The organism is Bradyrhizobium sp. CCBAU 11434, assembly GCF_028128895.1.
Lineage (GTDB): Bacteria > Pseudomonadota > Alphaproteobacteria > Rhizobiales > Xanthobacteraceae > Bradyrhizobium > Bradyrhizobium zhengyangense.
Genome location: NZ_LBJX01000074.1, coordinates 1 through 43678, shown reverse-complemented (window position 1 = coordinate 43678; position 43678 = coordinate 1). Strand labels below are relative to the sequence as shown.

The following is a 43678-nucleotide window of genomic DNA, read 5'->3' as shown; positions in this document are numbered from 1 at the left end:
GCATCAATAGGGTGACGGCTCAGCGCTTACGCATGACGCTCACATCGGCAGGCTCATGACGGCCCGCATTGCGACCGAGGCGTGTTTGGCAGCTGGCAGCGGAGCCTACCATTTTTTTAAGCAGTTCGCGAAGCGCGGCCGCGTCGAGCATCTGCTCGGCAGCTTCGCGTTCTCTTCCTCTACCTCTCAGCCGCTTCGTAGAGGAAATGTCCGCGCCCCGAACTAGCTCTTCCACTTGTAGATCGCCGCTTCAGAATGCTCGAGAGCCGAGTCACTCGTCTTCGCCCCGGCCTCACGCTCCTTCAACGCCGCGATAATCTGCTCTTCCGTGAACCTGCCCACTTCATCTGTCCGTGCTTTTTCGAGGCAAGCCCTAACTTCTTCTGGAGGACTCAATGACTTGTAAGAGGTCAGCTAATGGTTGAACGACACTATAGCCGCCCACTGCGGAGGAATTGTAGTTTGGTAGACATCTTCAAGTACGGACCAAGCATTGTTGGACGGAGCAGACCCGGACAGCTGAAAACACGATGGGAATTCGGCAACAAAGGTCGCATCTGTCAACCCAACGAAGTTGTTGTAATTTTGAGTCGTAAATCCGTTAACAGATGCAACCTGCTTGGATGCGGCACGCAATATGTCAACCGCCGTCCTTCCTCCACCGGTATAATCGGGTGAATACCCTCCCTCGTAACCGCACATTTTCTGGACGCCAAATTTCTTGGCCCAAGCTTTCCAATTGGCATAGTAGGAGGCGGCCTTATACAAGGTAAATGCCCCCGTTCCACTGTTTGCAGTGTTTGCGTAAGCCGTCGCAATCTGCAGTTGGAGGTCGGGGTTACCAGCCGCTGCTACGTAAGCTGTCGCGTCTGTAGTCTCCTGAGCGGTACCATACTCTGATGGCGTGAAATACTGAGCGCAACACACGTGCGTGACCCACCTCGAGGCTGGGGTCTTCGTGTAGGGCGATTGTGGAGCGCTGGACTGAGCCAAATATTTGGGTGAAGCGAGACGGGCATCACTGGCTCCGGTTCCTGATGCACTGGTTCCGGTTGCCGTTTGAACACCGCAGAGAACTTGATACTTAGTCCGATCGCCATTGTATACGGTACTTATTGCCTGCCCCAACACCGACATGGCCTTGCCATACCAGTTGTGGCAGTCGGCTCCCCAGCCGTAGGCCGTCGCCTTCGCATTGGCGTAGCCCGTCTGATAGAAGCCACTAGCAGTATTCCAAAGCTCATTTGGTCCCTCGAACCGCGGAACCATCCACGAAGGGCCGTTATCACGACAGTATGCAGCGAGGCTCGGCATGTAATCCGTTGCGGGATCGATCGCGAGCGGCGGCGTTACAAAATACGGGTGAGCTCCGATTTCCGCGCAGAGCCGCACCATGAGTTCCGGGGGACAACCATTGCTAATTCCTAAGCTACCCCGCGCAACATCCCCACCCTGTTTGATCCAGGCATTTAAGGTTGCATCATAGACCAGGGTCGCAAAACTCTGCCAGGTACCGCCCACTGCATAAGAATTGGATCCAGAAGAAAGCGGATTCGAATATTCGTTGAGTATCCGGATGTCGCCCGTCCCGCTCACATTCAGCGTGCTGAGGCCACTGTTACTCACGTTGAACTTAACCATAACGGTTGCTTTGTCGGCCAGCCTGAACCCTGCAAGTTGGGCCGAATAGGCGCTACCGACGTTGGAGGTCAGACCCGCATAGATTGAAGCGCGGAATTCAGATCCAGAGTAGAATACGTAAGAAATCGGCTTCCTCGTCGCCCAAGTCGTGACGTTTGTCGTATTTCCAACCTGCCAGTTCAGGAATCTGACAACACCGAACTTTGCTTCCAAAAGACGTTGCTTAAATTTTGCCGAGAACACCTGGCCTGAATTGAGAGCCATTTCGTCATTGGCATGGAAGACTTGAAGGTTTGTGATGGGCGTGCTCCCGATCGCCGAAATCCCAATCACGAACCTGCTGTCGCGTGTCGAAAACACGTATCGGCCGCTACCGCTCGTGCTAGTTTTGCTTCCGCTCACCGCCGTGTTGCTCATTCCGCAAAAGATTGTGCCATTCCCGTTCCAGGTGATGACATAGTTGCCAGGACGCGAGGCCTGCGACGGAACGAAAAAGACCGTGTATACGCCCCCTCTGGTGATTGAGATGGGATATCCGTTTGCGTCCAAACTGGTGGGTTCTGGCGACCCGCTGTTGTCCATCAACGTCCAGCTCTGGGCCGTCTTCATGCAGTTGATGAACGGGTAATCGCCGCCCGTCTGTAGGAAGTTCAAATTGACTTGAGTCCGTCCGCCGTTGAAACTAGGCGCTGCCGAATATGTCGACGATGAACTAGTCGTGCTGCTTTGAAGTGTGGCGCCTTGCGGTAGGCCCTTTTGAGCCCCGTATACCTCATGCGGCACCAAGGAACACAAAGCTGCAACGCTGCTACCTTGCAGGAATGTTCTGCGGTTCATTACGGGCTTCATGTATCGATCCTCAATAGAAAGTTTAACTTAGCTGTCACCAATGTTTAAGTCACAAGTTCAGAAGTTCACGTTCCGTACAAGGCCTCCGCTCAACACCAGCGATCGCCCCCCTCGATACCGACGCTCGTCCGGTCGATCCTAGGTCAGGTCGGACCTGCCCTTGAACTTCTCTATGCTGACGGGCCCCTGACTCTCGACGCGTGGCTACTGCAATCCTGTCGGGGTACAGATGACCAAAGGGTTGACGCGTGGAACTCGCCGGCGGAAAGGTCAACTTCGGGTAACTACGCCGGGCTGATCAAACAGGAGATGGCAACGTCAGGTTAACCTCAATGTCCCGAAAGCATCTCGCTCTTAACCGCCGTGCGAACTGATCGGGCCGCACTTCTACGCGCCTCCCGCGAAACTTGCCTTGGTCGGCGCCGAGGCCGTCGACCTCAGTTCTACATGCAGCTTTCGCTGCTCATACCAGAAAGCTACACCCGGACGATGAGGAGCCAAGCTTTCCTTTGGTGGCGGCGATCAACTCAATCAATGCACGAAGTTGTAATGTATTGTTGGGCGCACCGAAGATCCGAGGTTGTACCGGGAGATGTGCCTCAGAATGCCGGCAGGAGCAGACGAGCAGAATGAGTATCGTCACATGGTAGTCGCGTGAAAACCCAAACAGCAGAGCAAGGCTTACCAGGACAGGAAACATTTTCGTCGTTCATGCGCGTTCAGCTTGGCGACCACACCAATCGGAAGTAAGGGAGGAACGTAGCTTCCGCCGCATCGCCTCCTTCCGGTAAGACGCTTTTCAAGGATTACTGCGCCAGAGCAGATTTGCCCCCTTATATTGAGCAACTTTATGCCCCCCCGCCGACAGCCACTGTGCTGGAGCGGGCAGATCGGCGAAGAATGCGGCTACGTTCCGCAGGTGGACGTCCGACGCCTCCATTTCATACTGAGCCGCCGCGTCGGTGACGAGATCAGTCACGTAGATCGATCCCGCCACGGGTCGCTGCTTCAACTCGAGATCCAATTGCTTTCCAATTCCGTTGTTCTTTTCCGCAAAAAAATCGACCCTAAACACGCGCGGCGCTCCGAGAAACTCGAGATAGTCACTGGCCAAAAAGCCGTTCTCGATGACGAGATCTTCTGGCTGGAGCATGCGCACGAGAGCGGACTGTCTGACCAGCCAGTAGTCATTGGCCGGATTAAGCCGCGGCCACACTCCAAGAAGGCCATTGAATAGGATCAAGATCCCAGCGCACGTCCCGACGAAGAGGACAAATGAACGCTCCCACGCAGCGCCACTCAAAAGAAGCCCGATCACGAGCGCCAACCCATACCAGGGCGCGATCCAGAATTCGTTGTTGGTCGGCTCCCACCAGCAAAAGAAAATAAATGCGGGAACCAGATAACATAGCGCGCTCGCAACGGCGTGAACAATCCGTGGGTTGGGACGGCGGAGGAGATCACCGAACGCACACAGACCTGCGAGGAGAACCGCCACGACCGCGAGAATGGCCGCCGGAAACAGAACCAAGCCGACATTCATGAGCCACGCCGGCAGATGGGACGCGAACCACTCGTCGTCCACGAGGATCTTCGCGGGAAACCAAGCATGCATGCGCGTCGCGAATCCGGGGAAAGCAAACAAGAACTCAGTCGAGAATACGGCGCGACCAATTCCGGTCAAAGCCAGCAGCGGAGCCGAGGGATTCCAGTGTCCCCAGTTCCGCTCCTCGCCGGGGGCACTTAGATAAGATTGCAACCAGACGATTGCTTGGGCGACCGAGGACGGTCGAACAACAACGAAAAGAAGCACCGAAAAGTAGACCGCGAGTACCGCAAACATAACCGACGCACAAAGCACTCCTTGGCCGAGCGCGGCCCAGAAGCCCCGCTCCCGCAGCGTGCGGTACAGCAACGGAAAGATGGAGAAGCAGATCAGCCCGGAATCGGTGTGGCAGATCACGGCGAGAAAATATAGCAAGCCAAGGCCTATGAGAAAGGTCGGTGTCGGCGGGCGCTCCCTCGTCATGACCAATCCCAGCGCTAACGCAATGAGGAGCAGCTGCGGAACATATTTGTCGGGCTGTAGGCTATACCACCAGGGCGCGAAGGCCCCTGAAAAGAAGAGCGTGACGACCACTGCAAGAGATCCACGCACGCCAAGCCGGATCAAAGTGAAATACATCAGAGGAAGCAGTGCCGTGCCGCTCGCGCGCGCCACGAGCTTGCCCGCGACGGCAGCATCCGCCGTGCGCGGCAGCCAAGCGTCGATGGCAGTGCAGAGCAATTGCCACCCGCTGCCTGCAGCATCGTAGAGAGCATAGCGGTGCAGTCGGATGTTCACCGAGTAGAAAAGGGCATCCTCCGCGTCAAAATACGTCGCGCCATCAAGGACCAGCCTGGTCAAGATAGCCCACAAAACGATAGCTCCGGCTGGCAGCCAAAATGCCAGTGGTATGCCTCTCTCAACGGAAGGACACCACTCCCAGCCCGCGATTCGTCTTACCTGCCTATCAGCTTCCACCTGCATTTGATCAGCCGCGTCGTCACATTGCCGCAAAAAACAGCATCGAGATCAATCCGCCGGCAGTGAGGCTGATACGATCCCTGGCCGCGAAGAGAACCGGATCCTGCCGCATCTCGCCGCGCTCGGTGAGGACGTAGAGACGTCCTAGCCAGTAGGTCAGGATCGCACAAATCGGCCACAAGAAAACCGGCCGATGATAGAGCACTCTCACATCGGACGAGTTGATATACAACGCGAGTACGAGAATGGCGATGAATCCGGATGCCACCATCATCGCCGCAATAATCGAAACATCCGCGCGTCGATACCCGCGACCAGCGACTTTGCCCAGGTGAGTTTGAGGCTGCGCCATCAGTTCCGTCGTTCGCTTAACGAGAGCGAGGCTGAGGAAAACGAAAAAACAGAAACCAACAAGCCAATCCGAAGGTACAGCGCCCGTTACAATTCCGCCCGCGATCACACGAATACCGTAGAGCGCAGCAAGCGCCACCACGTCTATCATCAGCTTGCGTTTGAGATAAAGCGAATAAGAAAGTGACAGCACGATGTAAACTGCGAGCGACGACGCGAATATGATATTCAGCTTCAGCGCGATTGCCGCGGACACGACAAGCAGTACAACGCACATTCCCACGGCCAAAGCTGCAGATATCTGACCCGCAGCGAGAGGGCGCAAACTCTTCTCGGGATGATTGCGATCGTGAGGGAGGTCGATCAAGTCGTTGACAAGATAACCTGCCGATGCCGCCAGGCTGAAAGAGACCAAACTGAGCACCAAGGTCCATAAGATGTTTGCGCCGAATTGATGAGCGCTGAGGGCGGGCACAAACAGAAGCACATTCTTGACCCATTGGTGGGGGCGCAAAGCAAGAAGGGTAGAACGGAGAATATGGGCCCTATCGATCGCTGGGCTCTGAACGAAAACGGCGCGCTCGCTAATATTAGCCATTTGCCTGGCTCGAACTTGATTAACAAATGTTACTACATTAGCGCTATGACGACGCTGCGATAGATAGAAATTTGCAATTCATTAGGTAGTGTTAATCAGGAAATTTTGGCTCCGCACGGGGTCTAAACCGCGCTGCAGATCGAGAAGCGGGCAGATTGAGCTCTTTCCAGCCACTTTGTGCGTTTGTCCTGGTCACAGTAGAGCGCACGAGCTCCGTGCAGCAACGGGCGGACGCAGCTCCCGCCCGGTTTTTGCCCAGAATCGCCGGGATTAGCGTATTCTGCCGATATGGGGTTGCTCAGCGTAGAACGTGGCTTGAGCTCCCATGCGTGCGACAGACATCACCGGCTGTGCGCGCCTCGCTCTATGACGCTTCGCGGACACTAAGCTCGAGGTGCCAGCCTGCTCGCCAATGTCCGCAGGTTCCAATCTTATCAGCGCCGGCCGCCCACTACGTGCCCCCGCCGTCACGCTGGCGAGGTGTGCGCTCGACCCTTGCAAGCCTCCCCTAAAGTGCTTGTGGGCTGTTTGGACGTCTGAATGGCGCGATACCTCACGAGCCGCTCGAGCAGCGCAATGCAAAAAACAGCTGTAGCGCCGGCGGCCGCGATTACGCCCCAGACAAGGAGGCCGGTGTACCAAAGGAAGGCGTCTAACATATTCCCCTCCCACGCTTCATGCTGACGAGCGCAGATGCGCTCCAGATTCTTCGCTTCGCTCTCGCTACTCGTCCACGAATACTGCTCCGGCCCCGGATCGTCGGAGGCAACCGACCTTCGCTGGCAATTACGTGCTCGACCGAGTCCTCCGGCGTCTGATCCTCACGGGCCATCGCAGCTGCAGCTTCCAGGGTCGCTACGAAATTTCTGACTGCTTCGGTGACGCGCCACCTGCCGGTTTCCCGAACGATGAGCTTTTGATGGCTGAAGATGTCCAAGTCGGGCGCCCGTCCGCCACGGTGGTCGATTCCGGGCTGCCGGTCTCTGACGCCGCCATGCTTCACCGACGCTGCATCGGCACGGCCGTTAGATTGGCCATCTAGGATTTTGAGAAGGGACAACGCAAAACTCACCGTCGCACGCCTCAAAAATAAACCAAATATTAACTAGAATACCAATTATCCAATTAATGTCCATAGGGTGTTTCGCGACGTGCTGGCGTATAGTTCGCAAGCGCCCGGCTTGTATCCGCCGAGGCTCGCGGATAGCCAAGTGATTGGCAAATCATCCAAATGGCCGGCCACGGGCGTCTTACCAGTAGTCGAAGACGCGTCACGCCCTGGCGTTTACCAAGGTAGCCAACAAAATCAGCTATCTGCGCTTAGGCTTAAAGCTTTGCGCGGGTTCACTTGCCGCACGGCCTCAGGTCCCCGCGTCTGCGAGGTGACACACCGGTCGCCTCTTTGCGCGACAGAATCATACCCGACAATGGCACCGAAATACCTATCCTTTCTGAAGCAGCTCCCTAGCGACGTCATCTTGCTGCGTCGGAAGAACCTTTCGGGTTAGCGAGCCGATTAGAGGCCCGGTTAACGGTTAAGATCAAAACGAGAAATCGCAGCTGACGGGCCAATGCGAAGAGAGGTACGTGCCGAAGACCGTGCTCGAGAAAGCGCGGGAGAGCCGCAAAGTGCGCCAGCTGGAGATAATAAGGATCACGCGGAGGCGGAATTGCTCGTCCACCCTATCGGCGGATAGACGATGAGTAGAGATTTCGTGGGCTGTTGATGTTGCTGAGGTTGCCGTAATTACAATAATTGTACCATTGTCCGTTGACCTGAACAGCGGTGGCGGCCTGCCAACGAGCGCTGCGATCATCTGCACCAAAAGGGAATGTCAAAGTCGTTTCCCGTCTAGATCTTCTTTCAAACAGAGGAACACTCTCTATGAAGCGTTCGAGCCTGCGGCTTATGCTTCTCGCGCTCGTCGTCGTCGGGTTTCCAGCCGGCGCGCAACAAACCGCTCCCCCCGGAAAGCCTTGGCTGGATCATCTAGCGAACGACTTAATCCCATTTTGGAGCTCGGAAGCCGCACTGGGCAACCCGGTCGGTGCCTTTCCTTCGATAAGATGTGATGATGGAACGCTCTATAGCGAGAGAGCACCCTGCCCGGAAATTGGACCACGACGGACGCTCAATGAACGCTACACCGTGGCGCTTTCTCGGCAATCGTTCGGATATGGCGTGGCGTTCCACCTGACTGGTGAGCGTAAGTATCTAGACATGATGAAAGCGGGCATCGATTTCATCCGCTTCAACGCCATCGACCGATCAAATGGCGGGATAGCGACGACGCAATATCTTGCGCAGGGCTCGTGGGGTCCTGCGCCCGGACTGCGCACGCCCCAACAGCTGGCCTATGGTCTGCTCGGCATGGCGTTCTATTATTACTTAACACGCGACCCAGACATCCTGCACGACCTCCTTTCAGTGAAGAACTACATCTTCGAAAGGTATTCTGTAGCAGGAGGCGCGCTGCAATCGCAGCTGACTTTCCGAGCCGGCGCAACACGCGAGGATAAGCAACTGGTCTCCCAGCTCGATCAGATGAACACCTATTTGGTCCTCATCGCTCCTTTGCTGCAGGAGCCAACTCGGAGCGATTGGAAGGACACTCTGGTCCGACTCGCCAAGGTTATGATCGACCAGTTCTACTCGCCGGCCGACAAACTCTTTTTCAGAGCGGCCAACAAACCTTCTGATATTGATTTGACCAAGACGCCAACAGATTTCGGCCACAACGCAAAGGCTCTTTGGATGATCCGATTCACGGGCCTGCTGACCGGACATCAGGACTTAGTTCAATTCGCTGAAGACAACGCGCGGGCATTGCTTGGACGAGCCTACCTTGAAGACTGTGGCTGCTGGGCTGGTGGGCTGCTCGCCGGCGGCAATTTAGATTTGGATAAGCCCTGGTGGATCTACGCAGAACTCGATCAGCTGGCCGGCACCATGGCCCTAACCGATCCGACATACGCGCGCTATCTTCCACGGGCGTACGACTATTGGTTCAGCCACTTTGTCGATACTCAGCATGGCGAGATTTGGAACGGCGTAGACGGGAAGACCGATATGCCTCAGCGGAAGCAACCAAAACAATGGGAATGGAAAAATGCATATCACTCGTTTGAACATGCATTGGTCGGCTACATTGTCGGCCAGACCCTGACCAAGCAGCCTGTGGTCCTTCATTACGCCCTTGCAAACGATGATGGGGTGAAGTCGGTACAGCCGTATTATTTTTCGGGCACGGTAATGAGGATCGACGCGGAATCAAGTTCCGATGGGGCGCGAATCCAATCGGTGGTCTTCAGCAACGTGCAGTGAGGCGCAGCGCAAACCGTAAGATGCTCGACGCTGACGCTCAGGGTATCATTTTTAACCAGGCCGCGGCAGACGCCCTGCCCGGCGGCGCGCTCTTCGACAAGACTGGTTCGCGATCTCTCGTAATAAGCCCGCCCGATGGAAGTAAGCTCAGTTGATGAGCGCCTCGAAGAGCAGGTATCGCTCGCGTGTCTGCTGAAAGACTTCATGCTAACTGAGTGCAGATTCGCACCATGAGCTGAAGGCGTGCCTCGATTTCGGCGGCCGCAATCGAATCGCCAGCTTAGTGCGTTCTGCGCTGTGTGACGTTCGGCGGCTTCCTTAAAGGGCTCAGTGATGCCCACCACATCAATGCCGCGGAGCGCCGCCTCGATCGCCTTTTGCCGGTAGCTCTCAAGAAGCTTGTGGCGTAACAGTCGGTTAGCGGCGGATTTCCCACGATAGCTCTGCCAGGCTTAACTCACCGGAAACTCGCCCTTGAAGCGCTTGGGTAGCTCACAAACAAAGGGGGAAATCGGGCCATATCGCTGACAGATTACTTGATCCACTCGTGTTCATCATGGAAGTTAGCCTAGCAGGATCAAGCGGTTAGAGCACCAACAGGAAATCCATGTCCTCGATCTCGCAGCCTTTTGTCCGCAGGCCAGTCGGGACCACATTGCTCTCGATAGGCTTGTTGCTTTTGGGCATTGTGGCGTACCGATTCCTGCCGGTTGCCTCGGTCCCGAACGTCGATTTTCCCACCATCTTCGTCTACGCCTTTCGCCCAGGCGCAGCCCCGGCGATTATGGCCAGCACCGTAGCCGCGCCACTCGAGCGACGGCTCGGCGAAATCGCCGGTGTCAATCAGATCACTTCTACGAGCACTCTCGGGCTGAGCAGTGTCCTCTTGCAGTTCGACATCGGCCGCAGCCTTGATCGCGCTGCCCGAGACGTCCAAGCGGCCATAAACGCATCGCTGCCTGATCTGCCTGGCGATCTTCCCTCGCTCCCGCGGTTTGGCAAGGCCAATACGTCCGGCGCCCCGGTCTATGTTTTGGCCCTCACCTCGAAAACACTCCCGCCGGCCGCACTCTATGACGTCGCCGACACGGTGCTTTTGCAGCGCATCTCGCAAGTGCCAGGAGTTGGCAATGTCACTGTCAGTGGTGCCGATCAACCGGCGGTGCGGATTCAGCTGAACCCGGTCGCGCTATCGAATGCGGGGATCGCGACCGACGACGTGCGCACCGCCATCATCAACGCCAATCCGCTCGGCCCCGTCGGCATCTTCAACGGCGAGCGCCAAAGCGAGACGCTGTCGCTCAACAGGCAGATGCGCGCCGCGAAAGAGTTCCGCGACATCGTTATTAAGAGCTCCAAGGGCAATTTCGTGCGGCTCTCCGACGTCGCCGACATTGAAGATTCCGTGAAGAACGTACGTTCGGTCGCCTGGTTCAACAAGCAGCCCGCGGTGCTGATCGAGATCAGGAAACAAGGCGATGCCAACGTTATCGACACGGTCGACGGCGTGAAGGCGCTTCTTCCCGAGCTCAAGCAGTGGATCCCGGCCGGGGTCGAGGTCTCCACTTTGGTCGACCGCACCGGCACGATCCGCGCCAGCGTGACGGACATGCAGTGGACGCTGCTCGCGACGGCCGTGCTGGTGATGGTCGTGGTGTTCGTGTTCCTGCGGCGGCTGACGCCGACAATCGCGGCCGGCATCTCTGTGCCCCTGGCGCTAGCCGGCACCTGCGCCGGCATGTGGGTCGCCGGCTACTCGATCGACAATCTGTCGCTGATGGCGCTCGCGATCTCGGTCGGCTTCGTCGTCGACGACGCCATCGTCATGATCGAGAACATGTTCCGCAATCTCGAGCACGGCATGCGGCCGATGCAGGCGGCGCTGGAAGGCGCCAAGCAGATCGGCTTCACCGTGGTCTCGATCAGCCTGTCGCTGCTCGCCGCGTTCACGCCGCTGATCTTCATGGACGGAATCGTGGGCCGCCTGCTGCGCGAATTCTCGCTGACGCTGACCTTCGCGATCGTGGTCTCGACCCTGGTGTCGCTGACTGTCACGCCGATGATTTGCGCCCATTATATCCGCCAGACCACGTCAGGGTCCGCGACGCTGTTCGATCGTATGATCGAAGGCTCGCTGTCGCACATTGCCTTCTTCTATACGAGCACACTGCGCGCGGCTCTGGAATTTCCGATCCTAACGCTACTGGTGTTCTTCGCCACCATCGCCCTCACGGTCACGCTCTACATCAAGGTGCCCAAGGGCTATTTCCCGACAGATGATTCCGGCTTTGTCATCGGGGCGACCCGCGCCTCCGCCGACACCTCCTTCCAATCGATGCTGGGTCTCCAGCAACAACTCGCTGATATCGTTCTCGCAGATCCGGCGGTGGCCGGCCTCGGCTCGGTGGTCGGAAGCGGCGGCGGTGTCGGCGGACAGGGCGCAAACCGCGGCATCATGTTCATCAACCTGAAACCGCCTGACCAGCGCGGATACGTCTCGACCGAGATCGTAATCGACCGGCTGCGGCGCGCGCTCTACCCGGTCGCGGGCATCCGCCTGTTCATGTTCGCCGCCCAGGACGTCCGCGCCGGTGGACGGCAAAGCGACTCCAACTACCAGTACACGCTCACCAGTGCCGATCTCGGGCTATTGCAGAAATGGGCGCCGATTGTGGCCAAGCGAATGGAGACGGTCGACGGCATCACCGACGTCTCCAGCGACCGAGACCCGAACGGATTGCAGCTGACGCTCTCCATCGACCGTCAAAAGGCCTCGATGCTCGGCGTCCGCGTCCAGGACATCGACAATGCCCTGAACAACGCCTTCTCGCAGCGGCAGATCTCGATCATCTACACCCAGCGCAACCAGTACATGATCCTGCTGGAGATCGATCCGAAATTCCAGGTCGATCCGTCCAATCTCGATCGCATCTATGTCGCGGGCGCAGGCGACGTGCAGGTGCCGCTGTCGGCCGTGGTCCACGCGACACGCGGGCTTGCCGCGCTCGCGGTCTACCATTCGCAGTCGGTGCCCTCGACCACGGTTTCGTTCAACACGTTGCCTGATGTCGAGCTCCAGGCAGCGACGCAGAACATCCAGCGCGCAGTCGATGAATTGCACATGCCCGAGGGTATCCGCGGCAGCTTTGACGGCAATGCCGGCGATTTTGCCAGGACCAGCGGCCGCCAGCCATTGCTGATTCTGGGCGCGCTGGTGGCGATGTATATCGTGCTCGGGGTGCTCTACGAGAGTCTCGCCCATCCGCTCACGATCATCTCGACGCTACCCTCGGCCGGCCTTGGCGCGCTGCTGGCGCTGCAGATCACCAACACGCCGCTGACGGTGATCGCCTTTGTCGGCATCATCCTGTTGATCGGCATCGTCAAGAAGAACGGCATCATGATGGTCGACTTCGCGCTCGATGCCGAGCGCCAGCGCGGCGTGTCGTCGGCGGAAGCCATCTTCGAGGCCTGCCAGGCGCGCTTCCGCCCGATCCTGATGACGACCATGGCGGCGCTATTCGCGGGCATTCCGCTGGTCGTTGCCACGGGTCCAGGCACGGAGCTGCGGCGGCCGCTCGGCATCACCATCATCGGCGGCCTGTTCGTCTCGCAAATCCTGACACTCTACACTACGCCCGTGATCTATCTCCTGATCGACCGGCTGCGGCGACCGCGAGGGACAGACGCGAGCGTTGTACCCGCGGAATGACCCCCGAAATGCCCGTTCGCCTATAGTACCTGATGCCGCATCGGCGATCGGCTGATCGCGGACGCTTTCGTACCGATGGATGGTGACGTGGTCTGAGAGCTTTAGAATCATGAGTGGGCCGCCAGACTTGAGGCGGTATTTCTGGCAGCCCTTACCGGACGATTGAAATCGTGGTCTTGAGGTTCGCTTTGGAGAAAGACCAGCTCCGTCGGGTGCAGCGATGAATACCGGCCGCGGACGAGTGCCTCAAGCTTGGGTTGGATTAACCTCACTTGGTAGCGTTAAACGGTGGACGGTTACACTGGAGAATGAACGAGTGTCCGCCCTCCAAATACCGGCAGCGAATGAACCTGACGGTCGGCCGCGGCCGAGAACGTCTCGTCGACTTCGCAATCAAGGTCCGCGATCACGTCTTCAATTGCAGCGATGGCCTGTTGAATTGTTGCGAGTTGCCTCAGCTCGTCATCACCAACCCGACCGACGCGGTTCTGCAACGCGACGACCATCTCGCGTCGCCGTTCCTTGAGCTGGACAAGGGGTAATGCATGGTCTGGTGGGTACTGCATCTGAGACCTCTTGGTTTCCGTTGGTCACCACCTTAGCAATAACCCGCTGAAGTGCCGTTGCAAGATCCTCTCAATTTTGACGTTTCGCAATCCGTCCGACCTCGGCTTAACAAAATTCTAACCACGAGAGCCGACCACCGCGTCCCGGCGCTGGCCGCAGATCGTGTTGAAGCTGTGACTGATCTGATCCAGCGCTGCCGGCAACTGTCGGAGGACATGACATGATCGACATCAATCGGCCGATCGGCTAGGCCGGCAGGCGGTCGCCCAAGCGCGATTGCGGTTTACCGAGCTTCTTGGCACGCACCTGCTGGCGATGCCAGCCTTGGGCCGCGTTGCGAAACGTCAAGGCTCGTTCCCAACGTGGCCGAAGTCACCGTGCCTGTGATGCTGGTGACATCGAAATCCGCACCATAAGTTGCTGTAAGCTGCCCGCTGAACGAGATGTTCGCCGAGGCGAATTCAAGCCATTGCGCCGAGGGATACTATAGTTTTCAACGGTACGTATTAGCATCATACCGCCTCGTCAGGCCGGCCGATGATATGCAACTTCCACTTCATTTGCGGCTGGCTCTGCTTGATACACAACCGCCCATCGATAACCGGAAGCTTGAGCACTGAGCTCAGCTGATTGCGGCAGCAACTTTGCGAGCTGTCGGGAAAACCCGGCTGGTAGACATACAAGCGAGCATAAAATGGCTCGATCGTGATCAGGACGTCGATGGTCTTGATGGCGCGCGGCAGCTTGCCTGACAGATCGAGCAACCGATCCCCCGGGTTGCACGCCAGGGCTATAATTGCAAGGGCCAGAACCATGAGATGACCTTACCCGACCGCAACAGCGCAGTGTAGCTAAGCTCGAACCATCCACCGCGCTCAATTGATCAATTTTAAAGGAGCTGCTGCCACGGCCAATGAAATCAGCTACTTATCGGGTGACCTTGCCCTTTGGTCGAAATCGCCGCGCCAGAGACTACACCAGATACGTGCGCTCTTCGTCCGTTTGGCGGATCCCGCATCGCGATTTTGTCGACTGCATCGGCCAAATAGTCAGGATGGTGGTGGCCGTAGGTGTTGAGCAGCACCTCAAGCGACATTCCGAGATAGCCTGCTGCCTGCCAAGGATCCGAACCTCTTTGCATCAACCAAGTCGCTGCAGTATGCCGCAGCGTTTGAGGCGAGATGCCGCGACCAAGTCCCGCATGTCTTACGGCACTCTTGAAGGCTGTTTTGACCGAGCGGATGGCCTTTCCGTTGTATTCGACGAAATGCTTCGCCTCCGGGTCAATCCGATGCCAGCGTCGCAGGTGAGCAAGCAAGCGAAAGGGTATCGGAACCGTGGGCTGCCGCTTGTTGGTTGGGATACTCCCCTGTTTTAAGCGGTAGTAGCGCCCACGCTCCAAGTCGATGTAGGAGCGTCCAATCGCTGGAACGGGAGATGCGGCCGCGATGGCTCCCGCTCGAGTCCCGCTGTAGATGCCAAGCAAAATGAATCGAGCAAGGTGACGTAGCGGGCGCTTATTTGTTGGGACTTTTACAACGTCCGTCGATTGGCGCGAGCGCTTCTGCATCTCGCGATACCGCCAGCAGGTCCAAATTAATCTCGCCGCGTCGCCGCGGGTCAGCCACTTGTCTCGCGGTTGACCTCTCTCTGGCAGCGAGACTTTAATGATCGCTCGATGATACCCCTCGGCCGCATGGTGACGAATCGCAGCACGGAGATCTTCAAGGTCTCGGCGCGAGCCTCCTTTGTTTCCACGCATTTTGGCATACAACCGACATGCCTCTCCGTTGAGCTCACCCAGCATTTTTGCTCCCCACCACTCGTTTAGCCGTTCGATTCGCTTCTTGAACTTGCGAATGTCGGCGACGGCATCTTCGTTCGCAGTATTCACGTTGAAACGCTCATGAAGCTTGTCTAGCCGCGCCTCCAAATAGATCGAGAGGAGATCCGCAACTGCGATATCGTCTATATGGCGGACCCGTCGCTCCGGTGCGTGCTTCGATGCCAAGTAATTCTTCAGCTTTTCTTCGGCGACCGCAATCTCATCTGCAGAGCAGCCTGTGCTAACGTCCCGGCCGTTGTCCCTGATGATCCAAGTTGCTTTGTGAGTGATCTTTCCGCTCTTGTTTTGACGAGCGGCCTTGAGCTGAAGTCTTGCTTGCTTGTTCCTTCGCGGCATAGCTCTCGCATTCGTTTAACATGAGCCAGCGTTGTAAATTCCTTGCCAGCAATCTTTTCTATGACCAGTCGGTTACTATCACTTTCTTGACGCAAACCCGCGACCGTCATCCCACCTAAGGGAAATGCGATCTTCACCGCATCTGCAAGGCGAAGAAGGGTATGGGGTGTAATTTTCGGCTGCGTTCCGCTTGTCATCGGCTCCCATGGATCGATTAGAAAAGACCAAGTCTACGATGCCGGCGCCCTAGTGAAAGTGAAAGATGCACGCTACTTCCATCGCGGGATCGGCGACCCTCTCGTAAAATCGGTGGATAAGACAACTTTAGAGATCGAAAAAGCCGTTGCCCTTAGTTTGCTTCGCGGCGCCCCATCGCTAGAGCCTCCTGCTCGTTTACTTTCCGGCCATCTGTCATCCACCTCCGCGTCGACGTGGTGCGCAACGAGGCGAACAATGTGCCCACCGTCCACCGCGAGCAAGGTTCACGGTGTCGATTGGGCGACCCCACAGCCAATCGATCCACAACGGCCCATCCGGATTGAGAATTGCTTCGACGATTGATTAATCTTCAAGATAGTCCGCAATCGTTATGCCGAGAGCGCCATGCAGCATTCGCGCGCAGCGTGATATCGACTCCGATTGAGTGGATTCAATTGCAACCGGCGTACTCGTCGAATGAGGAGGTCGAAAGCGCACCACCCTCCGATTAAGGCCACCAATTGAGCTGGCGCAACAAGCACTTTCGACAATCGTAGATCGGCGTAGAAAGCCAGGAGTGGAGGGGATGCTTAACGTTGGTCTCTATTCACAACACGCGCGCTAACATCCGCGGGCGTTTTTAAGGGAAGGAGGTGAACCTCCTCCGAATGAGTGAACACCTGTAGTAGGCTCCGAGAGCCCGCAGGTATCGAATGCCAGAACGTCAACGTCGATCGTTCACCAAGCGCCAAGCCGTTGAACTGGCGGTATCGATCGGTCGATCGCCAAGGAGCTCGGTCTGCGCGACTAGGTGCTGCGATGCTAGGTGGATAAGCTCCGGCAGGAGCCGGCATCGGCGGCGTGGCGCCCCACCACGCAGGCGAACGCCGATGCTGGCGGACCGGGCTTCGGAGATCGCCCGGCCGCGCCGGAGAACGAACGGCTGCGGATGGAGCGCGATATTCTAAAAAACTATCACGGGCCGTTGCTCGCCTGCGCGCGATAGAAACTGCCCGTGCTATCCTCGCCTTGCGGAGGGTGCGGCCGTCGGCTTATTGGAGGTTAGTCCCCGCTAAAAACGTGGTCCATGGGCGCATGCGAACTTGAGAGTGGTGACGCCACTTCGGCGGCGATCCCGATTGGGAAGATGACGATTGGCATAACCAGACCCCCCGCCATATTTTGACGGAGGACTGTGATGTCCAAGAGAACGACCGGCGGTCGCCCGGAATTGAAGCCGGTCAATGTTGGTGCGGCTGCCATCGACATTGGGCCAAAAATGCACGTGGCTGCAGTCGACCCAACCTGCACCCAGGTGCGGCGTGATCATCATCGCCTTCAATGTTGCCTCGATCGACCGCTTCGGATCGGACAGGAAGCTGCGAGGCCGGCCAAGGTCTTATCTGCCTCGGCATAGAAGACATGGAGGATGGTACCGACCAGGAAGGAATGACTGGTCTTCTCCCACTGGTTCCTCTTGTCGAGGTAGCCCTCGGGTCGATAGGACGCCGGCGCACCGAACCATAGGTCTCGACGTTCTTGGCTTCACGCGCACACCAGACCGCCATGCCGACCGCCACCGCGATTGAAATGAACGTCCCCGACGCCGCGATGAAGGCCCCCTCGACAAAGGCCTGACGTGCATAGGCATCGTAGGCGAACCACGACCAGAAGAAGACGGGCGGATAGTAGACCTTGAAACCCAACAGCTCGAACCCCAGTCCGCCCTAGTTCCGGTTGCCAGACGAGCCGCCAAGCCCTCCACTCGGTTGCTCCCCAGATGGGCAGCAAGACGATCAGATTGACGATTCACTTGTCCCCAGAGGATCTTGGTTCCGGACCTCCCGAACGCGCTGACGCAGTTCCGGAGGCGTTTGACATCGTGCCGGCCTTCCTGAACCAGACACCCCGTACGGGCTTCCATCGCGTCGCGGTGTCGCGGCCGAATCCGCCCATGGCAGCGAGCGGCATGGCGTAGCGTTCTACCAGCCTGTGGTCGAGAAGTGGCCCTTCGCGGTCACCTGCTCATCAACATTGAGATCGGAACAAGTTGCGAGCACCAAGGTGGGGCGCGATCGCCGGTTTGACCGAAGGGGCGACCTAAATATTTCCGCCGACGGACGGCACATGCTCGTGGGCCCCGAGCGCGAGCATTCATTCCGCGAGCAAGACAGATGCAAGCAAGCGTCATCCTCTCAAGGGGTTGAAGGCGGCCAAATCAGGCGCCTGATCTAGGGATCGGAGCTGCCGGGATTTTCTGGGCGAAGATCGATACGCCGGTCGGTGGCCAGCCGGATTTCCTGGTTAAGCCGCGTCCGCCGCTCTGCTGTAGCCTCTCTTCAGGGAGTTGCGGATGTTATGCTCCGGCTTTGGCCCCAGCTCGATGGCAATCCGACCGATTTGCTCGGTGTGTGAGCGGGCTCCGGCTGATGTAGTCCCGAGAAATCTCGAGGTCGGCGCCTCCTCTCGACACCACGAACGAGGAGATGCGCTTGAGTGTTGTGTGTTCCAGTGATCGACGGCAACCCAATCGGAGATCCTTCTTCGCTTGGCGAGGTCGCTCGTAAACGCCCTGAGGTCGGTCATGTCGCCAGCATCCTCGGGAAGACGATGCACCCGGAATTGATGATGGCCGTCCATGCAGCCTTCCGCGGACGCCGAGCCATCGGCATGATCGCTATCGACATCGAACATCAAGGCCTGCCTGCCACTCCGGGTCGCGCCATCTGTATATGATAGATGAGCAGCGAGTGGCGCCGAGCGGAACAAACAACCTCGTGACGAACGACACCCACCTTCACCACACGCCGCGCGTCGAGCTCAAACGGCCGCGGCAATCCGGCTGCGGCCAAACGTCGAGCGCCCATAAGCCGCAGAACGCCTGCCAGCCGCGGCCTGCCCCGAGGTGTGTCCTGCTTTCTTCGCGGCGCGGAGCACCTGGTTGATGAAGCTCTTCGGCTTCGGCACGCTGGTACTGCGAATGCGCCCGGGCCGAATACGCAGATCGCTGTCGCGCATGCTCACGAGAGGGCCTCCCAGGCATCAAAAGCACGCACGGTGCCGAAAAGACCTTTGATTGCATTCGCCAAAGTGCAGGGCGCGGCACGCGCCCTGACCGACCGGCACGCCAGAACCCAAGCCATGCCAATGGCTTGCGGTTCGACCGGCGAGCCCCTTTTATCTTGCAGTCTTAATCGGCGGGCAAAGTCAACCCATTCCTACGCTTTTCTTCGACTCTTCGCACTTCAGCCATTACCGACTCCCTGCATCAACAACGCACAAACGCCACCACAACCGCGCTTGCGATCGGCATTCACCGGGCGGGGTCCATGCGTTCCTTCGCGTTCAGCACATCGGCCGTCGCATGCTCTTCATCAGGTTCGTAGACAGGGCTGTCCAAGCAGTCCGGCGCTCTCGTCCCCGAAGGGCGGCAGCAGGCAAGAGATAGCGGACATTCCCCGTTTCGCGGCCCCGCCAGGGGACGCTCACCGCGCGCGCGGATCTCTAATCTCGTTCCTCCTCAACACGCCGGGCGCTAAACCCAGCGCTAATCCATCGTCATCTGCATCGCAGCTACCGTGCAGGTTTCAATCGCAGGCGCTGCGTGATTTTGGCGCCAAAACCGACGTGGAAATCGGTCTCACTGACCCACATCCGGTGCAGAATGCTCGCAAGCTTGCGCGCGACTGCAGTGATCGCGCACAGCATGCTCGACCGTTTGGCGATCCGCAGGCCCCATGCCCGCAGTGCCGACCATTCCCTGACCCGCAGCAGCAGGCTTGCGGCCGCCTCGCAAAGCGCCTCGCGAACGGCGACGTCGCCCTGTTTGCTGATGCGTCCTTCGTAATCGATCGACGTGCCGGACTGGTGGCGCCTCGGCGCCAAGCCAAAATGCGCGCCTACCGTTCGCGATCTGGCAAAGCGATGAGGGTCATCAACGCCGACTTTGAACGACAGGGCCGCAACGGGACCGACGCCTGGAACCGTCATCAAGCGCCGGCAGACAGCATCATGCTGGACCGCCTGTAGGAGCACACGATGGAGCCGATCGTATCCCTCAAGGATGGCGCAGCGTACGTCGAGCATGCCCTCGATGGTCATCACGAAGATCGGATCGCTGCGCTCAATCAGCCCGCGGACGCGGGCTCAAAGGCACGGCGGGCGACGGCTCCGACGAGCAACCCATAGGCCCGCAACGCACCCCGAATGTGGTTTTCGAGGTCGATCAGCTCGCGCTTGAGCAGCTTCCGGCTGGTCAGCAACGTACGCATCTTCTGCATGTCGATGTTGTTCTTGACATGGACGGCGCGGTACCAGCCCAACCGCATCATCTGCGCGATGCCACGCGCATCATTCCGGTCGGTCTTGTTCCGCATTGTCGACAGCGACACGCGCATGTGGCGCGCTTCGACAACAATGATCGGGAGCCCCGCTGGCTGCAGTTCGCGATACAACCAGATGCCAAGCGATGACGCCTCGACTCCCACTCTCTCGAGGCGATCCGCGTAGCCCTCCACTGCGGAGCGGATCGCCGCTGGCTCGGTGCTCACCTTGAGCTCACGGACCGTGAGACCCTCGCCAGCGACGATGCAAAGACTGGTTTCTTCAAGACCGACGTCCAACCCAGCGTAAAGCTTCATTGGAGCTCTCCTGTGTGGCAACGACCGCCAAAGTCGTTGCACCAGGCTCCGGATTCGGCCACACGGCGGCTATCGTCGTGCACCGTCTTCTCGAAGCCCGATCTGAAGAGCCGTCCTAATCGGGCGGGTAACCGTCCGTGTCTCTGCACACCTTTCCCCTCGTGTGTTGTCGTTCCAATTGGGGTTCTCTGCTGCTGTGGAGATTCTCCGGGGGAGCAAACATTTCGAGAACAAGGGCGCGCCGCGAATGGTGGTCGCGGCACATCGAAGCGTGGCGTCGAAGCGGCCTCGGAATCCGCAAATACTGCCAACAACAGCGCCTGACCGAGAACACGTTGCGGCGTTGGCTGAAGCGGTTGGCCGGCAACGAGGCTGCGCTTAAGCTCGAGAAATATCAGACGGAATTGCGCCGCGAGCGCGCCCGAGAGCAGCGGGAAAAGTGACTCCGAAAGCAGAAGCAGCGCAGGTTGACGGTCACCTCGGATGTACGCAATCGGGCCTCGCAGGCGTTCTGGGCGATGCATGTCGAGGCGCTGAACTGGAGCGGAATGGAGCTCCGCGCCTATGCCGCCGCGATGCAGCTCTCGCCGCATTCGCTGCGCAAATGGCGCGACCGACTGGACGCCGGCGAGGTCACGATCGACTGGCGCGCACATCTTCATCCCTCCGCCCGTCCCGCCGTTAGCACTAGTGCTAGGAACTCACAGCCCGAACGCCGCTTGACAGCCGCCGAAATCGGCGATCCGGCCGCGCCCAAGGCGCCGGCCCGGCGCTTCTTCAGCGACGAGGAGAAGCTCGCGATCGCCAGGGAAGCCGAGCTGCCGGGCGCCAAGGTCTCTGCCGTTGCTCGCAAGCACGGCATCGTCACCGGCCTGCTGTTCCGCTGGCTCGCACAGTTCGGCATCGCGCAAAAGAAGCGCTCTAAGCTTCTCTGCTGCATTGGAGATTCTCCAGTGGGTCCGAAACACTTCAGAACAAGGCCAGGCGTGAGTGGTGGTCGATTCACGTTGAGGCGTGGTCTCGGGATCCGAAAATATTGCCGCCAACATCGGCTCAGCGAGAACACGTTCCGACGTTGGCTGAACGTGCTCGCCGTTGCAATAGCCCCGCAAGCACAGGCGGAATTGCAGCGCGAGGAACGACGGCAACGTCACCGCAAGCGGCGCATTCAGCTGTCGACCGGCATTCGCTCGAAGACGGTTCAGGCGTACTGGGCGATGCATGCCGAGGCGATGAACTGGAGGGGCACGGGCCTGCAAGCCTATGCCAGGGCGCACGGCAGCTTGCGCCGATGGCGCGATCTGATCGAAGCCAATGAGGTTGAAACCGACTGGCGGACGCACGTTCATCCGAGCCCCCTCCCACAAATATGCAGCGGTTTAAGCAGCGCTGCTAAGGGCGCAGCGGGCAAGCAGCGCTTGACAGAATATCCGATCGCTGAACCGCCGAATGAGAGCGCGCCAGCCAGCGTCGCTTTAGTGAGGAGGAAAGCTCGCAATTGTGGCCAAGTCTGAACTCCAAGCGCGGCCGCTGCCGATCGGAACGCAATCCGCAACGCTGGTTCTGAACGATCTGTTGCAGCCGCCCGACGGCATGACGGCTGTCGAACTGGATGACGGTCGTCGCGTCTCCATACCGATCGGCAGCGATCCGAATGCAGTCCGGCGCCACGTCATTGAGCAGGAGAGCGTCAGATGATCCTGCCGGCCGGCGTGAAAGTGCATCTGGTTTGGGGTATACTGACATGCGCAAGGGCCTGGATGGCCTCGCCGCGCTGGTTCAGGAGCACCTCAAGAAGTATCCATCCTCCGGCCACCTGTTTGCCTTTCGAGGTAAGAAAGCAAGCACGCTGAAGATCCTGGGGGACGGCAACGGGCTTTGCCTCTTCAGCAAACGGCTCGACCAGGGCAGCTTCATCTGGCCAAGAATGAGCGACCCCGGCGGCACGGTGATGCTGTCGCCGGCACAGCTTGCAATGCTGATCGAAGGCAAAATAGCGAATTTGCTTCGTCGAATTAGCGTGTCCAAGTAGAATCGATCATGCAGCTCGATCGCGACAATCTGCCGTCGGATACTGTGCTTCCGCATCGCCTAGTGCGTGACATTGCCTCGGTCATCGCGCATCGGAAAAGCGAGATTCAGCGTCTCTAGGCAATCATCAAGTCTTCTATTTTGAGCTTGCACCGCGAAGGAGGCGCCCCTCCTCAGTCACCCATTTGGCGCGGGCAAGATGACTCTGATATGCGCTACGCGCACGGTCTGGATCCCGCTCTGGGTCAATGTGCAAGACCACTCGAGCCACTTCGCGCCAGTTCGCTCCCTCACCCTCCGCCTGCAGAAGGCGAATGTAAGTGACGACGTGCTGCTCGTCATAGGCTGTCAGCGCCGGCTCATCGGGCGCATTATCCGCCACGTCTGGATTGAGGAATGGTCTGTGCATATCATACTCACTTTTGGAGCGCCAAGCAGCGCAATATGTGTGGTCGCAATCCAGACCTTCGCCAGCCCGGTAAATGTCGGACTTGCCTTGAATTCATTCATTTCCTGACGAGGATCGTTCGCGCATAGCGTCACCCCAAAAAAGATAGCACGTTTAAATACGAATAGGAACGATCATTCCTGGAACGATCGTTCCGCCTCAGTTCCCATGTCGCCATGGATCTCAAGGAGATCATGGCCGTCAACCTGCGTCGGAAACGCCACGATCTACAAATGACGCAGGAAGAGCTGGCCGAGCGCGCGGGCCTAAGTGCCCGTTATATCGGCGCGGTCGAGCGCGGCGACGTATCAGCAAGCGTTACCGTTCTCGGACAAATTGCTGAAGCATTGGGGATCGAGCCGGCAGACCTGCTCAAGCGGGCTGCGCGCCTGAGCAAATCATAGCCAGCTCAGGACGGCCGTGAAGAGGCCCACACGGGAATGGGCAAGCTCGCGAGCAATCCTAGTCGCGGTCGCGCCCCCGTTGTAACGTGGCTAGGTGGAGTAAAGCCGCCCGGACGCGCGCCCCCAATAGCGCCGTAGCGGGCGGGCGGCTTTGCGGTTCTCATCGGCAGTTCTCCGATAAGATCGGGGTGCGACACGCCAACGCAACCGAGAACCATCGATGACCGATTACATAATGAACCTGCGCAGCTCCTAGAGAAGACTTTGAAGCGGATCTGTTGCGCGACAGCCAGCGCGAGTTTCTCGGCATGGAGATCGGTCCGGCCAAGCCGTTCTGGACGGCGTTCCTGCGGTAGCGAGCTCGCCCGCCGCGGCCTGTACCCGGCGTCAAGCTGGTCGTCTCCGACGCCCACGAAGTCATCCAGGCCGCTGACCTTCGAGATGCTGAAAATGCCGACATCGCCCGCGAATGCTTGCGTAGCAACGCTGATTGTCGATGCGACTACGACGTGATGATCGCCAACAAACCCTGGGCGGTCGTTCAGAGAAGAGACGATCTATTGGGCGCCCCAGGTTCCTCCGTCAGTCGTTCAAAATTGCCGGCGCCATTACCTTCCGGTCAAATGGCGGCATCTCCGCGCCCGCTTGAACTCGGCTTCGGTAGGATTCCGTCGAGCGCTAGTCGAACTCGGGCATAACTTCGCTTCCATTGCACGCGATCATCAGAGCTTGCGGCGCAATAGTTCTGATCGATTTGGTTATAGGAAGTCCCCATTTGATCACCACGTGGTGCCGCAAGGGCACCGCGGGCTCAACCGGAGAAAGTATTTCCCGGCCTTTATGTGGATGGATATCTTCTAGTTAGTGCCTTTGGGCGGTCAGCGCTAGGGCAATAGCGTTGTTCAAACCTCGATCGAGCTGCGGCGGCCTTCCGAAGAGCTGCTTTGAGCTTTGCGACGGCCATTTTCGATTGAATTGCGAATAAGGCAGCAAGTAGCGGAGCTGGGCGCACCCGCATTGCGGCCGACCTCGGCGCGCATGTGTGCCGCGCGATTCTCCATCCCACGATGTCGCGGGGGCCTGAGTGTTGGCACGAGAACTTGCGTCGCGTAAGTCTCGAACGCCGGGCCGTCCATTGGACCATCGAGGACCATCGTCGCAGTCATGCCGGTCGCTCTGAGCGCGCCGACGAAGGTCGTCGTTTTGCAATGGCTATGCCGGAGCGTTGCGATACAGCGCTGGCCGAACGGCGAATGGCCATAGCGCCGGGCCATCTTGGCTCGTCGATGAACACCAACAGGTGATGCCGATCTGAGGCGAATGCCTTCCACGCCGTCGCGTTCAGCTGCGACATCCGGTCGATTCTGCTCGCTAGCGTGCAAATTTTTGAACGTGGTTTTGCGGCAATCGAAGAATCGTCAGAATACGCTCGGCGCGAAACGCTCACCGTGAGCTTTAAGAGATAGTCAGCGATCTCGGCCAGCATCATGTCAACCGTAGCCTTCACCAAGGAAAGGATCTCCGCAGCATGATTCACAATCCGAGCTGAATGTTGGTCTCAGCCCTGTGCTGACGACTCACAGCCGCCGGCGCTCCGCCACGCTAACCACTTCGATCGCTGTCGATAACGCTACGGCGAACCAGCCGACGGCGCCCCGACAGCTCACGCCTTCCTCCTCTTCCAAAGTCCGAACGCTGCAAAAGTTGAGATTCGACGAGGGCAGCCCAACCAGGGGGACTGGCTTTTATCGCCAGCCCCAAGGGTGAATCATAATTTGCCTCGCAAAGGTGTCCCTCCTGATTCTGCAAGGTCGAAAAATGCTCTAGCACTACTTTGGCAGATTGTTGATTTCACCGCGATTTATAGGATTCCCGAATCAATTTTTCAATGATTCATGGGTGGTCGGCTCTTGGAGGGCTGACCATGCCGGGATGGGAAGACGAACTCGAACGCTGGCTGATGCCGTTCTTGGACCGGCTTGGTCATAAGACCCGACAGCGGATGTGTCCTCTATATGTTGCGGGATTGATCGGTCCTGGCGATCGCAAGAGCGTTCAGCCGATGGCGGAACGCCTTGCCACGAGCAACTACGACCAGTTGCACCATTTCATTGCGGACGGTGTCTGGGACGCGACGCCGCTGGAGACAGAGCTGCTCAACCAGGCGGACCGACTTGTCGGCGGCAGCGATGCGGTGCTGGTTATTGATGACACCTCACTGCCGAAGAAGGGTGAGCGCTCGGTCGGTGTTGCGGCTCAATACGCGTCGGCTCTCGGTAAAACGGCAAATTGCCAAACGCTGGTGTCTTTAACGCTTGCGCGCGGCGAAGTGCCAGTGATGGTCGCGTTACGTCTCTTTTTGCCTGACAGTTGGACAAGCGACATGTCTCGTTTGAAGCGCGCTCGCGTGCCAGTCGAACACCGAACGCCACGGTCCAAGCCGGAAATTGCTTTGGCCGAGATTGACCGCGCGATGGCAGCCAACGTGCGCTTTGGATGTGTGCTGGCGGATGCAGGATACGGCCTCAGCGCACCGTTTCGACAAGGGCTAACAGAGCGCGGGCTGACTTGGGCTGTCGGTATCCCTCGGCACCAGAAGGTGTATCCGATCGACGTGAAGCTCATCTGGCCGATCACCAAAGTCCGTGGCAAACCACGAAAGCACCACGTGCCCGATATCTTATCGATTGCGGCAGAACAAATGCTGGCCAGCGCCAAATGGAAAACCGTGAGTTGGCGTAGCGGGACGAAAGGTCGGCTCAAAGCCCGATTTGCTGCTCTCCGTGTCCGGACCGCCGACGGCCCTCCGCAGCGGATATGGGATAAAGGTCAGCAGCATCTCCCAGGCGACGAAGCCTGGCTCATTGGCGAGCAACGCGCCTCGGGAGAGAAGAAATACTATCTCGCCAATCTTCCGGCGATGACGGATCTGCGCACGCTGGCCGCCACCATCAAGGCACGGTGGATTTGTGAGCAGGCGCATCAACAGTTGAAGGAGGAACTTGGACTTGATCACTTCGAAGGGCGATCATGGCAAGGTCTTCATCGCCACGCCCTTATGACCATGATTGCCTACGCCTTCCTGCAACATCGTCGCCTCGCAAACGCGGGGCGGAAAAAAAAGAATCAACGGGCCTCCGCCTCAACCAACCATGCCCGCCGTACGTCACGCCATCGTCGATCTCATCCTTCGGCCGCCGCCCCAGCAGTGCCCATATTGCCGAAAGCAAATCCTTGAAAAACAGCGGCGAAAACACATTCTGCCAAAGTAGTGCTAATGTGGCAGAAGGCTACCCCTTACCTCGTTCTGGCCACGAGCGGATCGTCCAAGAGAGTTGTTCCAGAGCGCTGCGAGCGACGCTTTTTAGAGGCCGTAATCAGCTGTTTCCTGGTGCGCTTGGCATAAGTTGGCAATTGATACTTTGAGCGATGGCGGCCGGCGGTGCGCAACTCAGCGTCCGTGAGGTCGCTGTCGGCGCCTTCGGTAAAGCCGCCGTGACGAAATGATGTGAAGGAAAGCTCGTCGCGAAGCCCCGCTGCGGAGATGATCTTCTTGACCACGAAGCGGAGATAACGAAGATCTTTGCGTTGGGTAATCCATGGGAGCTGAATGTTCGATCTTCGATGGGGATGATCGCGCCGGAAAGCCAATCCGGAAGTCCCCCTTTCTTTGATAGCGTCGAGTTCTGTCATTAATTCGGGGAAAAGCGGCACTCCACTTTCGTCGAAGAGAGGCCACCATGCTTCTTCGCCATTCTTTGGATGTACAATTCTCACACTATCTGGTCGTCCCTCCGGGCGATAGTGCGCTATTTCGAAGGCTCCGAACACATGTTCTTCGCGCTGTAGCCACTCCCAGCTGAGCAGCGCGGCTGTCCCGATCGAGTGAAAGCCGAGCTTCTTGGCTGCGCGCCTAAACGCGACAAGCTCGTCCCAGTTAGCAGTGGGCGTTTCCCGCGCTGGTTGGCCAGGGGCTCGAGACTTTAGACCCATTCGGGAGAATGGGTTCATTTCGGGGACCTTTGCCTCGTGGGCGCGCTGCCCAACAAACCAAGCGCGCCTGCAAGCCGTCATGGCCGCATTTGCGAAGCGCCGACGTTCGCGCTTGACAGTGTTGCCGTCCGCTTCCTTGCGTTCTACGACCAGCAACTTCGCATAGACGGCGTCGACAAATCCTCTGGTGAAGGTTGAAATCTGTTTCGAGCCCGCCCGACTGCCATCCTTCAGCTCGTGGTTAGCAAAGAGTGCCAATCCTTGATCGTAGAGTCGTTGCGTTTTGTGATCGACTTCTTTCCACTTCTGGTGCGTTTTGAAAATCCATACGAGCCAATCGAAAGTGCCAGATACAGGCGAAGCCGGAGACATGTCGGTTAGGCCCCCGGAACGCCAGCTGTCAAAAGCGGGTAACAGGACATTCTTGACTCGGTCTTGAGCCACCGCAAGATCCTCGCCGAGGGCTTCGGATGCGATGGTGCAGCCTTGGTTTCGCGCCCAGGTGGGCGGCTCGAAAAAGTACGCCCAGCCGCCACGTTTCAATGCCTTTCGCCGACAGTAACGGGGAAGTATCGATGTGGTGTGAGGCATCTTCATACGAGCGAGGCCAAGTCTTGTCCGTCTGAATTATCCGTGATCGTGGTCCCGTGCGGTGAGGCAAAGTGATCAATGGCCGCTCTCGACCAAACTGGCTGTCGTGAGCGACCAGTTCCATGATAACAGCTCGGGCGAGGCGCTTCCCCACGGGCGACTGCGCGTGCAAGTTCGGCTGTGTCGCGGTAATCTAAATAGGCTGCGACCATATCCGCCCGCATAACTGCGGGCCATGTGCCGACTGGTGGGTAACGAGCAGGAAGTGCAAGGCGGGACGCCATTAGTCTCCATCCGATCATATAAATCGCTACCGTCTAAGCGTTCATGATTCTTCGCAATCGTCGCTCGCTGGTGCATGCGTAATGATGCGCAATTATCTGTCTCGGTGTGCGCCACGCCAGGCTCGACTAGCTCTAGCCAACAAACTGCTCGAATCCGAACCCGAAAATTGACTGAGAAACAAGGGACGACGATAGCTGGTGCGGCAATCGGCTGGCCTGGAGCGAAATTGGGTTGGAATGTACGAGCGGCTAGATCGGACCGGTGAAGCGCTCGGAACCAAGCGGCGAAAGCGGACACTTAGCTTGAGAGCTGCTGGGGAAAGTATGATCGAAATCGACCGCAAGACAGCTCAACAGGTGGTCATCTGCTCTGATTTCTCTTCGGCGGGGTGGTGTGTGCCCACTGGTCGAGAGGCACCTGACTCCCTTTAGCAATGAGGCCTTATTCCGACAATCTGTCGTTAAACTCGCCCGGAAAGCCGGGTTAGGAGCTCCAATTGTCGGAATGGCAAGCACATCCGAATCCGACGGCAGACCGCGTCGCTGCGTAGGTGAGCTAGCCTGTGATCTGTCGCGGTTGCGAGGAAAATTCAGTTCCGCCTCTTCCGTTTGAGCGCGTGCGGCGTTCGCCGCAGCGGGCTCTCGTGAACCGAGCCGCTTTGCGTCTCGGCCATCCGGCGTTGATCCCTCGCGCAAGGACTCGCGGAGCTCTTCGCCGGGGGCACTCGGAAAAGGGGCCCGCCTGCGGCGATCGCTATCACTGCCCCGTTCCCGGGTGCCCTTTTAACCGGTCTCATCGTCGCACTCGGACCCGCGTGCCCCTTCGGGGCGCTATGCTCACGCTCTCCGGGTGCATTGTTTCAAGGTGATGCGCCGATGGCGCACACCTGATCTGGCCGCGGCCTGAGGCCTCTCAAGGCCAACTCTCACGAAGAATCGGGCGGAGGGCAGGCGCGTCGCATTTTCCGGACGCTCTCGCTTATAAGTTGAGTGTAAGAGTGTCGTGCAGGTATTGCCGGATGGGCTATGGGCTGCAGGAGAGGCTCGCGAGTCCTTGTGCGGGAAGCAAGAGGCGAATCTTCCGCGCAACTGACCGACCGCTTGAAAAAGGCCTACATGGCCAAGGAGGCCGAGCGTCTTCTCGATAGCGCAGGCTGATTGCCGGGGCCGCTGCGTCTCGTCGATCGCAACGCGGCGCCGGTGGAGCAGAAGGGCGAAGCGGGCCCGCTGCCCGAATTCCGCGCCGACGATGAGGATCGGGAGAACGCCGGCGACTATGGCCCGCAACAGCTCGACGCGGCTGAGTGACAGAGCGACGGATGGCTCCTGCCGTCTCGCAGTTGCTTGGGGGCCAGTGTGTAGCGCCGGTCTCCATGTTTATGGGCGAGCGCTGAGAGAGAGAGTTGGGCCGGGAGAGTTTTGAATCGCCCTGGTCTTAAGGAGAGCGCTGGGCGGTTCGACCCGTTCCTGCTCTCCCGAGAAATCCCGTCATGACTGAATCTCTCGCAGGCGGCGCTGTCGCCGCACCGCTCTCAATGCGTGCCGCTCCCACCCTCACCTCTGCCGCCCTCAAGGCCGCCCGACAGATCTTGACTGATCTCGAACGCGGCTGTCGCATCGATGCCGCCGTCCTGCGCCGCGCTGTGGAAGCGGCTTTCGGCGCCTCGGACGCGGCCGGCGCATGGAGCCGGAAGACCGCCTATGACATCTGCGAGGCGGTGGTCGATCATCATCTCGACGCAAACGTCGCGCCAAGCGTCGTTCTGATGAACCTGCCGTTCTCCGCGGTGGCTAATGTCGATCGACGGACGGCGGATGCCGCTCTTCGGCACATTGCCCCCTCACTCGCGCGTCTTTGCGACGGTGGGCGCCTTGTCGCCATCGCTGGCGTGCGTTTTGTTCCGGATAACCCGGCGTGGCACGAGGCCTTTGTTCGCCTCCAAGAGCGGGGACGGGTCGTGTTTTCTGCCGCGATCGACGGCGCCGTCTACGCCAAGGGGCTCCATCTTCGCCGCATCCGGATGATGGGCGCATACCGCATCGAGCTATCGGAATTCGTCGACGCGATGCGCGATCGCCTCCGCGCTAACGGCCTCTTTGGAGAGATCATATCCTGGAAGCTGCTGATGTTCGTGGCCACGGATGCAAGCTGCGTCAGGATATCAACAAGGGTGCTCGACATCTATCCGGTCGCGCGCGTCAGTGAGCGGGAGGCCGCGTGATGTCTCGCAGGGCTTCCGAATTGGCACGCCGTCTCGCGCGCGAGGCGGAGGCGGTATGTCGACACTATCTCTCCCACGGCAAGCGGGCGGGGCGGTACTGGGTGGTCGGCGATGTTCACAACAACCCGGGCCGCTCGATGTTCGTACGGCTCCAGGAATCGTCGAAGGGACCCGCAGGCAAATGGACCGATGCTGCGACCGGTGAACATGGCGACCTCCTCGACATCATCCGCGAAAGCCTCGCCTTGCGCGACTTCCGCGAGGCAGCCGAGGAGGCGAGGCGCTTCCTGAAGCTGCCGCGTATCGAGCAACAAACGGCTCCCAAGCCCGTTCCTTCGATGGCGCCCGCTGGATCGCGCCAAGCCGCCCGCCGGCTTTTTGCGATATCTAGCCCGATCGAGGATACGGTGGTCGAAACGTATTTGCAGTGTCGAGGAATAACCCTTGTCCACCATAGTGGCAGCCTGCGCTTCCACCCTCGTTGCTACTATCGGCCGGACGAGCATTCGGCGATCGAGACGTGGCCGGCGATCATTGCTCGCGTTACGGACCTTGAGGGGCGGATCACCGGAGCGCACCGAACCTGGCTCGATCCAGACGGCTTTGATCGTATTCGTCTCGGCAAGGCTCCGATCGACACACCACGACGGGCCATGGGCGAGCTGCTCGGCAACGCCGTTCGTTTCGGCGTCGTGGACGACGTGCTCGTTGCCGGCGAGGGTATCGAGACCGTGCTTTCATTGCGTTATGTGCTGCCAACTCTGCCCATGGCCGCGGCGCTCTCGGCCAACCACCTCTCAGCCATGTTGCTGCCGTCTAGTCTGCGTCGGCTCTATATCGCCCGCGACGCCGATGCCGCCGGAGATGCCGCGCAGGCTGCTCTCACCAAGCGAGCGGAATACGCCGGCGTTGAAGCAATCGCGTTGTCGCCCCGGCTGGGCGATTTCAACGAAGACCTGCACATCTTCGGTCTCGAGACTCTCCGGGCAGCGTTGCGGCCTCAACTCGCACCAGAGGACGTCGACCGCTTCCTGCATGCGTCGACGGTCGCCTTAGAATAGGCGGTACTTCGATCGACGTTGATAGATCGGTCATAAGGTGGCCATTGCCGGAAGGGGACGCGACCTCGGCCTTCTAGAGGGCGATCGGTCGGCAACCGGACCGGGCCGGCAATGGCTACCCCCGGCTATTTTCCGCCGCGCGCCCGCAATGAGCAGATGCAATGGCTATCAACCGGCGCGCTTTGCATCGCGAAGCAAAATAGCCGGCCTCCGCCATCCTCCGCTGTCGCTTCGGCCCTTGCAGGTTCTAGCCCGCTCCGCCCGCCGTTTGAGTGATCGCCACGAAGGCCGCGATGGGCGCGGCCGATCCGGCAAAGGATCCCTCCAATGACCGACCACGACGACATGGAATCACAGCGCGCCGCTTCTCCAACTGACCACGTCCTCACCGAACTGCAGCTCTTCGGCTACCGCCCCTTCGACGACCAGCCTGACCCACGACCGCTTCCCGAGGGCAAGATGATCGTTGGCGCCGTTGCCGATGTCTTCGACGCCCTGGTTGCGACACTGAGCGACACGCGGCTCGAGCCGGACCTAGGCGATCTACTCTGGTCGACGGTCAACCTGTTCCATCGCGGAGTCGACCGTATCGAACGCCAACTCGACGATAACGAACAGGCGCAGCAGAAGAGCCAGCGCGAGCAGAACGGTTCCGAAATACGGTCGGTCGAACTCGAACGCCTGACGGCCGAAGGCATCACGCTCATCGAGCGCCGCAACTGCCTGGAGCTCTTCCGCGACACGGCCATAGAACGCTTCGAGATGCACACCGGATCGTGCTGGCGCCCTCGATCAGGATCGCTAGTGAACCACCACACGCTGACTGCCGCGATGATCGACTCTCGCGACTTTATCGCAGCCAAGCGCCGCGCCGAGGCCGAGGTCTTGTTACCGTCAGGACCGAAGATCGCACTCACCGGCGGGCTCGACTTCAATGACCACCACCTCATCTGGGACCGCCTGGACAAGGTTCACGTCAAGCATCCCGACATGGTCCTGCTCCATGGCGGCTCGCCCAAAGGCGCCGAACTGATCGCCTCCAAATGGGCGACCAGCCGCAAGGTGCCACAGATCGCCTTCAAACCTGACTGGATCAAACATGCCAAGGCAGCCCCCTTCAAGCGCAACGATGCCATGCTCGAACTTCTGCCGATCGGCGTCATGCACTTCCCGGGCACGGGAATCCAGGACAACCTTGCGGACAAGGCGAAGCGGCTCGGCATTCCCGTCTGGAGGTTCGGTGGCGCGTGAGCGCTGCCTCCTCGGATATTTTGAGTCTCTTCTGGAGCGAATAGAAGTAGCCAGGGGGCGCTTACTAGCGGCCGATGACTTATGCAAATTCCGAGTGCTACGTGGTCAGGGACACCAATGGTGTGACGTGATTGTTGTTTGTGCCGTGGGGGCCACAAGACCGGCGCAACGCCATCTCAAATTTTGATGCCTGGTCCAGTTACTTGGAAAGCGCACCATGCAATCCTCAGCGAGCGATTCGGATATTCATGACGGGAGCCGATATATTATTGATTTCAGCGCCTTATCTGAAGTGTGATCCAATTACTTGCCAAAAACTTGACGTTTGCAAGGTTTTGTATCATATGAGTTCCATGAAAAAGGAACCGCAGCGTCAGGAGGATAGGGCGATCTCGCTTCTCCAGAAGAGGGGCATGATGCGGCTTTCAGAGTTCCTCGAAGAAGGGATTACGGCCGCAACCATTTCCCGAATGGAGCAAAGGGCAGCGGTCAATCAACTCAGTCGGGGGCTTTATCAACTCCCTGATGCGCTGCTGGACGCCAATCACTCACTCGCCGTTGCCGCCAAGCTCATTCCCAACGGCGTCATCTGCTACGGCTCCGCGCTCGCTTTTCATGAACTAACTGACCATGTCCCTCCCTATGTGTGGATGGCGATCGGCCCGCGCGACTGGCGACCCAAGATCTCGCGCCCCCGCATTGAGATCGTGCGTTTTGGCCCCAAGGAGTTCGATAAGGGCATTGAGCGTCACATCATCGAAGGCGTCTCGGTACCGATCTACGTGCCGGCCAAGTCGATTGTTGATCTCTTCAAGAGCGGCCAACGTCCGAGAGCTTTCCACAAGGCGCCAGCAGGCCTTGCGCAAGCCACGCAAGCGATGAAAGACGCGCTTAGGCAACGCAAGGCGACACCTTCCGAAATCGCAAAGTATGCAGTCGAGGCTGGCATATGGAAAAAAGTCGTTCAGCCGCGCCTTGAGACGCTGACCATTGATGCGTAAACCGCCGTAGAATGTCGGAGCTTCCGTTCGCGCCCGCTTGCTGAATCTCTCGAAGGAGCGCAACGAGCCATTTGACCTCCTGCTTACGCAATATGCGCTTGAGCGGCTGCTCTATCGGCTCAGCATCAGCAAGTACAAGGATAAGTTCGTTCTCAAAGGCGCAATGCTATTACGTCACTGGCTCGATGATCCACATCGGCCAACGCGCGACCTGGACCTGCTTGGTTTCGGCGAGAGTGATCCGCAGACCGCGCTTGGCTATTTCAAGGCAATTGGTTCTATCTGCGCTGACGATGGAGTCACGTTCGATACCGGAACGCTTGAGGTCGACGCGGTTCGCGACGATTCAGGATATAGCGGGCTCCGCCTGAAATGCTACGCGACGATTGATGGCGCGCGCGTGCGCATCCTCGTCGATATCGGCTATGGCGACGCGACCGAGCCCGGCCTCAATGAAATCGAACTTCTGCCGTTGCTCGATCAACCGGCCCCCAAACTTCGAGCCTATTCGCCGGAGACTGTCATCGCTGAGAAATTCCAAGCGATGGTCCATCTTGGCTTCGCCAATACGCGATTGAAGGACTTTTATGATATCTGGGTGCTCTCCCGTACATACGAGTTCAAGGACGGCCGTTTCGCACGTGCGATATGCGCGACTTTCGACCGTAGGAAGACACAGATTCCTTCTGAGCGGCCTGACGCTCTCAGCGAGACGTTCGCGAGCGATCCGACCAAGATCCAGCAATGGATTGCCTTCATCCAGGACGTCGCGGTCGATCCCGGTCCTCTAAATGGCGTCATCGTGACGCTCGCGACTTTTCTAATGCATCACGCAGAAAAAGCGCGAAACTTGAAAGACTAGGAGCTGCCATGGTCGGCAGGACCACCATCGTCGGCCTTAACGGCAAGCCCCCTCAAGACTGCTTTCCACCACTGGTGGCCTCGCGCCTGTCCGGACTCTAAAGACAAGGATGGCAAGGTCACGCGCTTGTCCTGAGATGGGATGATCCTGCGGGCGTCGCCAAAGCGGTTCGACGCAATCACCAATGGCCACCACGTCAAACTAAATGGCTCGTCGGCAGGATCGATCGAGCCGCTCTTCGATGATGCCGATAGCGCCTTGCCGTCGCTGGCTGTGAAGTTGGAAAGCCCGTCGTACGTCGATGGCAAGAGCAATGTGGCGATAAGCGGATTACACCGCATGAGATAACTGCCGTCGATCGCAAGCTGATCGACGAAGGTCACTTCAGTTGCATTCCCGCACCTGGCACGCGGAAATGCGACGGACGGCGCTGGCGTTTGCCAAGATGCGTCTTTCTTGCCGTTGTTGCGCAGGCGCCAGCAGCTGTTCGATCGACTGAGGCATGTCCTTGTGCTGCGTCGGTTCGGCCCGCCATGGTGATCTCCGTCAGTTCGTTCATGGGGCGCGTCCAACGCAACCTCGAATGGGCTGATCAGGTCCGAGGGTCGGCAAGCGCCTCGATCGCCTTCCCGCAACGGCTGCGCCTGCTTTTTTCCCCTGCCGCGAAGTGGCGTCATTCCTCGCGGAAGACAAAAAAGCAGGCTATCGCCGTCCTCCGCTGTCGCTGCGGGCCTGGAGGCTGCGGGCCGATCGCTCCCCGGGCCAAGGATCACCATCGAGGCTGCGATAGGCGCGGCCCGAGCAACAAACGGAGACCACAATGGCTACCATCGGCACCTTCACCGCTTCGGACAACGGCTACATCGGCTCGATCAAGACGCTGACGCTGAACATCAAGGCAAGGTTTGCCGCATCCGAGAAGGACAACGACAAGGCGCCCGACTACCGCATCTTCGCCGGTGTGATCGAGTTCGGCGCCGCCTGGAAAAAGATCGCTCGCGAAACCGATCGCGAATACCTCTCGGTCAAACTCGATGATCCGAGCTTCCCGGCGCCGATCTACGCGTCGCTGGTGAAAGTCGAGGGCGACGAGGGTTTCACCCTGATCTGGTCCCGCCGCAACGGCGATTGATCCATCCGGATCATCTGCCCCGCCTCTCCGGAGGCGGGGCTTTTTGCGTTTTTTGCTGCTTTGCACGGAAGTAGGAAGAGCATTGTTTTTGGAAATGAATCGCTAAGGGCTCCGCCCTCGCGCCGGCAAGGGTGAAGCACGCTGCGCGTGCCGGCCGGACCGTATCCCCGGTCTTCCGCGCCAGGGATGTTCACGACGACCAAAGTCGTCAGCGCGCGTACAGACGCGCGCTTATCAAGCGCCCTTATCAGGCGGGTGATCCCCCTCCGCGTCCTGCCGCCCTTGCCCTTGCTACCCCAGGTCTCGCCGACGGGCAGGGTTGCAGCGCAGCGCTGCGCTTCAACCTCAGCCCATAGGAGAACGACCATGAACATGATGAATTTATCGCAAGGCCAGCAGTCTGCTTCTGGCGGCTATCGCGTCGATGTAGCACGCGGCCAGCGGATTGGCCGTGTATCGTCGGAATGGTTCTCGCGGCCGGATGACGAACGTTATTTGAACCTGCCTGACCTCTATGACGCCGTGCGCGGCCGCGCCGAGCCCGCGCAGGCGCGGACGGTGGAAAGCCGGGCTATCCGGGTAGCGGCCAACAGTAACAAGTCCGAGCGACGGGACTTAAGGGTACCTGGCCGTGACGAACCGGTTGCGCCAATCCATTGGACCTTTGGCCAATTGCGCACGCTGGTCGGCGCGCCGACCTCCTATCTGCGGCAATTTCCTGCGGCTCTGTCAGGCATCAACCTGCAACATGGCTTGCTTTCGCACCGCTGAGCTCGTGAAGACCTTGGAGTCCGATAACGGGCGGGTTGAGCTTCGCGCCGTCACCGGCCCGGACTATGGTCGCATCTGGGACCATGAGCTTGTCGCCGCCGTAATGAAGATCGCCGGCAACGGCACCGGAGACACGCGTTGGAAGGTGCCGGGCGTGCTGGATTGGTCCACGATGACCCACAATCCCTTTGTGGACGTGACCAAGGACACGACGACGCTTTACGCCAGCGACCACGACGTATTCCTGTTTCTGGTCGATGACACAAATCCAATCGAGGCGGGGCGCTTAGCGGATGGATCGCCGGACTTGTATTTTCGGGGATTTTACTGCTGGAACAGCGAAGTGGGTAGCAAGACGCTTGGTATTGCGAGTTTCTACCTTCGCGCCGTCTGCATGAACCGCAATCTGTGGGGCGTGGAGAACTTCGAGCAAATCACAATCCGGCATTCGAAATTCGCGGCACAACCTTTTGCGCATGAGGCGACCCCTACGCTGACGAGCCTCGCAAATTCATCGCCCGCGCCATTCGTGGCTGGGATCAGGGCGGCTCGGGAGCGGATCGTTGCCCGGACCGACGAGGACCGGGAGACCTTCCTCCGCAAAGGCGGGTTTTCCAAATCCGAGACGGCGAAAATCATCGAAACCGTTTTGGGCGAAGAAGATCGCAAACCGGAAAGCATCTTTGATTTCGTGCAGGGCATCACCGCTTTTGCTCGCGGTAAGGCTCATCAGGACACGCGGCTTGAGCTGGAAAGCAAGGCAAAACGCTTGATGGAGCGTGCAATCTGACACTGTGAGCCGCGCAATCGGGAACGGTCGTGCGGCTTAGCTCAATGCCTGATGCGCCGCCGCCGATCCGGCTTGCCGGATCGGCGGCGGCGACGCGTATCCGCGTCCGGCGCTCGCCGGGCCTCCGGCCCGGCTCGCGAAAGGTCAAGATCGAACCTTGGACACTTTCTCCTCAAGTAGATCTGCAGGCCGAACCTCCAACGCTTGGGCGATCTGCCAGACGGTGAGCAATGTCGCGTTTTGCAGCCCTCGCTCCATGCTGCTTACAAAGGCCCGATCGACGCCCATGCGTTCTGCCACGGCCTCTTGGCTCAAGCCAAGGGCTAGTCGAAATCGACGCGCGTTCGCTCCAAAGGCCTTGCGAATATCCATCCGTAGGATAGGAGGCAATCGCGTATTTTGGCGCTACGTGTTATAATACGCGGAGCTCGGATGCTGAGCGTCACGGACGGAGGGTTTCGATTGCCTGAAATGTGGGAAACGCGGCTTCTTGAACGCTCGGCCGGGCAGGTGGCATGCCATATGCTACGACAGGGAACTGTTCGAGCCGAGAAGGCTCACGCCCGGCGATATGATTTTCGATCCCGCGTATATTGTAGTCACTGATGTCGACGCCACCGCTTGATCCTGACGTCGCGGATGTCGCGCCGAACGAGCCGGCGCTGACGGCCTATGACGAACAGCATGTCGTCACGTACATTCGCCTTCTGCAGGCGGAGGGTCAGGGGGCGGACTGGCGGGAGGTCGCTCGAATCGTCTTACACGTCGATCCGGAGCGAGAGCCGGAACGTGCGCGGACGGCATATGAGAGTCATCTTGCACGCGCCAAATGGGTGACCGAGCAGGGGCGTCTTTTGCGCGGCGCCGGCTCATAATAGAAGAAAATCGTCGCCTAGAGACCTGCAGCCAAAACTATTTTCTCCCGCTGACTGGTGGTCATTCTCATGCACCACGTGGTGCCAAACTAGGGGCTTCCTACAACCGCCTCGTTCATAACTATTGCGCCGCAATCCTTGTTAGCTGCGTGCAATGGGACGGAAGCAATGCCTGAATTCGACTGGCGATCGCCGGATTCGTCCAAGGGCCTGGGGAACGCTGAGATCACTCACATCGCCTGGGAAGGCCTTCGTATGAACGTTGACTACCAATGGGATTACGAAACGATGATTGCGAACAGCCCAAACGGCGAAGTGACCGAGGAATTCAGGAGGAGGTGGGGCATCTGCTTTCGCCCATGACCCGCAAAGGTCCTCCAAAGAACAGGCGATCTTTTGGACGCCTGAGGTTCTAGCATCCGTCGTTCCAGTGGCAACCGCCCCGGCTGATTCTAGCAAGTCAGCGTCTCAGCCACTTCTCGACTTTACAGCCGGACAGGTGTGCCGCGCCGTCGACGGCTGGCACGCGGTGCTGCGCGTCGGCTCGGTCGAGCATCGCATCTGGTCGAAACAGCCCTTGAACGCAGGCGCTCACTATGTAGCCGAGTTGCGCTTAGACCGCGACTTCGAGGCGCGCGCGCACGCTGCTACCCGGCTGTGGCGCGCGATGAATGGACGCGTTCCAGGACCCGCCTTTCATCGGTTGTTTAAACAGCGGCGCGAACGATTACGCGCGGCCGCCGCGTACCACGCCGGCGCGGCCTATCGCAGTATCGCAGCGGCTCTGTTCGGGCAAAAGCGCATACCGGATCGCGCCTGGAAAACGCACGATCTGCGCAGCCGAACCATCCGTCTCGTACAATGCGGCCTCGAGTTTGTGCGCGGAGGCTATCGCAAACTTCTGCGGCCCAAACGCAGGGACGAGTAGCGCCGTCCAGGGGGGCGAATATCGCCCCCTCAATATTCGGCATACCCCTCGGAGAACCTGCTTCTCCATGATGACCGCTCACGCGCTGGCGCCGCCGTGCGTGGTGCGCTGTCATCCTGGAGTTCTCAAATACCCGATCCGATGGCCGGTCTACCCCCGCGATTCCTGCGTACACCTGAGGCCGCGCGTTACCTTGGCCTCTCCGGTCGCACGCTGGAGAAGCACCGCACCTACGGCACCGGACCAACATATCGGAAGATTGGCGGACGTGTCGTCTACGCCGTCGATGACCTGAAAGCGTGTGCCGACCGCGGCGCCAAGACGTCGACATCGGATCCCGGCAAGGGGACCGTGCTGCCCGCCAAGAAGCATCCGGCCCTGCGTCCCTATGCAGGCCAGGAACGTCGCTGATCGCCGCGTGAAAGCAGTGACTATGCGGCGCAAACACCATTCCGAGCGCGACCAGCTTGAGCTCTTTCGAGCGCAACCCGGCGATCTTGCACTCCGCGACGCGCAGGATCTGATGGCATATCCGTTCTTCTCACTCGCAAACACCAAGCGGATCGTGCCGATCGACTTTCGTGCAGGTGCGATCTCAATTCGTGTCGAATCCGTGCCGGAACACGGCATGGCAACCATCTGGGATGCAGACGTTCTGATTTGGGCTGCATCCCAGATCGTCGAAGCACGCGACGCTGGCTTGAAGACGTCGCGCCTGATGGCTGCAACGCCTTATGAGATTCTAACGTTTGTCGGCCGTGGCACCAGCGAGGAACTATGACCGGCTGAAAGCCGGTCTCGACGACTTCAGTCAACGACCGTGTTGACGTCGATCCGCCAGCCGGCAGAACGGCGGCGGCATCGCTTCTCCTGGATCAACGAGTGGAAGGAGACGGCCGATGCAAATGGCCGCCCACTTGGGCTGGAGCTGATTCTGCCGGATTGGTTCTACGCTGGCGTCATCGATGAAGCGCTCGTGCTGACGATCGATCGCGCCTATTTCGATCTAACGGGCGGACTCGAGCGGTGGCTCTACCGGCTCGTACACAAGCACGGTGGACGCCAGGACGGCGGCTGGAGCTTTGATCTTCTGCCTCCATGCCAAGTCCGGCATCCTCTCGCCGCTCAAGCATATTGCCTACGACGTACTTCAGATCGTTCAGCGCCAGACATCGCCCGGCTATCAGCTCGTGCTCACGCGTGATTCGAACGGCAGCGAGCGACTGAACTTCGCGCTAAAGCTGGTTGATCCCTTAACGGCACGCTTGCGCCGGCGCGGTCTCATTCCAAATTCGAAGGACAACCTGCGAATCAGCTCGTGCTATCGAGGACCGCAACCCTCGTGCTATCGGGGACCCGATCCTCGTGCTATCGGGGACCGGAATCGAGCTTAAGAGCTTGTTTCTCCGCGGTTTCCAGCCGCTCTAACTTTGAGGCCAAACGGGCGCAACAGGCCGCGGATCATGTTCTCCATATCCAGCACCTTACCGAGCAGCGCCTTGCGTCCGACCGGCAGCGCCCGCAGCGTCTGCGCGCCCTCCGATTTGACATGGACCGCACGGAACCAGCCGGTTCGCATCATTTGCGCGATGCCCTTGGCGTCGTTGCGATCGGTCTTGTTCAGCATCGCGTTCAGTGCCGCCTTGGCATGCCGGGTCTCAATGCAGGTCACAGGGAGGCCCTTTTCGGCGAGCGCCGTGAACAGCCAGGCCGAGTAGGAGAACGCCTCCAGCCCGACGCGCTTGAGGTGAATGCCCCATTCCGCCAAAAACAGCTCGATCGCGTCCGGATCGGTGTCGAGTTTCACCTCCCGGATGATCTTGCCGTCGCCGTCCACCACGCAAATGTTGGTCGCCTCCAGCGACACGTCGAGCCCTGCATAGAAGTCCATCATGCGCCTCCACCGCCGACCGCCGGACCGCACCGCGCGTCCCGTTCGCGAATCGTTGTGAGGCATTCTCGCCGCAGCGCGGCCGGCGAGGGGACACGAGTCAGTACCCCGGCTAACAAGAAATCCTTCGGATTTCTTCTAACGGACCGGGCCGAAAACCTCGTTGAAGCTGACTCGCAGCCGAAGGCCACCAGTCCTGTTCGGCTTTGCAAGCCGCACCCGCTCTTCGCCGAGCCCCAAACTCACGGCTGCCAACTCCAGCGTCTGGGAGCCGCGGCATGAGTGATCTCACGGAAGTGGAAGTGCTGTGGCTCGACAAGCGTATCGACAACCGGATTCGGTTCGGTCGTATCGTCAAGGAACGGAATCTTGATCGTCATCGGCGTGTCCTGTCATTTGCGCCCGGCAGCATCTTTGCCTTCGTCCGATGGACCTCCAACGACTTTGGCACGATCATTTCGCGGATCGATATCTTGCGCGCGGTCGCATCGGGACAGCGCTGCTCGACCGTCCCTTATGTGACACCCCGCGGAGAGATTTTGCTGCGCCTGTCGGGCTGGCCGAAGGTTGAGCGTGTGCTGCAAATGACTGATGCCGTTGAGGCACTCGGCATCGAGCCAGCTGATGTCGCGCCTGATCATTGGCATCGTGTTCATAACCGCCTGGACGAGACGGCCGTGTGCGTGGTGGATGACAAGGGCCAGGTGGCGCTGGAGGTTGCAGTGGTGACCGATCCGGAAACGATCAAGGCGGCGCTTGCGCCGTATCTTGGCCGCTTGCGGCGGCTCGGTCACGAGGCGGGCTCGCTGTCGCCCTGGCTGCATCCGGAGCTGTTGAAGCTCGGCCTGCCGGCGGTGTGCTTGGAAACCTTGCACGTGCGTGCGGCGCTGAAGGCGCAGCGCAACAAGACCGACCGGGCGGACGCGCTCGGGATTGCCCACATCATGCGCACCGGCTGGTTCAGAAAGGCGCATATCAAGAGCGAGGCCTGCTACCGGCTGCGGCTGTTGTTGACGCACCGGCGCAATCTGAAGCGCAAGTTTCTGGACCTGGAGAACGCGATCCGGCATTCGCTGAAAGTGTTTGGCATCCGGCTGAACCGGGTCGGGCGCGGCGGTTTTGCGCAAGCCGTACGCGAGGCGGTGGCGCACGATGCGTTGGTCAGCGAGCTGATCGATGCCATGTTGAATGCGCGCGCCGCGTTGTGGAAGGAGTACTGCCGGCTGCACGATCTGGTGGTTCGCCTGGTCGCCGGCCATGAGCTGTGCCGGCGCTTCATGCAGATTCCCGGTGTCGGCCCGATCGCGGCCCTGAGCTTCATGACCGCGGTCGACGATCCCTCCCGCTTCAAGCGCTCGCGCGACGTGGCGGCGTATTTTGGCCTGACCTCGCGGCGCTGGCAGTCCGGCTCCTCGATCGACGTCAAGGGCCGGATCAGCAAGGCGGGCGATGGCGACGTGCGGCGGGCGCTGTACGAGGCGGCGAGCGCGTTGCTGACCCGCTACAAGAAAAAGGACAAGGTCAAGGCGTGGGGGCTGGCGCTGGCCAAGCGCTCGTCGCACCGCAAGGCGACGGTGGCGGTGGCGCGCAAGCTCGCTGTGATCATGCACGCGATGTGGACCGGCGGTACGTTCTATTGCGGTGATCCGGACGCCTCGGCGGCGGAGATGCGCGATGACGCAGCCGCCAAGCAGCGCAAATTGCTCGGGGCTTACGCATGAGGCGCGTGATCCTTCAACCTGGCAGCAACGCCGCGGCGAACGCCGCGACCTGAACACGGAGCTCCGCGGTGAGCGGATGAGGACTGGTGCAGCACAAATACGACGGAACGCACGTTATCTTGCCTGCGACGATGCATCTTCGGATGCCGACCGATCGCGCCGGATTGCCTGTGATGTGGCTCCGTCACACCGATGGAAAGATGCGCCGCGACGGCGTCCGCGCTGCCCTGCTGCAGCGAGTTTGTGCCGTCGCTGAGCGCGCAAGACTGCACGGCGCATCAGGACTCATGAGCATCGCGGCGCATCGTGTCATGGCGTGGATCAGAGAGGCTTGTCGCAGACGAGAAAGGAAGCGAGAATGGCTGAGAAGAGAGAGACGACACGACCGATTAAGACGGCGAGATAAAAGGGCCTCGCCGGTCGAACCGCAAGCCATTGGCATGGCTTGGGTTCTGGCGTGCCGGTCGGTCAGGGCGCGTGCCGCGCCTTGCATTTTGACCAGTGGAATCAATGGCGTTTTCGGCACCATGTGCACTTTTGATCGTCGGGAGGCCCTTCCGTGAGCGTGGGCGACAGCGATCTGCGTATTCGGCCTGGGCGCATCCGCAGTACCCGCGCGCCGAGAAAAAAGAGCTTCATCAACCAGGTGCTGCGGGCGGCGAAGAGGGCAGGACACACCTCGGGTCTGGCTGTGGCGGGCAGGCGCTCGGCGGCTCATGGGCGCTCGACGTTTGGTCGCGGCCGGCTGTCGTTTAGAGCGGTTCACGGATTTATTGAATCGGAAGGGATTCCGGATCTGGGGCGAATATGATTCAAGATGCTGGCTGGGCTG

At 59.2% G+C, this 43678-nt stretch carries 35 protein-coding genes and 6 pseudogenes; 24 read left to right on the top strand and 17 right to left on the bottom strand.

Annotation, left to right across the window (positions count from 1 at the left end):
• Window positions 1-222: 222 nt before the first annotated feature.
• The 4 genes from XI06_RS43835 to XI06_RS15960 form a co-directional block, all read right to left on the bottom strand.
• Window positions 223-342, bottom strand: a complete 120-nt coding sequence (locus XI06_RS43835) for a transposase (RefSeq protein ID WP_442869451.1) — start codon at window positions 340-342, stop codon at window positions 223-225.
• A 72-nt stretch (window positions 343-414) separates the two neighbouring features.
• The gene (locus XI06_RS15970) at window positions 415-2490 is read right to left on the bottom strand and encodes a hypothetical protein (RefSeq protein WP_271605841.1); all 2076 of its coding nucleotides are present in this window, start codon (window positions 2488-2490) and stop codon (window positions 415-417) included.
• A 799-nt stretch (window positions 2491-3289) separates the two neighbouring features.
• Window positions 3290-4897, bottom strand: a complete 1608-nt coding sequence (locus tag XI06_RS15965; protein WP_271605840.1) for a hypothetical protein — start codon at window positions 4895-4897, stop codon at window positions 3290-3292.
• 139 nt (window positions 4898-5036) lie between these two features.
• Window positions 5037-6044 carry a UbiA family prenyltransferase gene (locus XI06_RS15960; RefSeq protein ID WP_271605842.1) on the bottom strand — a complete coding sequence of 336 codons (1008 nt, stop codon included), beginning with the start codon at window positions 6042-6044 and terminating at the stop codon, window positions 5037-5039.
• Window positions 6045-7851: 1807 nt separating this feature from the next.
• Here XI06_RS15960 and XI06_RS15955 point away from each other — a divergent pair.
• Window positions 7852-9291, top strand: coding sequence for a hypothetical protein (locus tag XI06_RS15955; protein WP_271605839.1), 1440 nt, complete (start codon window positions 7852-7854; stop codon window positions 9289-9291).
• 607 nt (window positions 9292-9898) lie between these two features.
• Window positions 9899-13003: an efflux RND transporter permease subunit gene (locus tag XI06_RS15950; protein ID WP_271605838.1), complete on the top strand. Its 3105-nt coding sequence runs from the start codon at window positions 9899-9901 to the stop codon at window positions 13001-13003.
• Window positions 13004-13299: 296 nt separating this feature from the next.
• Here the strand turns inward: XI06_RS15950 and XI06_RS15945 are convergent, their stop codons facing one another.
• From XI06_RS15945 to XI06_RS15930, 4 genes and pseudogenes are all read right to left on the bottom strand, one after another.
• Window positions 13300-13569, bottom strand: coding sequence for a hypothetical protein (locus XI06_RS15945; RefSeq protein ID WP_271605837.1), 270 nt, complete (start codon window positions 13567-13569; stop codon window positions 13300-13302).
• A 513-nt stretch (window positions 13570-14082) separates the two neighbouring features.
• Window positions 14083-14385 (bottom strand): hypothetical protein, encoded by a 303-nt coding sequence (locus tag XI06_RS15940; protein ID WP_271605836.1) that lies wholly within the window; start codon window positions 14383-14385, stop codon window positions 14083-14085.
• Between the two features lie 104 nt (window positions 14386-14489).
• Window positions 14490-15752 (bottom strand): tyrosine-type recombinase/integrase, encoded by a 1263-nt coding sequence (locus tag XI06_RS15935; protein WP_271605835.1) that lies wholly within the window; start codon window positions 15750-15752, stop codon window positions 14490-14492.
• A 1507-nt stretch (window positions 15753-17259) separates the two neighbouring features.
• Window positions 17260-17778: pseudogene (locus XI06_RS15930) on the bottom strand (hypothetical protein); the annotation flags it as partial.
• A 683-nt stretch (window positions 17779-18461) separates the two neighbouring features.
• On the opposite strand from XI06_RS15930, the gene XI06_RS15925 reads away from it, so the two are divergent.
• Window positions 18462-18686, top strand: coding sequence for a hypothetical protein (locus XI06_RS15925; RefSeq protein WP_271605834.1), 225 nt, complete (start codon window positions 18462-18464; stop codon window positions 18684-18686).
• Window positions 18687-18770: 84 nt separating this feature from the next.
• Here XI06_RS15925 and XI06_RS15920 read toward each other — a convergent pair whose 3' ends face one another.
• Both XI06_RS15920 and XI06_RS15915 read right to left on the bottom strand, forming a co-directional pair.
• Window positions 18771-18974, bottom strand: coding sequence for a hypothetical protein (locus tag XI06_RS15920; RefSeq protein ID WP_271605833.1), 204 nt, complete (start codon window positions 18972-18974; stop codon window positions 18771-18773).
• A gap of 549 nt (window positions 18975-19523) precedes the next feature.
• A pseudogene (locus XI06_RS15915) lies at window positions 19524-20590 on the bottom strand (IS110 family transposase).
• A gap of 137 nt (window positions 20591-20727) precedes the next feature.
• Between XI06_RS15915 and tnpA the strand changes: the two are divergent.
• From tnpA to tnpB, 4 genes are read left to right on the top strand one after another with little or no spacing between them, the layout of a single operon-like run.
• Window positions 20728-21033, top strand: coding sequence for an IS66 family insertion sequence element accessory protein TnpA (gene tnpA / locus XI06_RS15910; protein ID WP_271605832.1), 306 nt, complete (start codon window positions 20728-20730; stop codon window positions 21031-21033).
• 24 nt (window positions 21034-21057) lie between these two features.
• Window positions 21058-22104 (top strand): transposase, encoded by a 1047-nt coding sequence (locus XI06_RS43830; protein WP_442869450.1) that lies wholly within the window; start codon window positions 21058-21060, stop codon window positions 22102-22104.
• Entirely contained in the window at window positions 22091-22288 is a 198-nt protein-coding gene (locus XI06_RS15900; RefSeq protein ID WP_271605831.1) for a hypothetical protein, read from the top strand. Before XI06_RS43830 ends, XI06_RS15900 begins: the two co-directional genes overlap by 14 nt.
• A 46-nt stretch (window positions 22289-22334) precedes the next feature.
• Complete coding sequence (gene tnpB, locus XI06_RS15895) at window positions 22335-22622, top strand: IS66 family insertion sequence element accessory protein TnpB (protein WP_442869449.1); 288 nt, start codon at window positions 22335-22337, stop codon at window positions 22620-22622.
• Between the two features lie 135 nt (window positions 22623-22757).
• Here tnpB and XI06_RS15890 read toward each other — a convergent pair whose 3' ends face one another.
• A complete protein-coding gene (locus tag XI06_RS15890; RefSeq protein ID WP_271605830.1) occupies window positions 22758-23030 on the bottom strand; it encodes a DUF2285 domain-containing protein in 273 nt (90 codons plus the stop codon).
• Window positions 23031-23245: 215 nt separating this feature from the next.
• Between XI06_RS15890 and XI06_RS15885 the strand changes: the two genes are divergently transcribed.
• Complete coding sequence (locus XI06_RS15885; protein WP_271605829.1) at window positions 23246-23473, top strand: helix-turn-helix domain-containing protein; 228 nt, start codon at window positions 23246-23248, stop codon at window positions 23471-23473.
• 1162 nt (window positions 23474-24635) lie between these two features.
• Here XI06_RS15885 and XI06_RS43825 read toward each other — a convergent pair.
• Window positions 24636-24983: a hypothetical protein gene (locus tag XI06_RS43825; protein WP_442869448.1), complete on the bottom strand. Its 348-nt coding sequence runs from the start codon at window positions 24981-24983 to the stop codon at window positions 24636-24638.
• A 378-nt stretch (window positions 24984-25361) separates the two neighbouring features.
• On the opposite strand from XI06_RS43825, the gene XI06_RS15875 reads away from it, so the two are divergent.
• Window positions 25362-26711, top strand: a complete 1350-nt coding sequence (locus XI06_RS15875; RefSeq protein WP_271605828.1) for an IS701 family transposase — start codon at window positions 25362-25364, stop codon at window positions 26709-26711.
• Between the two features lie 59 nt (window positions 26712-26770).
• On the opposite strand, the gene XI06_RS15870 is transcribed toward XI06_RS15875, so the two are convergent.
• The gene (locus XI06_RS15870) at window positions 26771-28063 is read right to left on the bottom strand and encodes a hypothetical protein (protein WP_237874443.1); all 1293 of its coding nucleotides are present in this window, start codon (window positions 28061-28063) and stop codon (window positions 26771-26773) included.
• A 1436-nt stretch (window positions 28064-29499) separates the two neighbouring features.
• Between XI06_RS15870 and XI06_RS43820 the strand changes: the two genes are divergently transcribed.
• The 6 genes and pseudogenes from XI06_RS43820 (at window position 29500) to XI06_RS15840 (ending at window position 34738) form a co-directional block, all read left to right on the top strand.
• On the top strand, window positions 29500-29649 hold the full coding sequence (locus XI06_RS43820; protein ID WP_377808554.1) for a hypothetical protein: 150 nt from the start codon (window positions 29500-29502) through the stop codon (window positions 29647-29649).
• A 182-nt stretch (window positions 29650-29831) separates the two neighbouring features.
• A pseudogene (locus XI06_RS15860) lies at window positions 29832-30338 on the top strand (hypothetical protein); the annotation flags it as partial.
• A 224-nt stretch (window positions 30339-30562) separates the two neighbouring features.
• Window positions 30563-31624, top strand: coding sequence for a DUF7146 domain-containing protein (locus XI06_RS15855; protein ID WP_237874331.1), 1062 nt, complete (start codon window positions 30563-30565; stop codon window positions 31622-31624).
• Window positions 31625-31951: 327 nt separating this feature from the next.
• Window positions 31952-32875: a DUF2493 domain-containing protein gene (locus XI06_RS15850; RefSeq protein ID WP_237874333.1), complete on the top strand. Its 924-nt coding sequence runs from the start codon at window positions 31952-31954 to the stop codon at window positions 32873-32875.
• A gap of 353 nt (window positions 32876-33228) precedes the next feature.
• Window positions 33229-33876, top strand: a complete 648-nt coding sequence (locus XI06_RS15845) for a type IV toxin-antitoxin system AbiEi family antitoxin domain-containing protein (RefSeq protein ID WP_237874335.1) — start codon at window positions 33229-33231, stop codon at window positions 33874-33876.
• Window positions 33877-33913: 37 nt separating this feature from the next.
• Window positions 33914-34738 carry a nucleotidyl transferase AbiEii/AbiGii toxin family protein gene (locus XI06_RS15840; protein ID WP_237874337.1) on the top strand — a complete coding sequence of 275 codons (825 nt, stop codon included), beginning with the start codon at window positions 33914-33916 and terminating at the stop codon, window positions 34736-34738.
• Here XI06_RS15840 and XI06_RS15835 read toward each other — a convergent pair.
• Both XI06_RS15835 and XI06_RS15830 read right to left on the bottom strand, forming a co-directional pair.
• A complete protein-coding gene (locus XI06_RS15835) occupies window positions 34735-35121 on the bottom strand; it encodes a hypothetical protein (RefSeq protein ID WP_237874338.1) in 387 nt (128 codons plus the stop codon). The two genes, XI06_RS15840 and XI06_RS15835, sit on opposite strands and share 4 nt — an antisense overlap.
• A complete protein-coding gene (locus XI06_RS15830; RefSeq protein ID WP_237874339.1) occupies window positions 35118-35297 on the bottom strand; it encodes a hypothetical protein in 180 nt (59 codons plus the stop codon). Before XI06_RS15830 ends, XI06_RS15835 begins: the two co-directional genes overlap by 4 nt.
• 261 nt (window positions 35298-35558) lie before the next feature.
• On the opposite strand from XI06_RS15830, the gene XI06_RS15825 reads away from it, so the two are divergent.
• Together XI06_RS15825 and XI06_RS15820 are read left to right on the top strand one after the other, a co-directional pair.
• Entirely contained in the window at window positions 35559-35870 is a 312-nt protein-coding gene (locus XI06_RS15825; RefSeq protein ID WP_237874340.1) for a DUF736 domain-containing protein, read from the top strand.
• A 366-nt stretch (window positions 35871-36236) separates the two neighbouring features.
• A pseudogene (locus tag XI06_RS15820) lies at window positions 36237-37431 on the top strand (DUF932 domain-containing protein).
• Window positions 37432-37575: 144 nt separating this feature from the next.
• Here XI06_RS15820 and XI06_RS15815 read toward each other — a convergent pair.
• The gene (locus XI06_RS15815; RefSeq protein WP_237874341.1) at window positions 37576-37803 is read right to left on the bottom strand and encodes a helix-turn-helix domain-containing protein; all 228 of its coding nucleotides are present in this window, start codon (window positions 37801-37803) and stop codon (window positions 37576-37578) included.
• A 233-nt stretch (window positions 37804-38036) separates the two neighbouring features.
• Between XI06_RS15815 and XI06_RS15810 the strand changes: the two genes are divergently transcribed.
• The 5 genes and pseudogenes from XI06_RS15810 (at window position 38037) to XI06_RS15790 (ending at window position 40438) form a co-directional block, all read left to right on the top strand.
• Window positions 38037-38306, top strand: a complete 270-nt coding sequence (locus XI06_RS15810) for a DUF2285 domain-containing protein (RefSeq protein WP_237874342.1) — start codon at window positions 38037-38039, stop codon at window positions 38304-38306.
• A 168-nt stretch (window positions 38307-38474) separates the two neighbouring features.
• Complete coding sequence (locus XI06_RS15805; protein WP_237874343.1) at window positions 38475-38669, top strand: transcriptional regulator domain-containing protein; 195 nt, start codon at window positions 38475-38477, stop codon at window positions 38667-38669.
• Window positions 38670-38835: 166 nt separating this feature from the next.
• Window positions 38836-39234, top strand: coding sequence for a DUF2285 domain-containing protein (locus tag XI06_RS15800; protein ID WP_333909337.1), 399 nt, complete (start codon window positions 38836-38838; stop codon window positions 39232-39234).
• A gap of 129 nt (window positions 39235-39363) precedes the next feature.
• On the top strand, window positions 39364-39645 hold the full coding sequence (locus XI06_RS15795) for a helix-turn-helix transcriptional regulator (protein ID WP_237874350.1): 282 nt from the start codon (window positions 39364-39366) through the stop codon (window positions 39643-39645).
• Window positions 39623-40438 (top strand): annotated as a pseudogene (locus XI06_RS15790) (replication initiator protein A). Before XI06_RS15795 ends, XI06_RS15790 begins: the two are co-directional and overlap by 23 nt.
• A 186-nt stretch (window positions 40439-40624) precedes the next feature.
• Here the strand turns inward: XI06_RS15790 and XI06_RS15785 are convergent.
• On the bottom strand, window positions 40625-41128 hold the full coding sequence (locus tag XI06_RS15785) for an IS110 family transposase (protein WP_237874346.1): 504 nt from the start codon (window positions 41126-41128) through the stop codon (window positions 40625-40627).
• 275 nt (window positions 41129-41403) lie between these two features.
• Between XI06_RS15785 and XI06_RS43815 the strand changes: the two are divergent.
• Both XI06_RS43815 and XI06_RS15780 read left to right on the top strand, forming a co-directional pair.
• Window positions 41404-41781 (top strand): annotated as a pseudogene (locus tag XI06_RS43815) (DUF2840 domain-containing protein); the annotation flags it as partial.
• A 6-nt stretch (window positions 41782-41787) separates the two neighbouring features.
• Window positions 41788-42846 carry an IS110 family transposase gene (locus XI06_RS15780; protein ID WP_442869452.1) on the top strand — a complete coding sequence of 353 codons (1059 nt, stop codon included), beginning with the start codon at window positions 41788-41790 and terminating at the stop codon, window positions 42844-42846.
• Window positions 42847-43678 lie beyond the last annotated feature (832 nt).

Coding starts and splice junctions, on each gene's coding strand:
- XI06_RS15970 (WP_271605841.1), bottom strand. CDS start 2,490: ATGAAGCCCGTAATGAACCGCAGAACATTCCTGCAAGGTAGCAGCGTT.
- XI06_RS15955 (WP_271605839.1), top strand. CDS start 7,852: ATGAAGCGTTCGAGCCTGCGGCTTATGCTTCTCGCGCTCGTCGTCGTC.
- XI06_RS15950 (WP_271605838.1), top strand. CDS start 9,899: ATGTCCTCGATCTCGCAGCCTTTTGTCCGCAGGCCAGTCGGGACCACA.
- XI06_RS15945 (WP_271605837.1), bottom strand. CDS start 13,569: ATGCAGTACCCACCAGACCATGCATTACCCCTTGTCCAGCTCAAGGAA.
- XI06_RS15940 (WP_271605836.1), bottom strand. CDS start 14,385: ATGGTTCTGGCCCTTGCAATTATAGCCCTGGCGTGCAACCCGGGGGAT.
- XI06_RS15935 (WP_271605835.1), bottom strand. CDS start 15,752: ATGCCGCGAAGGAACAAGCAAGCAAGACTTCAGCTCAAGGCCGCTCGT.
- tnpB (WP_442869449.1), top strand. CDS start 22,335: ATGCGCAAGGGCCTGGATGGCCTCGCCGCGCTGGTTCAGGAGCACCTC.
- XI06_RS15890 (WP_271605830.1), bottom strand. CDS start 23,030: ATGCACAGACCATTCCTCAATCCAGACGTGGCGGATAATGCGCCCGAT.
- XI06_RS15885 (WP_271605829.1), top strand. CDS start 23,246: ATGGATCTCAAGGAGATCATGGCCGTCAACCTGCGTCGGAAACGCCAC.
- XI06_RS15875 (WP_271605828.1), top strand. CDS start 25,362: ATGATTCATGGGTGGTCGGCTCTTGGAGGGCTGACCATGCCGGGATGG.
- XI06_RS15870 (WP_237874443.1), bottom strand. CDS start 28,063: ATGAAGATGCCTCACACCACATCGATACTTCCCCGTTACTGTCGGCGA.
- XI06_RS15855 (WP_237874331.1), top strand. CDS start 30,563: ATGTCTCGCAGGGCTTCCGAATTGGCACGCCGTCTCGCGCGCGAGGCG.
- XI06_RS15850 (WP_237874333.1), top strand. CDS start 31,952: ATGACCGACCACGACGACATGGAATCACAGCGCGCCGCTTCTCCAACT.
- XI06_RS15845 (WP_237874335.1), top strand. CDS start 33,229: ATGAAAAAGGAACCGCAGCGTCAGGAGGATAGGGCGATCTCGCTTCTC.
- XI06_RS15830 (WP_237874339.1), bottom strand. CDS start 35,297: ATGAACGAACTGACGGAGATCACCATGGCGGGCCGAACCGACGCAGCA.
- XI06_RS15825 (WP_237874340.1), top strand. CDS start 35,559: ATGGCTACCATCGGCACCTTCACCGCTTCGGACAACGGCTACATCGGC.
- XI06_RS15815 (WP_237874341.1), bottom strand. CDS start 37,803: ATGGATATTCGCAAGGCCTTTGGAGCGAACGCGCGTCGATTTCGACTA.
- XI06_RS15810 (WP_237874342.1), top strand. CDS start 38,037: ATGTCGACGCCACCGCTTGATCCTGACGTCGCGGATGTCGCGCCGAAC.
- XI06_RS15805 (WP_237874343.1), top strand. CDS start 38,475: ATGCCTGAATTCGACTGGCGATCGCCGGATTCGTCCAAGGGCCTGGGG.
- XI06_RS15785 (WP_237874346.1), bottom strand. CDS start 41,128: ATGATGGACTTCTATGCAGGGCTCGACGTGTCGCTGGAGGCGACCAAC.